Source organism: Halodurantibacterium daqingense (assembly GCF_042666235.1).
GTDB classification, from domain to species: Bacteria; Pseudomonadota; Alphaproteobacteria; order Rhodobacterales; family Rhodobacteraceae; genus Halodurantibacterium; species Halodurantibacterium daqingensis.
This window is the reverse complement of record NZ_JBHTFQ010000011.1, coordinates 1-56,713: the sequence shown is the minus strand read 5'-3', so window position 1 is coordinate 56,713 and position 56,713 is coordinate 1. Positions and strand designations below refer to the sequence as shown.

Here is a 56,713-nt window from a genome sequence, read left to right as displayed (position 1 = left end):
CCGCGGGCCTGGCACCATCGACACCTGCGCCGAAAGCCGGGCAGAGCGATGATCGGCTGTGATCTGTTGCGCGCCGGTGGCGGCCTTGGCATGACCCACCGCGCGCCAGCCATCCACCGCAGCCGTGGCCGCATCACGGATCAGGTTGCTTTCGGCCGGCTGACCCACGGCAAAGCCATCAGGCAGTTCGGTATCGGGGGCAAGCGGGGCAATCTCGGCGCGGGAGAAGGTGAATTGCGGCCCCGGCGCCACAAGAACCTCGACCAGGGTAATCTGCGAGGGGGCGGAAAGGGGCGGGATCGTCGCGGCCTCGCGGCCATCCACGCGGATCTGCACCACGCCCGAATAATGCCCCGCGCCATAAAGAACGCCGACAAGCCGGCCGTAGTCCGAACGCGCCGCTGCCAGAAGCTCCTGCGCGGTGGTCGCACCGTTTTCCTGCTGCTGAAGAGCCAGCGAGGCATTGCGCAGCAGGTCGAGCAATTCCTCGTCAGCGCCAGGGGCCGTCAGGCGCACCAGATCCTGCGCCTGACCCGGCCAGGATTGCAGTGTGAAAAGCGCAGCGGCCGCCAGACCAAGTCGCAGTTTCGCAAGTCTGCCCGTCATGCTGCCCTCCCACGCACTGATCCCCAGTCTTGCACGCCGGGAATTCGGCTTCAATCACGCAACGCCCGCTTGCGTCGCGCGGTTCCCGAGCCGCGGCGGGAAACGGCCGTTGCGCCCGCCGCGGCTCTGCGGCATGCTGCGGCGCAGCAAGTCGGAGGCGGCATGTACGGCATCATGGTCATCCTTCTGGCGCTGGGCGCGATGATCTATCTTGCCTATCGTGGTGGCAGTCTGATCCTGCTTGCGCCGCTGATGGCGGTTCTGGCGGTGGCGCTTTCGGGAACGGGCGCGATCCTTGCCGCCTATACCCAGATCTTCATGGGGGCGATGGGGGGATTTGTCATCGCCTATTTCCCGATCTTCCTGTTGGGGGCGGTCTTTGGAAAACTGGCCGAGGCGACCGGCGTGGCCCGGGTTCTGGCCGAGGGGATCATTGCGCGGGCGGGCGCGCAGCGGGCGATCCTTGCAGTGGTCCTGTCGGCTGCGGTGATGACCTATGGCGGCGTATCGCTGTTCGTCGTGGCCTTCGCCATCTATCCGATTGCTGCCAATCTGTTCCGGCAGGCCCAACTGCCCAAGCGCCTTGTGCCGGCCACGTTGGCGCTGGGGGCCTTTACCTTCACCATGACGGCGCTGCCGGGCACGCCGGCAATCCAGAACGCGATCCCGATGCCCCATTTCGGCACGACCCCCTACGCCGCCCCGGGGCTGGGCATAGTCGCGGCGCTGATCATGTTCCTCGGCGGCTGGCGCTGGCTTGAATTCAGGGCTCGGCACATCGGGCCCGGCTATGGCGCCGAGGATGACGTGCCGCCCCCGGATGCCCGCCTTGACCGGGACAGTGGCGATTTCTGGCTGGCGCTCGTGCCATTTCTGCTGATGATCGCCACCAATGCCCTCTTTACCTGGGTCATCATCCCGCGCCTGCAGACCGGCTACCTTGCCCTGCCGCTTTACGGGGCCACCGATATCTCGGCGCTGCGCGGGCTCTGGTCGATCATTGCGGCGCTGGTTGCATCGATCCTTGCGCTTCTGGCGATGAACTGGCGCAGATCCGGGCTGGCGGAGGCGCTGAATGCCGGGGCGGCGGGGGCCTTGATGCCGATCTTCAACACCGCAAGCCTTGTGGGTTTTGGCGCCGTCATCGCGGCGCTGCCTGCGTTCGGGCTGATCCGCGATCAGGTTCTGACCATCGGCGGGGCGAACCCGCTCCTGTCGCTTGCCGTCGCCACGAACCTTCTGGCGGGGATCACCGGATCGGCCTCGGGGGGAATGTCGATCGCCCTTGCGACGCTGGGAGAAACATATCGGCAGATGGCGGCCGAGGCCGGAATCGCGCCCGCGCTCCTGCACCGGGTGGCTGCCGTGGCAACCGGGGGGCTGGATGCGCTGCCCCATAACGGGGCGGTGATCACACTTCTGTCGATCTGCGGGCTGACGCATCGCGAAAGCTATGGCGACATCGCGGTGGTGGCGGTTCTTGTGCCGCTGCTGGCGCTTGCCGCAATCATCCTGCTGGGAACTGCCTTCGGCAGCTTCTGACCCCTTTCCGAACGGCGCGGATGATGCTTCACTTCCCCGTGTCATCACCTGGGGAGGATGTGCATGGACAAGGGGATCCGTGGCCTGGCCATCGCGTCTGCCGCCCTGCTGGCTGCGGCAGGTCCGGTGCCGGCTGACACGCGCGTGCCTCAGCCGGTAACGGACGCGCTGTTTCATCCGGTTGATCCCGCCGAAGCGCGACTTGGGCAGCTTCTGTTCTATGACCCGATCCTGTCGGGCAATCGAAACATTTCCTGCGCGACCTGCCATCACCCGCGCTTCGCAACGGCGGACGGCGTGTCGCTGAACCTTGGCGAGGGGGCGATCGGGCTGGGGCCGGATCGCCGCGTGGACCCGGCCAACCCGCCGGAACAGCGCCTGCCGCGCAACGCGCCCGCCCTTTTCAACCTTGGCGCGCGGGAATTCACGGTGATGTTCCACGACGGCCGCATCGAAAGCGATCCGAACCGCCCCAGCGGCCTCCGCACCCCGCTGGAAGAGGAAATGGTCCAGGGCTTCCGCGACATCCTCTCGGCCCAGACGATGTTTCCGGTTCTGTCTGCCGATGAGATGGCCGGGCACTATGGCGAAAACGAGATCAGCACCGCCGTGCGGCAGGGACGCATCACCGGCCCGGGTGGCGCCTGGGATCTGATCGCGCGGCGGGTGTCGGATATTCCCGCCTATGCGGCGCTGTTCACCGAGGTTTATCCCGATATCGCAGCCGGCAGGGCCATCGGCTTCACGGATATTTCCGATGCCATCGGGGCCTTCGTCGCCTTTGAATGGCGCTCCGACGACAGCCCCTTTGACCGGCATCTGCGCGGGGAATCGCCGCTTGAGCCGACCGCGCAGCGCGGCATGGCGCTGTTTTACGGCGAGGCGGGCTGTTCGGACTGCCATTCGGGGCCGTTCCAGACCGATCACCGCTTTCACGCAATGGGGCAACCGCAGATCGGCCCGGGCAAGGCTGAACGGTTTGAAAGCCATCAGCGCGATATCGGGCGGATGCGGGTCACCGGCAGGCCCGAGGATGCCTATGCCTTCCGCACCCCCTCGCTGCGCAACGTATCGGCAACGGGGCCCTGGGGCCATGCCGGCGCCTTCAGCGACCTTGATGCCTTTCTTGTCCATCACCTCGATCCGGTTGCAGGGCTGGACAGCTACAGGCTTCAGGCCGCGCTGCCGACGTTTGATCCGCAGCGCCCTGACCTTGCGGTGATGTCGTCTGATGAAGACCGGGCGGCGATTGCTGCCGCGGTTCGGCGGGCGCCGCTTCAGCTTGCCGCGGACGACCGGTCGGCGCTGCTTTCCTTTCTGGAGAGCCTGACTGACAAGGGGGCGATCGCGGGCCGGCTGGGCATTCCCGAGGCCGTGCCAAGCGGCCTGCCAGTCGAACGTTAGCGCCGCCTGTCAGTCGGGCGCGATCTGCAGGGACTGGTTGACCGGCACGACATGCCAGTCGGTCAGTCGCCCGTCAGGCCAGAGAACGCGCAGTTCGGCATTGTCGTGGTCGCCAAGGCCGAAGTGCAACGGCCCCGCCTGGCCGCTGCCATGGCCGCCGCCGACGGTTACCTCCTGCACCTGCGTCCGCCCTGCCGTGCGCAGCTCCACCCAGGCACCGACAGCGTTGCGGTTCGGCCCCTCCATCCGCGGCGTCACGGCCACCCAGTTTCCGGTGCCGCTGCTGACATTCTGCCAGATCTCCAAGGGCGCGCGCCGGTTGACGACCACAAGGTCAAGCCGCCCGTCGCCATCCAGATCCGCAAGCCCCGCGCCCCGTGCCCGTGCCAGACTGGCCACACCCGCCGTATCGGCACGTTCGGCAAAGCGGCCATCGCCCTCCTGGATCAACAGGTTGTTCGGATCCTTCATCGCATTCGACGGCATCTGGTCGACATTGCCCTTGGCAATGAACAGATCGGCCAGCCCATCATTGTTCACATCGCCGAATTCCGCGTGCCAGCCGGTTGACGGGCGCCCGTCGTCGCCGAACCAGGGCCGCTGGGCGGCGCTGCCCTGTTCATAGGGTGCGTTTACGTAGTGCGTGCCGTCATTGAACTGCAGAAGCTGGTCGCCCATCGAGGTCAGCATCACATCCGGAAAGCCGTTGCCGGTGATGTCGCGGCTTGCGATCCCCATGCCCCAGAGCGAGATCAGCGGCCAGCCGTCGTCGCTGCCGCGCGGTTCAAGCGGCTCAAGACGCCACATTTCCTCGTACCCGCCACGGATATAGTAATGCCGGTCGTTCGAAATCCGCAGTTGCGGCCGACCGTTCCGCTGCCAGTCGGAAATCAGCATCGACAGCGCACAGTAGCCGGGACTCAGGATTTGCGGCGGGGCGAAGCCTTTGCCGCTCGGGCGGTGCAGTTCGTTCACGTCACAGGCGCCGAAAGGCCCGTCGGGGGCCCTGCGGTCCACATAGTTCCCGATCGCCAGCGTCGGCCAGGCCCGTCCCTGTTCCCAGGTTGCGCTGAAGGCCGTTGACCAGGCGTCACCGCGGTGAAACCCCCAGGCGTCGCTCGCATCCTCAAAGCGGCAGTCCCCGTTGCCGCGCAGCAGCAGGTTGGGGCCAACCCGCAGCACCGCAAGATCCAGATGCCCGTCGCCGTCGATATCAAGGGGATAGGCACCTGTGACCCCGGTGATCGGCGCAATCTCTGCCGGTTCGAAGCGCAGCGGGTCTCCGGGCGCCGCAGTCCGGTTGATCAGAAGCGCGGCGGGGCCGGCGCCGCCCGCCACAAACAGATCGGGCCGGCCCGAGCCGTTGCAATCAAGGATCGCCACGCCGCCGCCGACGAAATGCTCCCACTCGCCGGAATAGATGTGCGGCACGGGCAGCGGGTCGGCCGGCCGGAACAGCACTTCGGCGCCCAGGGGCTGCGGCAGAAGTGCCAGAAGCGGTGCGAGGTATCTCATGCCACTGCCGGTTCGCGCGAAGGGGCAAGCAGCGCCTCGCTGACCGCCGATAGCGCCAGCGCCGCCGCGCCATGGGCCCACAACAGATCGCCCCAGGCGTGGATCTTGATCGGGGGCGGCGGGCGGCCGGTGTTCAGCACCAGCGCTTCCATTTCGGCAAGCGTGTCGGCGGCATAGAGATAGTCGTATCGCATCCGTTCCCCCGACAGGATGATCAGCGCCGGGTCGAACAGGTTCACGACATTGGCCAACCCCACGGCAAGATAGCGGCCCGCGCGGCGGAAGATCGACCGCGCGGCCTGATTGCCGGCCTTGGCGTGATCATAAAGGCTTTCCAGCAACACCGAGATCGGCTGCCCGTCCTTGTGGGCAAGGTTGAGCGCCGTCGTCGCCTCGCGCACCAGCGCGTAATCGGCCACATAGGCCTCGAGACAGCCGCGCTGCCCGCACCGGCAGAGCGCACCATCCAGATGAACCTTGGTGTGGCCCAGCTCCATGCCCAGCCCCTGGGCGCCCCGATGAATCCGGTGGTTGATCACCAGCCCCATGCCCAGCCCGTGTTCGATGGTGACGACGGCGAAATCCGACAGGGTGCGTCCCGCACCGAACCAGAGCTCGGCCAGGGTCACAAGGTTCGCGTCATTGTCCACATGCACCGGCAGGCCCAGTGCCGCGCTGGCCAGCGCGGCCAGCGGCACATCCCGGTCCCGCAGCACCGGCGACCACAGGACCTGGCCGGCGCCGCTGTCCACAAAGCCGGGCACGCCAAGCCCCACGGCGGAAAGATCGCTGCGCAGAAGCCCGGCCTTGGCGCAGACCCCGTCCAGCAGCGCGGTGGCGGCCGCCATGATTTCCGGCAGGTCAAGCAGCCCGGGGCGGCGCGGGATCACATCTCCCGCAATCAGGTTTCCGGCAAAATCCACGATGACGGCAGTGTGTTCGCGGTCGGAAAGCTTCATTCCCGCAACCCACAGCGCGCCAGCGCGCACCCCCAGCGCCACGGCGGGCCGGCCGCGTCCGCCGTCGCTGTCGCGTGGGGAGGTGACTTCCTCGATCAGGCCGCGCTCGATCAGGTCCGAGGTGATGGTCGTCACCGAGGCCGGGCTGACGCCCAGATCCTTCGCGACCTGCACGCGTGGGATCTGGCCCGCCGCACGCACCCGCTCGAATACCTGCTGCCGCAACGGGCGCATCGTCTCTGCCAGGGGCGGGATCAGTGGCCCGCAGCCGGCTTTGCCGGCCCCTGATCCATGCTGATTCATTAATTCGCCCCCCTAATGAATTATCCCGCGCGACGCGCTCCTGCTGCGTGCGTGTCGCCCAGTCTTTCGCCGCGCTGCAGAAATGCGGCCATTCCGCCGTGCGGTTACAGAATTGACCGACATAAATTTTTTGACAACTAAAATTAATAGGTGCATTTTGATCGCGTTTAGGCGAATCCGCCAAACCCGTAGGGAGGTCTACATGCATAAAACCGTTCTCGCCGCCGTGCTTGCCACGGCAGGCTTTTCCGTTGCCGCGCAGGCGCAGGACATCACCGTCGGCGTGAGCTGGTCGAACTTCCAGGAGGAGCGCTGGAAGACCGATGAAGCCGCGATCCGTGCGGCGCTCGAGGAAGCCGGCGCGCGCTATATTTCGGCCGATGCGCAATCATCCTCGTCCAAGCAGCTGTCGGATATCGAAAGCCTGATCGCGCAAGGCGTGGATGCGCTGATCATCCTCGCACAGGACAGCCAGGCCATCGGCCCTGCGGTGCAGGCCGCGGCGGACGAGGGGATCCCGGTCGTGGGTTACGACCGGCTGATCGAGGATCCGCGCGCCTTCTACCTGACCTTCGACAACGTCGAGGTCGGCCGCATGCAGGCGCGGGCGGTTCTCGAGCAGGCGCCGGAGGGCAACTACGTGATGATCAAGGGTTCGCCCACCGATCCCAATGCCGACTTCCTGCGCGGTGGCCAGCAGGAGGTGCTGCAAGAGGCGATCGACGCCGGGCGCATCACCATTGTCGGCGAAGCCTATACCGATGCCTGGCTTCCGGCCAATGCGCAGCGCAACATGGAACAGATCCTGACCGCCCAGGACAACAATGTTGACGCCGTCGTGGCTTCGAATGACGGCACGGCGGGCGGCGCGATTGCCGCGCTGACCGCGCAGGGCATGCAGGGCATTCCGGTGTCGGGACAGGATGGCGACCATGCCGCCTTGAACCGCATCGCGCTGGGCACCCAGACGGTTTCGGTCTGGAAGGATGCACGCGAACTGGGCCGTAACGCCGCCGAGATCGCCGTCGCCATGGCCAATGGAACCGAGATGGCTGATATCGAGGGCGCGCAAAGCTGGACCTCGCCCTCGGGCACCGAACTGACCGCCCTGTTCCTTGCACCGATCCCGGTGACCGCCGAGAACCTCGATGTCGTGGTTGAGGCCGGCTGGATCACGCAAGAGGCGCTTTGCCAGGGTGTTTCGGGCGGTCCGTCGCCCTGCAACTGAAACCGGCCGGCGCCCCCGTCTGCGGGGCGCCCCCTTCCGGCCGCGCATCGCGGCCGGCCTGCCACAGGACATGCCCATGACTGACGCGGCCCACATGCCCGCCCAAAGACGCCGTCTGATCGACACGTTGGAAATCGACACCCGCCTTCTGGGGATGATCGGAGCCTTCATCCTGCTCTGTGTCGGATTTCATCTGATCACCGACGGACGCTTCCTGACTCCGCGCAACGTCTTCAACCTCACGATCCAGACGGTGTCCGTGGCCATCATGGCAACCGGAATGGTCTTTGTGATCGTGACCCGCCATATTGACCTGTCGGTGGGGGCGTTGCTTGCCACCTGTTCGGCGATCATGGCGATGACGCAGACGGTGTTTCTTCCGCAGGTGATGGGGATCGCGCTGAACAGCGGGCTGAACGCGCCGCTTGCCATCCTTGTGGGGCTTGTTGCCGGAACGGCCATCGGCGCCTTCCACGGCTGGCTGGTCGGCTATCTGACGATCCCGGCCTTCATTGTCACGCTGGGGGGGCTTCTGGTCTGGCGAAACGTTGCCTGGTACCTGACAAGCGGTCAGACCATCGGCCCGCTCGACAGCACCTTCATGCTGTTCGGTGGCGCCAATGGCACTATCGGCGAAACCGCCTCCTGGGTGGTGGGGATTCTTGCTGTGCTTGCGGCGCTTTATGCGCAGTGGATGTCGCGCCGCGGCAAGATGCAACACGGCTTCACGGTCAAGCCGGTCTGGGCAGAGATGGTCATGGCCGCAATCATCGCCGGTGCCATCCTGGGCTTTGTCGCGACGCTGAACGCCTATGAAGTGCCGGCCGCCCGGCTGCGCCGCGTCTTCGAGATGCGCGGCGAGATCATGCCCGAAGGCTATACCGAGGGCTACGGTCTGCCCATCTCCGTTCTGGTGCTGCTGGCCATCGCGATCATCATGACGCTGGTCGCGCGGCGCACCCGGCTGGGGCGCTATATCTTTGCGACGGGGGGCAACCCCGAAGCGGCAGAGCTTTCGGGGATCAACACCCGCCTGCTGACGGTCAAGGTGTTTGCGATCATGGGGGCGCTTTGCGCACTCTCGGCGGTGGTGGCCTCGGCCCGCGCGGCGAACCATGCCAATGATATCGGCACGCTGGACGAATTGCGCGTGATCGCCGCCGCCGTGATCGGAGGCACCGCTCTGTCGGGCGGAATCGGCACGATCTATGGCGCGATCCTTGGCGCGCTTATCATGCAGTCCCTGCAATCGGGGATGGCGATGGTGGGGGTGGATGCCCCGTTCCAGAACATCGTCGTGGGATCGGTTCTCGTCTTTGCCGTCTTTGTCGACATCGTCTATCGCAAGCGCACAGGAGCGAAGTGACATGACCCCTCTTGTCGAAATGCGCGACATCTCCATCGCCTTTGGCGGCGTCAAGGCGGTAGATCACGTCTCGGTCGATCTTCATCCCGGCGAGGTCGTGGGCCTTCTGGGCCATAACGGGGCCGGCAAGTCCACGCTGATCAAGATCCTGTCCGGCGCCTATCAGGCCGATAGCGGCGAGATCCTGATCAACGGGGAAAAGGCCGATATCCGCAACCCGCGCGATGCCCGCAGCTACAATATCGAGACGATCTATCAGACGCTGGCGCTGGCCGATAACCTCGATGCGGCCTCGAACCTGTTTCTGGGGCGTGAACTGACCACGCCGCTGGGGTTTGTCGATGATGCGCGGATGGAGGCGGAAACCCGCAAGATCATGGGCCGGCTCAATCCCAACTTCCGCAAGTTCGCCGAACCGGTAAAGGCGCTTTCGGGCGGACAGCGGCAATCGGTGGCCATCGCGCGCGCGGTCTATTTCAACGCGCGGATCCTGATCATGGATGAACCCACCGCCGCGCTTGGACCGCAGGAAACCAAGATGGTCGGCGAGTTGATCGACGAGTTGAAGCGGCAGGGCCTGGGGATCTTCCTGATCAGCCACGACATCCACGACGTGATGCATCTGTGCGATCGTGTCACGGTGATGAAGAACGGCAAGCTGGTGGGGACCGAGCGCGTCGAGGACGTGACCGAGGACGATATCCTTGGCATGATCATTCTGGGCAAGAACCCGTCGAAGGCGGCGTGATGTTCATCGGTCTTGATCTGGGGACCTCCGCGCTCAAGGGGATCGTCATCGACGAAGACCAGCGCGTCCGCGCCGAGGCGACGGCGCCGCTTTCCGTCAGCCGGCCTGCCGACGGCTGGTCGGAACAAAGCCCCGCCGATTGGATTGCCGCCGCCGAGGCCGTTTTCGATGCGCTTGCCGCCGCGCTGCCACTGGATGCGGTGCGCGCGATTGGCCTTTCGGGGCAGATGCATGGCGCGACGCTCCTGGATGCCGCCGACGAGGTGCTGCGCCCTTCGATCCTGTGGAACGACACGCGCGCCCATCGCGAAGCGGCGGCGCTGGATGCCAATCCCGCTTTCCGGCGGGTGACCGGCAACATTGTCTTTCCCGGCTTCACGGCACCCAAGATCAACTGGGTGCGGGACCATGAGCCACGCCTGTTCGAACGGCTGGCGAAGGTGCTGTTGCCCAAGGACTACCTGCGCCTGTGGCTGACCGGAGCCCATGTGGCCGAAATGTCGGATGCGGCGGGCACAAGCTGGCTGGACACCGGGCGGCGCGACTGGTCGGACGACCTGCTGGCCGCCTGCGGGCTGGATCGCAGTCACATGCCGGATCTGATCGAGGGGTCCGAGGTGTCTGGGCAGATGCGCGCGGGCCTGGCCGACCGCTGGGGCCTGCCGCGCGATGTGGTGGTGGCCGGCGGCGGTGGCGACAACGCGGCCTCGGCAATCGGGGTGGGCGTGGTGCGTGCGGGGCAGGCGTTTGTGTCGCTTGGAACCTCGGGTGTTCTGTTCGCGGCCAATGACGGCTATGCGCCGAATGCGGCCACGGCGGTACATACCTTCTGCCATGCCCTTCCGGAGACATGGCACCAGATGGGCGTGATCCTTTCGGCCACCGACGCGCTGAACTGGTTCGCAGCCCTTGCGGGTGAAGCCGCGTCGCAGCTGACGGCCGATCTCGGGGCGCTTGTCGCGCCCTCCAGGACCCTGTTTCTGCCCTACCTTGGCGGGGAGCGGACGCCTCTGAACGATGCCACGATCCGCGGCGCCTTTGTCGGGCTTGAACATGCCACCGACCGTGCGGCCGCGACGCGCGCGGTGCTTGAGGGCGTTGCCTTTGCGTTGCGCGATTGCCGCGATGCGCTGGCAGCAACCGGCACCAGCATCGAGACGCTGCTGGCGGTGGGCGGTGGCAGCCGGTCGGACTACTGGCTTCAGGTGATTGCCACGGCGCTTGACACCCCCGTGACTCTGCCTGTCGCCGGCGATTTTGGCGGCGCCTTTGGTGCGGCGCGTCTGGCCCTGATGGCGGCCACCGGCGCCGGCGCCGAAATCGCCACCCCGCCCGAGGCCGCAAGAACCATCCTGCCCGATGCCGGCCTGACCGCCGCCTTCGACGCTGCCCACAGCCGCTACCGCGCGGCGCAATCCGCGATAAAGGGACTGACATGACCGACTTCTTCAAAGGCATCGCGCCTGTCCGCTTCGAAGGCGCCGACAGCACGACTGATCTTGCCTTCCGCCACTACAATCCCGACGAAGTGGTGATGGGCAAGCGGATGCAGGACCACCTGCGCTTTGCCGTCGCCTACTGGCACAGCTTTGCCTGGCCCGGAACCGATCCCTTCGGTGGCCCGACCTTCGAGCGGCCCTGGTTCGGCGAGACAATGGATCTGGCCCGCCTGAAGGCCGATGTTGCCTTCGAGTTGTTCGACATCCTGCAGGCGCCGTTCTTCTGTTTCCACGATGCGGATATCCGCCCCGAGGGCGCGGATTTCGCCGAAAACACCCGCAATCTGGAAGCCATCGTCGATTACATCGGCGAAAAGATGCAGCAGTCGCGCACCCGCCTGCTGTGGGGAACGGCCAACCTGTTCTCGCACCGCCGCTACATGGCCGGTGCCGCGACGAACCCCGATCCCGATGTCTTTGCCTTCGCCGCCGCGACGGTCAAGACCTGCATGGATGCGACGCTGAAACTGGGTGGCGAGAACTACGTGCTGTGGGGTGGGCGCGAGGGCTACGAGACGCTGCTGAACACCGATCTTTCGCGCGAGGCCGACCAGATGGCCCGCTTCCTGTCGATGGTGATCGACTACAAGCACAAGATCGGTTTCAAGGGCGCGATCCTGATCGAGCCCAAGCCGCAGGAGCCGTCGAAACACCAGTATGACTATGACGTGGCCACCGTCTATGGCTTCCTGCGCCGCTACGGGCTGGAAAACGAGGTGAAGGTCAATATCGAGCAAGGCCACGCGATCCTCGCCGGCCATTCCTTCGAACATGAGATCGCGACGGCCGCGAGCCTTGGCATCTTCGGTTCGATCGACATGAACCGGAACGACTATCAGTCGGGTTGGGATACGGATCAGTTCCCCAACAACGTTCCCGAAGTTGCGCTGGCCTATTACGAGATCCTGAAGGCGGGTGGGTTCACCACCGGCGGCACCAATTTCGACGCCAAGATCCGGCGCCAGTCCATCGAGCCCGAGGATCTGATCCTGTCGCATGTGGGCGCGATGGACATCTGCGCGCGCGGGCTCAAGGCGGCCGCGGCAATGCTCGAGGACGGCACACTGGAAAGGCAGCGGGCAGACCGCTATGCCGGCTGGTCCGCCCCGGCGGCGCAGGAGATGCTGCAAGGCGGCACGCTTGACGCCATTGCCCAACGCGTTCTGTCGGAAGGCATCAACCCCAAGCCGCGGTCGGGCCGGCAAGAGGCGTTGGAGAACCTTGTGAACCGCTTCGTCTGACGCTGCCGGGCGCGGCCGCGACGGGCCGCGCCTAGTTCTGAAGCGCGCCAAGGATGGATCCGGTATGTTCGGGCAGACAGGCCCGAAGCCAGGGCGTGAACTGATCGGGATGCCGCGCCACCTCGGCCGCCAGATCATGAATGCCGAGCCAACGCAGCTCGGCCACTTCGCGCGGGTCGGGGGCCAGGGGCAGCTCTGGCGGGGCATAGGCGACGAACAGGTCGACCAGCTCATGCTCGATCAGGTCGGCCCCGAGCCTGGTGCGATACTCGATCTGGCCGCGATGATTGGGATAGATGCCGGTGATCCCCAGTTCCGCGCGCAGCCTGCGGATGGCACAATCTTCGGGTTGTTCCTGCCAGGCGGGATGTCCGCAGCCACTGTTGGACCACAGGCCCGGCAGATGCTGCCGGGAAAGGGCGCGCCGCTGGATCAGTACATCCTGCCCGCGCAATATGAACACCGAGACTGCCCTGTGCCGCAGCCCCCGGCGATGCGCGTCGTGCGGCTCGACCGGGATAAGCGAGCCGCCGAGCCAGGCAGGAATGAGATGCGGCATGAAAGGCCCCTTTCATCTTCGAAAAGACATCGCAAAGATGGGAACGAAACCGACCGGTTTCAGCCTCGCCTGTTGCCGCGCGCGGATATGCCGCGCCCTGCCCCGACAGGGGTTCCGTGGCTACCGTCACATCCTTGTCGCCCTGCGGAAATCGGGCCGCGCCCCATGGTGATGCTTGATGATTGTGCTTGGCGGGTTGCTGGCAAAGCAGCAGGAAGTTGACAGGCACAATTATTCACAGGGAGGGAATATGCGTATCACCAGAACAGTGCGCGCCGCATTTGCCGCGTCTGCCTTTACCCTTTGCGCTGCGGGCCTTGCGGCTGCGCAGGAGTATACTTTCAAGCTGCACCAGCCGCTCAGCGCCCAGGCGCCTGCCCAGACCCAGATGCTGGAGCCTTGGGCGCGCCAGGTCGAGGAAAACTCGGGCGGGCGCGTGAAGATCGAGATCTTCCCGGCCATGACGCTCGGTGGTCGCCCGCCCGAGCTTATCAACCAGGTCCGCGATGGCGTGGTCGATCTGATCTGGACGGTCAATGGCTATACGCCCGGTCTCTTCCCCCGTTCCGAGGTGTTCGAGCTTCCGAACGTATTCGAGGGTGACCTGTCGGCGGCCAACCTGGCAATGCACGACATGCTGGATGATCTGCGCGAGGATTATCGCGGCACCGAAGTCATGTTTCTGCATGTCCATGCCGGCAACGGTATCCAGATCGCCGGCCGCGAGATCCGCAGCCCCGCCGATCTTTCGGGCGTCAGCCTGCGGACGCCATCGCGCACCGGTGCCTGGGTGATCGAGGCGCTGGGTGCCACCCCGGTCGCCATGCCGGTTCCGGAACTGCCGCAGGCCCTGCAGCGCGGCACGGTCGCCGGCGCGCTGATCCCGTGGGAAATCATCCCGGCGCTTCAGATCCAGGAACAGACGGATTACCAGATCGAGGGCGAGAACAACTATCGCTTCGGGACGACGGTGTTTCAGGTCTCGATGAACCAGGCGCGCTGGGACGGCCTGCCCGAGGATATCCAGCAGGCCTTCCGCGATGCGTCAGGCCCGGAATGGTGGGCCCAGGTCGGTGAGATCTGGCGCGGCACCGATGACTTCGGCATCGGCGTGGCCACCGGGGCCGGCAACCAGCACATCGTGCTGAGCGCCGAGGAAACCCAAGCCTTCCGCGACGCGCTCGAGCCAGTGGTCGAGCGCTGGGTGGCCGAGGTTTCGGGGCAGGGCATCGACGCGGCAGGGCTTGTGGAAAAGGCGCGCACCCTGATCGCCGAGCATAGCGCCGGCAACTGATGGCATCCAGTCACACACCACGCCGCACCGGGTTCGCCGGTGTGGCAGAAACGGTGATCACCCTCTGGGCGCTGTTCGGGGGGGTCGTTCTGATCGCGCTGGTCGTGGTGAACATCTATGCGGTGCTGTCGGGCTTTGCCGGGCGGCGCTTCTCGGGCGACTTCGAGCTGACCGAGATGTTCGCTGCGGTGGCGGCCTTCTGTTTCCTGCCCTATACGCAGCTCAGTGATGCCAATGTCACCGCGGACATCTTTACCTCGCGCGCCTCGCCGCGCTGGGTGGCGCTGTTCAAGCTTGTGGCGGCGCTTGTGGCGCTTCTGTTTGCGCTGCTGCTGCTGTGGCGCATGTATTACGGGCTGAACGACCAGCGCGATTACCGTTACACGACCACGATCCTTCAGGTGCCGATCTGGTGGGCCTTCGTGCCGATCCTTGTGTCCCTGGCGCTGCTGGCCCTGGCCGCAGCAATCAATTTCGTTGAATACGGGCGCAGTATGATGCGCGGAGGGCAAGCATGACCGACCCGACGACGCTGGGTTTTCTTGGCCTTCTCGTTCTGCTGATCCTGATCGCGCTGCGCATGCCCATTGGCTATGCGATGATTCTGGTCGGTGGCGTGGGAATCACGCTGCTGAACGGGCCGGCCCTGATGCTGAACCAGCTCAAGACGCTGGCCTATGGGCAGTTCTCGGTCTACGATCTTTCCGTCATTCCGATGTTCGTGCTGATGGGGGCGCTGGCCACCAAGGCGGGGTTCAGCCAGCAGTTGTTCCGCTTTACCAATGCCTGGCTGGGCTGGATGCGCGGCGGCACCGCCATGGCGGGTATCGCGGCCTGCGCGGGGTTCGGGGCGGTTTCGGGATCATCGCTGGCCACCGCCTCGACCATGGGCAAGGTGGCACTGCCGGAGCTGCGCCGCTACCGTTATTCGGGCGCGCTGGCGACCGGGTCGCTCGCGGCGGGCGGGGTGCTGGGGATCCTGATTCCGCCTTCGGTCGTTCTCATCATCTATGCCATCATCGTCGAGGCGAATATCGTCACGATGTTCATGGCGGCCTTCATCCCCGGCATCCTGGCGGTGATCTTCTTCCTTCTGACCATCGCGATCTATGTCCTGATCGTGCCCGAGGCCGGCCCGGCCGGCGGCAGCAAGGACCGGGCCGAGTTCCTGTCGGCAACGCTCGGGGTCATCCCGGTGCTGGTGATCTTCGGCCTCGTGCTGGGGGGTATCTATGGCGGGCTTTACAACCCGACACCAGCAGCGGCAGTGGGGGTGTTTCTGGTCTGGCTGTTCGGGACCGCGCAGCGACGGCTGTCCTTCGGGGCGATCCGCGAATCGCTTATGGAAACCGCCAGCACCACCGGCATGATCTTCCTGATCCTGCTGGGCGCCGAACTGATGAAGATCTACATGTCGCGCATCGGCCTTCCGCAGGCGGCGGCAAGCTGGATCGGCACGTCCGGCCTTGAACCGATGACGGTGCTGATCCTGCTGTTGCTGGCGCTGATCCTGCTGGGCTGCCTGATGGACAGCCTGTCGATGATCCTTCTGGTCATCCCCTTCTTCTGGCCGGTTCTGGTGGAACTGAACGGCGGGCTTTACCAGGGCGCCGAGGGTTCCGGCTTTGGCATGAGCACGAACGAGCTGAAGATCTGGTTCGGCATCCTCGCGCTGATCGTGGTGGAACTGGGGCTGATCACGCCACCGGTCGGGATGAATGTCTTCGTCATCTCTGCCCTGTCCAAGGACACGCCGATGATGGAAACCTTCAAGGGCGTCATGCCGTTCTTCGCGGCCGAGATCATCCGGGTCGTGCTGATCCTCGTGTTCCCGGCCATTGTGCTGTGGCTACCGCGATACCTGGCGGGATAACTGCCGGGCTGAAACTGAAAGGACTAGAATGATGCTCACCCCTCCGTTCCGCGCCGATCATGTCGGAAGCCTGTTGCGTCCGCCTGCGGTGGCGGCGCAGCGCAAGGCCCGTGCCGAAGGCGCCGACAACGCGGCCGAGCTGCGCGCGGCCGAGGATGCCGCGATCCGCGACGTGATCCGGATGCAGGAAGAGATCGGCTTCAAGGCGGTCACCGATGGCGAAATCCGCCGGTCCTTCTGGCATTACGATTTCATGGGCATGCTGACCGGCTTCGAGATGGAAGAGCGTGATCCGGACCAGGGCGCGCAATTCGCCGGGGTCAAGCTGCGTCCTGTATTCCCGACCATCAAGGGCAAGCTTGATTTCCCCGATGACCACCCGATGCTGGAGCACTTCCGTTTCGTTGCGGACAACACCAGTGTCGTGCCGAAGATCTCGATCCCCGGCCCCTCGTGCTGCCATTTCCGCACTGCCAAGTCGGATATCCATCCCGCGGAGTACCAGGACCCGGAGGTTCTGTTCGCCGATCTCGCCGCAACCTATGCCAAGGCGGTGGCGAAATTCTACGAGGCGGGCTGCCGCTATCTGCAGATGGATGACATCTTCTTCGCCTATCTCTGCGATCCCAAGCACCGCGCCGCCAAGCAGGCCGAGGGGCAGGATCCGGACTGGCTCATCGATCAATATGCCAAGATGATGCATGACGCGATCAAGGATCGCCCCGCTGACATGGTGATCGGCATGCACATGTGCCGCGGCAACTTCCGTTCCACCCATGCGGCCGAAGGCGCTTATGATGCGGCGGCGGATGCGGTGTTCAACAAGACCGGCGTCGATATCTTCTTCATGGAATACGATACCGAGCGTGCGGGCGGGCTGGAGCCGCTGCGCCTGCTTGCCAAGGGCAAGCAGCGTGTCCTGCCGGGCTTCATCACCACCAAGACCGGCGAGATGGAAAGCATCGACGACCTGAAGCGGAAATTCGACGAGGCGTCGAAATACGCTGACCTCGATCAGCTTGGCATCGCCCCGCAATGCGGCTTTGCCTCGACTGAAGAGGGCAATGCCGTGGCCTTTGACGACCAGCGCCGCAAGCTGGAGCTTGTGGTGGAAACCGCCCGCGCCATCTGGGGCGAAGTCTGAGCCTCCGGGCGGCCCGGCGGGTTTCAGCCCGTCGCCTGCCCCGATTCCAGCAATCCCGCGCCCATGCCGCGCGGGATTGCGCCGTGGTCTGGCGGCAGACGCTGCACAATCCTAATTAAAGGTCTTGTTTCGGAGCATCCGGAAGGAGACCCAGATGAAGACATACCTGCTCGGCCTCGGCGCCTGTGTTGCGCTGGCCATGCCCGCCCTTGCGACCGAGTTCAGCGAGATCGACGCCGACGGTGATGGCGTCCTGTCGTTTCTCGAACTGCAGATGATCTATCCCGATCTTGATGCCGGTCAGTTTGACCGGATGGACAGCAATGGCGACGGCTATGTCGATGCGGCCGAACACGAAGCCGCGGTTCAGGCGGGCGTCCTGGGCCCGGCCCCGGCAAGCGAGACCTGAACCGCGGGATGAGGACGGCAATGGGACGGGCCGCGTAGAACGCGGCCCTTTCATCATGCGGCGGGGGCGCCTTCCTGCCAATCCAGCCGTTCCAGGTTTTCGCGGAAGGCAAACCGGACAAGGTGGCTTTCGATGACGCCCTTGCCGCGGGCAAGCCCCTCGGCATCGTCGGCCTCGACCAGGAACGAGATGCCGGTCTCGTCTGCCTCCATGAGGGCCTGGCCCGACGGCAAGGTGCAGTGGCCGCGGTGGGCATCGTATTCAACCTTGATCTTGTGTTCGAAATGCTTGCAGAGGCGCTGCAGATACGAACTTCCATTCGGGGTTTCAAAGCGGGAACGGGCTGTCAGCATCACGATTTCCTAATCCGATTATTTTTGTCATCTTAAGGACTGGACGCTTGGAGCGCAAGCGGCTAAGGCCATGTCATGCTCCTGTCCCAGCTGTTCAGGGCATTGGTTTCAAGAGGATGTTCGAGATGTCGCGTATCACCCGCCTGTCGTTTTCAGCCGCGCTTGCCGCCGCGCTTGCCCTGCCTGCCTTTGCCGCTGATGTGACGATCCAGACCGCGCAGGGGCCGGTCACGCTTCCGCAAGAGCCCCGGACCGTCGCGGTTTTCGATATCGCGGCCATCGACACGCTGACGGCGTTGGGCGTGCAGCCGGCGGGCGTTCCCGACAACCTCTATGTCACCTACCTGCCGGAACAGCTGCGCGACGCGGCCGTGATCGGCACCCTGTTCGAGCCGAACCTCGAGGCATTGGCCGGGCTTGCGCCCGATCTGATCATCGTCGGGGGACGCTCGGCCGGGCAGGCAGAATCGCTGTCACGCATCGCGCCGGTCATCGACATGACGATCACGGGCGATGAGCTGGCCCAGGAAGCCCTGGCACGCCTGGAAGCCTATGGCACGCTTTTTGCGCGCGAAGAGGCAGCCGATGAACTTGCCCGGAATTTCAATGACCGGCTCGAGGAAATCCGCGGCCTTGCCGCAGATGAGGGCCGCGCGCTGGTGGTGATGACCAACGGGCCCAAGATCTCGGCCTATGGCCGCGGCAGCCGTTTTGGCTGGATGCATGCCGAGCTGGGCCTTGCCGAGGCTGTCGATGTCGATCAGGAAGCCACCCACGGTGAAGCGATCTCGTTCGAATTCGTGCGCGAAGCCAACCCCGACTGGTTGATCGTGGTCGACCGTGCCGCCGCGATCGGCGAAGCGGAAAGCGCGCGCGAGACGCTGAACAATGCGCTTGTCGCCGAAACCACCGCCTGGAAGCAGGGCAACGTGGTCTATCCCAACCCGGTCAATCTCTACATTGCGGGGGGTGGCTACAACTCCATGATGGGCACGATGCAGGAACTGCTCGACGCGTTCTCCAACTGACACCTCAAGGGGTCGGCGCGTCCGGCCCCCAACCTCTCGCAAGGAGGGGATGCCAGCATGAGCCGCGCCAGCGCATTGTATCTTGGTCTTCCGATTGCCGTGATCGCCCTTGCGGCGCTCAGCCTGTTCGTGGGCGTCGCGAACCTGCGCCCGGGTGCACTCTGGTCGGATCCCGAGGCGCTTCGGCTTCTCGCGATCAGTCGTATTCCGCGCACCTTTGCGGCGCTGCTGACCGGCGGCGCCATGGCGGTGGCGGGCGTCATCATGCAGATGCTGGTGCGCAACCGCTTTGTAGAGCCGGGCACCGCCGGCACGGCCCAGGGTGCCGCGCTTGGCATTCTGGGCGTGACGCTGCTGGCCCCCGCGCTGCCGCTGTTTTTCAAGATGATCGTGGCAAGCGTGTCGGCACTTCTGTCGATGCTGCTGTTTCTTGCCCTGATCCGCAAGATCCCGCCACGGGCGCCCCTTCTCGTGCCTCTGGTCGGGCTGGTCTATAGCGGCGTCATCGGCGCGGCCGTTACCTTCATCGGCTATCAGACCGATCTGCTGCAATATGTCGAGATCTGGATGAACGGCGAATTTTCCGGCGTCATCTCGGGCCGCTATGAATTGCTGTGGCTGGCCGGGGGAATGGCGATCGCCGCCTATGTCACCGCCGATCAGTTCACCATCGCCGGGCTTGGCCGCGACGCAAGCGTCAACCTCGGGCTCAATTACCGGCAGGTGGTGGCGCTGGGGCTTGCTGTCGTTTCGATGACCACGGCGCTGGTGGTGGTGACGGTCGGCATGATTCCCTTCGTGGGGCTGGTTGTGCCCAATATCGTGGCGCGGCTCATGGGCGACAACCTGCGTGCAAGCCTGCCGATGGTGGCCTGCCTTGGCGGTGCCATGGTGCTTGGCTGCGACATCTTGGGCCGGGTGCTGCGCTTTCCCTACGAGGTTCCGGTGGGAACGGTGTTCGGGGTGCTGGGGGCAGCAGTCTTTCTGTGGCTTCTGTTCATGAGGCCGGCCCATGCCCGATAAACGGCTGATCGCACTGGCGGTCGCCTTGGCTGCGGCCTCGGCCTTCTTCATGTTCTACGGTCTTGGCAGCGGCAACCGCGGCTTCATCCTTGGGCTTCGGTCTTCACGGCTGGCAACCCTGCTGGTGGTGGCCGTGGCTATTGCCCTTGCCACGATGATGTTCCAGACCGTCAGCGCCAACCGGATCCTGACGCCGTCGATCATGGGGTTCGATGCGCTGTATCTGCTGATGCAGACGGCGCTGGTGTTCTTTCTGGGGCCGGTCGGGTTCGTGGCCCTGGGAACCGAGGCCAAGTTCCTGACCGAGACGGCGATCATGATCGTCGCGGCGCTTGCGCTTTTTGGCACACTCCTGGGCCGGGGGCGGATCGACATCCACCGCATGATCCTGGCCGGCGTGATCTTTGGCGTGCTGTTCCGCAGCCTGTCGGTCTTTCTCCAGCGGCTGATCGATCCCAATGCCTTCGCGGTGGTTCAGGGCGCAAGCTTTGCGCGGTTCAGCGCGGTGAACGGGCCGCTCTTGTGGCTGGCGGCGGCGGTTCTGGGCCTCGCAGCGCTGGTCATCTGGCGCATGGTGCCGGTGCTTGACGTTCTGGCGCTGGGGCGGGCGACGGCGATCAACCTTGGCCTGCGGCAGCGTCTGGCAAGCCTGGGGGTGCTGACGTTGATCGCGGTTCTGGTCGCGGTATCGACGGCGCTGGTGGGGCCGGTGGCCTTCTTCGGGCTTCTGGTCAGCGCGCTTGCCCATGCGCTGATGAAGACCCATCGCCACGCGCTGCTGCTGCCCGCCGCGGCAATGATCGCGGGCCTGGTGCTGGTCCTGGGCCAGACCCTGTTCGAGCGGCTTCTGAACCTGCAGTCAACGCTCAGCGTGATCGTCGAGTTCGTCGGCGGGCTGTTCTTCATCTGGCTTTTGCTGAAAGGGCGTGTGCGATGATCGAAATCAGCGGCGTAAGCCATTCCATAGGTGCGGCCCGGATCCTGCATGATGTGTCGCTGCAGCTTCCGGCGGGTGGGATAACGGCGCTTGTCGGCCCGAACGGGGCCGGGAAATCGACGCTTCTGCATCTGATCGCCCGGCTCGACCCGGTTCAGGCCGGCCGCATTACCGTCGATGGGCTGGATGTGAACCGCACCCCTACCGGCCTTCTGGCGCGCAAGCTGGCCATCCTTGCGCAACAGACCCATATCGGCAGCCGGTTGCGGGTGCGCGATCTGGTCGGCTTTGGCCGCTATCCGCATCATCACGGCCGCCCGCGCCCCGAGGATGAAGAAGCCACGGAGGCCGCGCTGCGGGAATTCGATCTGCTGCCCCTGGCCGGCCGATTCCTCGATTCCCTCTCGGGAGGACAACAGCAGCGCGCGCATCTGGCCATGGTCTTTGCCCAGGGCACCGATTGGCTGCTGCTGGACGAACCGCTGAACAATCTGGACATGTATCACGCCCGCGCCCTGATGCGGCGGTTGCGGGATGTGGCCCAGGCGCATGGCCGCAGCGTGGTGATCGTCGTGCATGAGATCAACTATGCCGCGGCCTATGCCGATCATATCGTCGCGCTCAAGCACGGGCGCGTCGCGGCGGTGGGCACGCCCGAGGAAGTGCTGTGCCCGGTGGTGCTGGAATCGGTCTTTGACATGCCGATGCGTGTTCATCAGGTCGATAACCGGCCGCTGGTTCTGCATCATGTCTGATTGCACAGAAACCGGGCATCCTGCCCGGTTTTCGTGCCAAGGCCGGTCCGCAGCGGGCTGAGAGGGCAACGCTGGCTTGAGCCGCGGCCGCTGACAGGACAGGTTCTGGGCGTCAGCCCATGAGGAGCCGTATGAAACGATTGATCCTGTCCACCCTGCCGATCCTTGCCGCCGCCCCGGCACTGGCCCATCCCGGCCACGTCGGGCAGGCGCCCTTTGTGGCGGGTGTGGTGCATCCGCTTCTGGGGGCGGACCACCTTCTGGCGATGATAGCCGTTGGCCTTTGGGCCGCGCATCTTGGCGGGGCGGCCCTTCCCGGCCTGCCGGCAGCCTTCGTCGCTGCCATGGTGGCGGGGTTCACCGTTGCCCTTGGTGGCGGGGTGCTGCCGCTGGTCGAGCCGATGATCCTTGCGTCGGTTCTGGTGCTGGGCCTGATGCTGGCACTGGCGCTTCGCCTGCCCACCGGAGCGAGCGCGGCGCTGGTGGCGCTGTTCGGGCTGTTTCACGGCTTTGCCCATGGGCAGGAAATGGGCGAGGGCGGCGCCGCGGCCTTCGGCGCGGGCTTTGCCCTGTCCACCGCGCTTCTGCACGCGGCGGGCGCAGGGCTTGGCCTGGTGCTTGGCCAGTGGTTTCCGCAGGCCCGGGGACAGGCCCTGCTGCGCGCGCTCGGGGCTGTGACGCTGACCGGCGGCGTCGTCATCGCCATGGCCTGACGGGCAATCCGGCGTGTGCCGGACGGAAGCCTTGTCTGCGGGAATCGCGGACAGCGCCGTCCGGCCGCCTTATTGCCCCAGATGCCTTTCGCCGCGGGAGGCTGCCAGCGCGATCTGGCGCTGGCGCTCGCGGAACGCCTCGCGCCGGGCAGGGCTGTATTCGTCAATGCAATGCGGGCAGCTCACGCCCTCTTCGTAGCTCGGCTGTGCCCGGTCCTCGGCGGAAAGCGGGCGGCGACAGGCATGGCACATCTGCAACGCGCCCGGCTGCAGCCCGTGGCCCACCGAGACGCGCTGGTCAAAGACAAAGCACTGCCCCTGCCACAGGCTGTCTTCTTCGGGCACCTCTTCCAGGTATTTCAGGATCCCGCCCTTGAGGTGATAGACTTCATCCACGCCCTGTCCCAGCAGGTAGTTGGTGGACTTTTCACAGCGGATGCCGCCGGTGCAGAACATCGCGATCCGCTTGTTGTGAAAGCGGTCGCGGTTTGCTTCCCACCAGGCGGGGAAATCGCGGAAGGCCCGTGTCTGCGGATCGACCGCGCCGGCAAAGGTGCCGATCGCCACTTCGTAGTCATTTCGGGTGTCGATGACCACGACATCGGGGGCGGATATCAGGGCGTTCCAGTCCCGGGGGTCGACATAATGCCCGGTGCCGGCCAGCGGATCGACCTCGGGCTGGCCCATGGTCACGATCTCTTTCTTCAGCCGGACCTTCATCCGCCCGAACGGCATGGCGGGCGCGGGGCTTTCCTTCCACTCCAGCGCTGCGCAGCCGGGCAAGGCGCGCACATGGTCCAGCACCGCATCGATCCCGGCCCGGGTTCCGGCGATGGTTCCGTTGATCCCCTCCCGCGCCAGCAGCAGCGATCCGCGAACGCCCGCGGTTTCGCAGCACTGCAGAAGCGGCCCGCGCAGGGCGGCCGGATCGGGGAATCGGGTGAAGTGGTAAAGCGCAGCAACGGTCAACATGGCCGTCACATAGGCGCCCAGAGGCCGCCTGCGCAAGGCCCAAGCCATTGACCTGCGGGCGCTTCACACTTAGCAAACGCACTGAGCCATAGGGAGGAGCGGCCATGCAGCCCGAGCATCAGGCCCTGATCGTGATCGACATGCAGAACGATTTCTGTCCCGGGGGCGCCCTTGGCGTTGCGGGGGGCGATGAAATCCTGACCGGCATCAATGGGCTGATGGCCGATTGCGCCACGGTGGTCCTGACCCAGGACTGGCACCCGGCTGATCATCGCTCCTTCGCCTCCAGCCATCCCGGGCGCGATCCCTTCGCGATGATCGACATGCCCTATGGCCCTCAGGTTCTCTGGCCCGACCACTGTGTGCAGGGCACCAGTGGCGCCGACCTGCACCCGGATCTGGACACCAACCGCGCGCATCTTGTGCTGCGCAAGGGCTTCCGCGCCGAGGTGGACAGCTATTCGGCCTTCTTCGAGAACGACAAGACCACAGCCACCGGGCTTGAGGGCTATCTGCGCAACCGCGGCGTGACCGAGGTGGCCTTTGTCGGGCTGGCGCTTGATTTCTGCGTGGCCTGGTCGGCAATCGATGCGGCACGGCTGGGGTTCCGGGCCTCGGTGCGCCCCGATCTGTGCCGCGCCATCGATCTTGACGGATCGCTGACCGCGGCGCTGGCAGCCATGCGTGCGGCAGGCGTGCGGCTGGAGGACTGAGAATGGCCGATATTGCCACCCGCGTCTATAACCACAAGTGGAAGATCGACCCGATCGTGCGTTCGCTGATCGATACCGATTTCTACAAGCTGCTCATGTGCCAGTCGGTGTTTCGCAACCGGCCCCGCACCAATGTGACCTTCAGCCTGATCAACCGCTCGCATTCGGTCCGGCTTGCCGATCTCGTGGACGAGGGCGAGCTGCGCGAACAGCTGGACCATATCCGCAGCCTCGGGCTGTCGCGGGGCGAAAGCACCTTCCTGCGGGGCAACACCTTCTATGGCAAGCGGCAGATGTTCCGCCCCGACTTCATGGAATGGTTCGAGGGCCTGCGCCTGCCGCCCTACCATCTGGAAAAACGCGACGGACAGTATGAACTGACCTTCGAAGGCGCGTGGCCCGAGGTGATGCTGTGGGAAATCCCGGCGCTCTCGGTTCTGATGGAGTTGCGTTCGCGCGCCGTGCTCAAGACGCTGGGCCGGTTCGAGCTTCAGGTTCTCTATGCACGGGCCATGACCAAGCTGTGGGAAAAGATCGAGCGTCTGCGCCAGATCGAGGGGCTGCGCATCGCCGATTTCGGCACGCGGCGGCGCCACAGCTTCCTGTGGCAGGACTGGTGCGTGCAGGCGATGATCGAGGGGCTTGGCGAAAGCTTCATCGGCACCTCGAACTGCCTGATCGCCATGCGCCGCGAGGTGGAAGCGATCGGCACCAATGCGCATGAACTGCCAATGGTCTACAGCGCGCTTGCCCGAGACGATGCCGAACTTGCCCGGGCACCCTATCAGGTTCTGGCCGACTGGCACGAGGAACATGACGGCAATCTGCGCATCATCCTTCCCGACACCTATGGCACCGAAGGTTTCCTGCAGCGCGCGCCCGACTGGTTGACCACCTGGACCGGCATCCGCATCGACAGCGGCGACCCGGTCCAGGGCGCTGAAACCGCGATCCGCTGGTGGCAGGAGCGAGGCGAGGACCCGCGCAAGAAGCTGGTCATCTTCTCGGATGGGCTTGATGTAAACCGGATCGAAGAGCTTTCGTCCCGGTTCCGGGGCAGGGTCAAGGTCAGTTTCGGATGGGGGACCATGTTCACCAACGATTTTCGCGGGCTTGTGCCCGGGGATGCGCTGGCGCCGTTTTCGCTGGTCTGCAAGGCGGTGTCGGCGGATGGCCGCCCCACGGTCAAGCTGTCGGACAACCCCAACAAGGCGATGGGGCCGCCCGATGAGGTTGAACGCTACAAGCGGGTGTTCGGTGTCGGGCACCAACAGGCGCAAGAGGTTCTGGTCTGACCTCAGCCGGCGATCAGGCTGATGGCAACGAATACCGCGCCTGACAGAAAGGCCGCCGCCGGCACGGTCACCACCCAGGCGGCAACAATGGTCATGAAATGCGACCGGCGCACCAGCTTGCGGCGCCGGCGCTCTTCCGGGGCGACGGGTTTGCCCTTGGTGATACCAAGCTGGCGCGCCCGGCGTTCGGCATGCCATTCGCGGAAGAAGCCGACGCCAAAGATCGCGCCGACGGCGATATGGGTCGAACTGACCGGCAGCCCCAGCCAGCTGGCCACGATGACGGTGATCGCCGCGGCCAGCGAAACGCAATAGGCCCGCATGGGATTGAGCTTGGTGATCTGGCTGCCCACCATGCGGATCAGCTTGGGTCCGAACAGCACCAGCCCGAAGGAAAGCCCCATGGCGCCAATGATCATCACCCAAAGCGGTATCACCACCCGCGCTGCGACATCGCCGGAGTTCACTGCATGGACAATCGCCGCCAGCGGTCCCACGGCATTCGCCACGTCATTGGCGCCATGGGCAAAGGACAAAAGTGCCGCCGACAGGACAAGCGGGATCGAGAACAGCTTCTTGAGCGATTTCTTGCGGTTCTCCATCCCCTCTGACTGGCGGCGGATCACCGGGGTCACGGCCAGCTGCGTGACAAGCGCAAAGCCCAGGCCGATCAGAAGCGCGGTTCCCAGCTGAACCGAGATGATCCGGTTCAGCCCCTTGATCGCCAGATAGGTGGCGAAGCTGCCGGCCATGATCCCGATCAGCACCGGCACCCAGCGCCGGGCGGCGGCGATCTTGTCGTCCTGATAGATGATCCGCGCCTTGATGAAGGCCAGAAACAGCGCGGCAATCACCCCGCCCATCACCGGCGAGATGATCCAGCTTGCCGCGATCCGGCCCATCATCGGCCAGTTCACTGCGGCAACGCCCGCGGCAGCGATGCCGGCGCCCATCACGCCCCCCACGACGGAATGGGTGGTGGATACGGGTGCCCCGATGACGGTCGCGAGGTTGATCCAGAGGGCGGCCGCGATCAGGGCTGACATCATCGCCCAGATGAATACCCCCGCATCGGCCACGCTGGCCGGATCGACAATTCCGCCCGAGATCGTGCCGACCACATCCCCCCCGGCCAGAAGCGCGCCCGCCGTTTCGCAGACAGCGGCGATGATCAGCGCCCCGCCCAGTGTCAGCGCATTGGCGCCGACGGCCGGGCCCATGTTGTTGGCCACATCATTCGCGCCGATGTTCAGCGCCATGTAGGCACCGAAGGCCGCTGCCGCGATGATGATGAGGGACGAGGCCGACTGCCCCACGATGACCGTCGCTGCAAGCGTCACCAGCGCGATGAAACACAGCGCGATCCCCGGCGCGACAAGCGGGCGCCCCACATAATGGGTCGCCTGCTCGAGCAGGTTGATCCGGTTCAGATCCTTGTCCAGTGTCTTCCACTGGTTGATCGGCTTCTGTTCGGTCACGGCGCCCCGGGTATTGTCATGAAACTGTTACGCGCGGGGCAGTAACGGGGTTCCGATGACGGGACAACAGAAATCGGTTGCTGCCGGCGGATCGGGATCACAAAGCGGCCAGCAGGTCACGCAGCCCGGGTTCGTTGACGCGCTCGGCCGCCTTTGCGGGTGCCATCCATTTCCGCTTGCGCCGGGCGCTTTCGGGGAAGCTGTCGGCAAGCCTGTCCACCGCCACCGCATAGACATGCACCGTCGTCGGCAGCGCCATCCCCCCCTCGGCGATCTTGGAGTAGCTGTAGTGGCCCACCGGTTCGGGGGCAACGCTGCCCTGAACGCCGGCTTCCTCCCAGGCTTCCTGCAGCGCCGCTTCGGCAAGGCTGCGGCCGTCCATTGGCCAGCCCTTCGGCAGGATCCAGCGCCCTGTGCCAAGGCTGCGGATCATCAGAACCTGCTGCTTGCCATTCTTGCTCCGCAGGCACAGCGCAGCGACCTGAATATACGCGGGCCGGCTGATAAGCGGAACAACCGCATCGCGGAGCGCCCTGGCAAGGCGGGTCTGGATCATCATGAGCTGCCTGTATTCTGGTTTTTCTCAGTATAGCTGCGAATGGTTAAATCTTCCACATGAAGTCATCTGAGTCGTGGCCGGACCTTTTCAAGGGCGCCGTGGGCCTGCCCAGCTTCAGGGCCGAAGGGTCGGCAAGCCTGTCGCATCCCGGGTTGGCATGTGGTCAGTCCTTGCCCACAAGTCCCTCCCCGCGCAGAAGCTGCGCCGAAAGGCGGGTCGCCCGGTTGATATAGCTGCGGTGCAGCGGGCTTTCTTGGGGGATCCGGGTCATGGTCCAGCCGACGGAGGCCAGGCAGCGCATCAACGTCATGACGGGGATCAGGGCCTGGTCCTCTGGCGCAAGCGGCCGGAGGCTCGCATAGCCATCAACCAGCGCGGCCAGGATCGCGGGCAGATGCGGTTCGGACAGGTTCTGTGACAGTGCCGTTCCCAGATCGTAAAGCCGGAACCCACGGCCACAATCGTCGAAATCGATCAGCACCGGGCCGTTTTCCGTCAGAAGCACGTTTTCCCGCAGCACATCCGCATGGACAAGCCCCTGATCCGCGCCACGTGCGGTGGCATCGCGCGTTGCCTCTGCGCAGAAGGCGCGGGCCTCGACCAGCAGCCGCGCCTCGGCGGGGGCAAGACCGGGATGCTCCCAGAACCGGCCCCACAGGGGGGACTCGCCCAGAAGCCCTGGCAGATCCCAGTGCGGGCGCTCAAAGTCCTGCGGTGGTTCAAGTCGATCCGTCGCCGAATGAACCGTCGCCAGAAGCCGCCCGAGGGCGTGATGCTGCGCGGCCTGTTCCTGCGCGGTCCCCGAAAGCGGGATACCTGCCGCCCCAAGCGGCGCCCCCTCAACCCAGGCCAGGGCCGAGGCGATGCGCCCGCCCTGCAGGCAATGGGTCAGCGCGCCTGTCGCTGTCCGCAACGGATGCGGCACTGGCTGCGCCCGGTCGGCCAGGGCGCGCATCCACCACAGCTCCGACCGGATCGCTGCTTCGGTCTGGTAGCCTTGGCGGTGCAGGCGCAGCGCGGCGCGTCCGGCGGGAGTGATGATTTCGAATACCGCATTCTCGCGGTTGCGGATCAGGCGCGGCGTTCCGGTGCCGCCCCAGGCGGCCATGGCTTCGTGCGCCTGTGCAAGTGCCGTGTCATCCCGCATCAGCGGTCTCCGTCGGCATTGCCGCCAGAACCTCGCCGAGGGTATCGACCAGAAGATCGGCGTTGTCGCGGCTGAAGGGCATCGGCGGGCGGATCTTGAGCGTGTTCATATGCCGGCCGATCCGGTTCATCAGGATGCCGCGTTGTCGCATCCGTTCGACCAGTTCGGTCGCAAAGGCGGTTGCCGGTCCACCATCGTCGGTCACACATTCGAGCCCAAGAAACAGCCCCGCGCCGCGCGCTTGGGCGATGGCAGGGTGGCGAAGCGCGCGCAGGCGGGCGAGGGCATAGGCGCCGGTGTCGCGGGCATTGGCCTGAAGGCCCTCCTCCTCCATCACCTGCAGCGTTGCCAGTGCGGCGGCGGCGGCCACGGGATTGCCGCCGAAGGTGTTGAAATACCCGAAGGCGCTGCGGAAGGCGCCCATCACATCGGGCCGCGCCAGCACTGCCGCCACCGGATGCCCGTTGGCCATCGGCTTGCCCACGGTCACGACATCCGGCACCAGCCCCGCGCGGTCATGACCCCAGAAATGGCTGCCAAGCCGGCCGAACCCCGGCTGCACCTCGTCCACCAGCATCAGCCCGCCGGCCGCGCGCACGATGCGCGCCGTGGGGGCAAGGAAATCTGCGGGCAGGTCGGGAAAGCCCTCGTTCGCGAAGAAGGGGCACAGCATGATCCCCGAAAAGCCAAAGCCGCTGTCTTCAAGATCCGCGATGGCATGGGCGACATTCTCGGCAAAGACGTCGGCCTGCCGTTCTGCGCTGCCGCCCAGCGGCGCCAGGCTTTCGGGCGCGGGAACAAGCCGGACATGTGGCGGATAGCCCCCGATCGGCGGACGCCGGGTTGAAAGCGCCGCGGTGGCGACCGTATTGCCGTGATAGGTGTTGTCGGTCGCGATGATCCCGGTCTTGCCGGTCACGGCCTGGGCCATGCGCAGGGCGATGTCATTCGCCTCGGAGCCGGTGCAGACCATGATGCCCTGGCTGATCCCGTGCCCCAGCCGCGCTGTCAGCTGTTCAAGGTAATCCAGCACGCCCTCGTGCAGATAGCGGGTGTGGGTGTTCAGGGTCATGCTTTGGCGGGCGATGGCCTCGACCACCCTGGGATGGCAATGGCCGACATGGGCCACGTTGTTGTAACAATCCAGATAGCGGTTCCCGGCGGCATCCCATAGCCACACGCCCTGGCCGCGCACGATATGAACCGGGTCCCGGTAGAAGGTTGGCACATTCGGCCCCATCAACCGGTTGCGGCGGGCGAGGATCGCGTCACTCATCATTGTCTCCGATCTTGCCGCGCAGCGCCTTGACCGTGCCCCGACGTGTCTTGGCGGCCACGCGCCGGCGCTGACTGGCGAGGGTGGGCTTGGTGGGCACCCGCCGCTTGGGCGGGACCAGGGCGCTGCGGATCAGCTCCGCCAGCCGTTCCCGCGCGATTTCGCGGTTGCGCGCCTGGCTGCGGGTTTCTTCGGCCCGGATGACGATGGCGCCGTCCAGCGTCCAGCGCCGGCCCGCAAGCCGACGGAGCCGCGCCTTGACCGGGGTCGGCAGGCTGGGCGAACGTTCGGCCTCGAAACGCAGCTCGACCGCGGTTTCGACCTTGTTGACATTCTGTCCGCCGGGACCGGAAGAACGCGAAAAAGTCTCGGTCATTTCCCAGGGCTGAAGGGTGATCTGATCGGTGATGCGCAGCATGTCGTCACGCTAGCGCAGCTGCGGAGCAAGCGAAAGGTGGCGCAGTGGGACGGGGGCTTGCGGCGCGGCAGCCGGGGCGCAAAAGAAAGGGTCGCCCGCTGGGGGCGACCCTCCGAGTTCCAGGAGATGGGCCAGTTAGAGACCTGAGCCCAATCAGGCGACACTGCCCTCGGGGCTGCCCTCAGGCGACATGACTCCTGACTGTTCTGACACCTCTCTCCAATATCACTCTCGACACTGGACCACCTCCTTTCAAATGGGTTTCACTAAGGGAAGGGTGGCACAGATTTCGCCTTTGGCAAGTGATTTTATCCACGATTTTTAGCAAGCCGTCGGACGATGATGCGGAAGGGCATCAGGGCCAGAAGGGCCAGCCCCAGCTTGACCAGCCAGTCTGCAAGGGCCAGCGACACCCAAAGCGGCACGATCGGGCCAAAACCGATCAGCGGAAGCGGTTCTGCGGCCCAGGACACGTCGTTGGCCGGCTCGATGAAGGCAAGGGCGGAAGAAAAGGCGATGCTGAAAAAAAGGGCAGTGTCGGCAGAGCTTCCGATCAGCGTCGAGGCAAGCGGTGCGCGCCACCAGCGTCCGGCGCGCAGCTGGTCGAACACAACGACATCCAGAAGCTGTGCCGTCAGGAAGGCCAGCCCCGAGCCGATGGCGATGCGCCAGGTGACGAGCGGGCCGTATTCCCCGATGATCTGCGTGCCGATCAGTGAGCAGAGCACGCCGATCGCAAAGCCCGCCAGCACCACCTGCCGTGCGGCCCGAGGTCCGTGGACGCGATTCATCACATCGGTCACCAGAAAGGCAACCGGATAGGTGAAGGCCCCCCAGGTGAGCCATTGCCCGAACAGGAACTGGACAAGGATGTTCGAGGCCACGACGATGGCAGCCATGGCAAGAATGCCGGGAAGATGTGCGCGGGTCACGTGAGGGTCCGTTTTGACAAGGTTGCGGAAACTTGATGGCGATGTGCCGCGCGGGGCGCGGGATGAGGGCTTTTATCGCTGCAGCCCCACCGCGGCAAGCGCCAGCCCAACCTGCGGGGTGATTCACCCGCACAGGATGGAGCGTGCAGGAAAGCCCTGGTGCACCGGCCGGCGCCCGCGCCGTGCGTCGCTGCACGGCGGAGGGCGGATGCAAGCTGCGTGGGGATGCACGCGAAAGGCCGAGGTATCGGGGAACGCTCGGCGCGTGAACGGGACGGCGGAGAGGGGGCACTGACAACGGGCGGAACATCTGGTTCCCACGACGCGAGAGGGCGCCCGCCGCGGTTCTTCATGACGGACGGCAATGTCAGGGCGGTGTGCCCAGGACAGCCTGGCGAAGGCTGATCCGGACAGGGAGACGCCGCCGTCTGGTTCTGCGTGGCTTCGAAAGTCGGGCACTGCCCCGGTGAAGGCCTGCCGGGATGCCGCGCGGGAAAACGCGGCCAAGCGTCCAGTGCCGCAACCGGGCGAGATCATGGTCCTCTCGGGGAAGGGCGTGCGGGGGGTTCTGGGTGTCGCGACAGGTGCCGAACGTTCTCTTCTCCGCAGCTGCCTTGGAGGCGCATGTTTGGGCTTTACGATCCGGCGCCTTTGAGGAATCAGCGCCGGCGGGTTGCGGTCGCGGACGATCTGCTGGCGCAGCGAATGGCGCACCTGCCGGCTGTCCGCGATCGCAGGATTGCCGGCGAGCCGGGATGGGCACCCCGCGGCCTGCGCAGCCCCGGGGATGCGCACCATCCTAGCCTCGCCGCATGTTCACGGCGTCAGTCGGTATTCCACGATCTCTGTCCGCTGCACGGGCAGGAAATTGTCGTCGCTGATCAGTGTCAGGCGGATGGCACCTGCCGGATCACGCCAGACCGAAAGCCCTTCAAGATTGTCGTGCTGGCCGCGGCGCGACTGAAACAGGGTCTCGCCCGTGTCGATGCCGGAATCGGAAATCTCGAACCGGCGCACGCGACTCGTGAAACCGCCAAACAGGCGGAAGTCGCGTTCCAGAAGATAGAAGCGTCCATCGGGACCGAAGGTTGCCTCGACCGCAAGGAAGCCATCCATCTGGGCGATATGAAACGGCTGCTCCCACGACCCGTTCCGGAAGCGATAGACGGGAAAACCCTGCGGGCCAACCGGCTCTTCCGGCAACGTGTAGAGGGTTCCGTCGGCTGCAACGGCGAGCGACTCGAGCGACTTGTTCGGCCCGAAGCCCGCGAAATCGGGATGGGTCGGCAGGGCGGTCGCGGTGCCGCCAAAAGTGTCATAGCGCAAAACGCGATGCACCCCTTCGAACGAGATGAAGATCCGGCCATCGCCATTGATGGCAAGCCCCTCGGCATCCTGCGCGGCCTTTGGCAGAACGGCTCCGTCCGGGCCACGCAGCATCTGCGCTGGTTCGGACCGGATCGCGCGGATCTGCCCGTCGTCGCCGCGGAGCAGCTCTCCGCGCAGGATCGCGCCCCGGTCGGAGATCGCCGTGAACCGCCGCCCGTCGGCATCCAGCGCAATGCCGGAAAAGCCGCCATAGCCATGGTCCGAAGCCGGCCAGTTGTACGATGAGACCAGCATCGCCTCGCGCTGGGCAGAAACGCCACATCCCGGAAGCGCCGCAAGCGTCAGCGCAACGAGACAACCTCGGAGCATTGCTGCGGCAGATCGGCCATGGTGAATTCGCGCGGATGGCGTGGGCGCGGCGCAGGCGGCGTGGCGGGCCGTTCGACCTTCGGGGGATTGAGGTAGTCGGTCACCCACCATTGCAGCGTCTCGTCACAGCCATTTCCATTCTTTGAAAGCTCGGCAACCGTTGGGGTCTGGGTCACGCAACTGGCAGAATCGGCAGGACATTTCAACCTGACATGAAAGTGGGTGTTGTGCCCTTCGATCGGCCGGATCTTCTGCAGCCAGGGCGTATCCGCGGCGGTTGCGGTCCTGCACATCTCGATCTTGACGGCCGCAGCGACAAAGACCCTGTCCACCCGCGGGTCACCGGCGGCGCGGCGCAGGATTTCGTGGTGAACCGGCGTCCAGTTGCGGTTGATGCTGCGCTGATCGTCCGTCCGCACCGAGATCGAGCTGATCTGTTCACGTTCGGCGCGGCTCAGGTCAAGGCGGCGGGGCGGCAACATCCAGATGTCGGCATCAAGACCGATCTGGTGGCTGGAGTGGCCCGAGGTCATGGGCCCGCCGCGAGGTTGGCTGATGTCGCCGATGTAAAGCCCCGGCCAGCCCAGAAGGCTTGCGGTATAGCTGAGATCCACCAGGAACTGCACCATTTCGGGGTGGCCCCAGTTGCGGTTGCGGCTCAGGCGCATCGCCTGCCAGTAAGGGCCGCTTTCGGGCAGTTGCATCAGCCCGGCGGCGCAGCCCTTGGCATAGCTTCCGATCGCCGCAGGGGTATGCGCCGAGGCGGTGCGATGCGCGCCGAACAGTTGGTTCGCAAGCGGTTCCGCCGCGACCGGCGCGGCAAGGGCCAGCGCGCCGCCGAACAGGCCGGCCCTTGTCAGCGTCGTCAGGATGCGGCGCATGTCGTGATCCTTTCGCCCTCTGGTTCAACCCAGAATAGCAACAGAAGCGCGAGAATAAAAAGCACGATCAGCGGCGCGACCCCCAATCTCTGATCATTCGTGATCATCGTCGCCATGGCAACCAGCGCGGGCGCCAGAAAGGCCGTGGCCTTGCCCGAAAGGGCATAAAGGCCGAACGCCTCGGTCATCCGGGCCGGGTTGGCCTGACGCACCATCATCGTGCGGCCCGAGGCCTGCAGCGATCCGCCCGCCGCGCCGATCACACCGCCGCAGAGGAAAAACGCGATGTCGGGAAGGCTGGAGCCCGCCGGAACGGCCATGCCCAGAACCATGGTCCGGTCGGTCAGCACCACGATGACACAGACGGCGATCAGGGCGCAGATGCAGGCGATGATCACCGGCATCGGCCCGAAGCGGCTGTCCGCGCGTCCGCCAAACCAGCAGAAGACCGCGCCGGCGATCGCGGCCACGATCCCGAACAGCCCGATCCGCGTGATGTCCCAGCCAAGCACCCCGGCGGCATAGATCCCGCCAAAGGCATAGATCCCGTTCAACGCGTCCCGAAACAGCATTGACGATCCAAGCCAGGCAAAGAGGCTGGGTTGCCGCGGCAACCGCCGCAGCGTCCCGCCCAGATCGCGCAGTGCCGCCCGTGTCGCCTGGATCGGCTGGCGCCGAGTTGTCTGCCGGCGGTCTTGCGGAACCCAGAGAAAGAACGGGATCACGAACAGGACATACCAGGCCGCCGTCAACGGGCCGACCGCACGGGTCCCTTCGCGGGCTTCGGGATCAAGGCCGAACAGCGGTTTCAACCCGATCAGCGTATGCCCGGTTTCGTTTTCGGCGAGAAAGGCCAGCACGATCAGCAGCGACAGCACGCCCCCGGCATATCCGAATGCCCAGGCCGAGCCCGAGATGCGGCCGAGCGCCTCTCTCGGCCCAAGCTCGGGCAGGATGGCGTTGGTGAAGATGATGCCGAATTCAAGCCCGATCACCCCCAGGCCGAAGGCGACAAGGATCCAGAAGGTCGTCTCCATCCCCGGCTCCGCCCACCAGAGGCTGAAGGCCCCGCCGACATAGAAAACCGACCAGAGCAGGATCCAGCCGCGCCGCCCGCCGCCACTGTCGGCCACCGCGCCCAGAACCGGGGCCAGAAGCGCGATGCAGAGCCCGGTGACGGTCAGCATCGTGCCCCAGTCCTGCTGGCCCCGCACCGGATCCGCCGCGACGGCCGAGGCGAAATAGGGCGCGAAGATGAAGGTCATAAGCAGGGTGCTGTACGGCTGGTTTGCCCAGTCAAAGAAATACCAGCCCCAGATGCGTTTCCGCTCGGTCATGCGCCTGCCCCTTGCCACTGCGGCGATAGAAGGGGCAAATGCGGTTTTTGGCAAGCCCGGCCGCGGTTCCGCAAGCCGACCGGGGGCAGCATCACCCGCCCCCGGACCCCGCCGAAAAACCTCCTGCGAAAGAGGCGGTGGAATGAACCGGTTCGCGCCCGACATGGGGCGCTGCGAATGCGCAGGGCGTCCGCGCAAGCGCAGGTGCCTGGCAAAGCCTGTCGCACGTGACGGAGAGGAGGCCCACAGGTGCCGCCAGCAATCCCTGTCTGTCCCCTGGTGGCCTATGGGGCGCCGGCACAGCCGCGCCCCTCGGGGTTGCCTGCTGCCCGATGCGGCTGGGCGCCGCCGGTGCTCGGACATCCAGCCACTTGCGGCTTCCTGCCCGTTTCAATGTCTCAAGCCTCAAAGCCTCAAAGCCTCAAAGCCTCAAAGCCTCAAAGCCTCAAAGCCTCAAAGCCTCAAAGCCTCGGCGGCACCAGGGCGCTCACAGGTCCTCGGGGCGGGCAGGGGGCCAGGGACGCGTGGCGTCGGCAGCGATCCAGGCGGTGACCCAGTCGGGCAAGGTGGGGCTTTCCTCGGGATGGCCCATCGCCGCCAGCACTTCGGCGGGCGGGACGATGCCGTTGCGGCTGGTCACCGCGCTGCGCAACAGCATGTGGCTGGTGCAGTCGCCACCTTTCCACATGCTCTGCTCGATGTAGAAGAAGCGGCGATCCCATCCCAGGCAGCGGGTCAGCATCTCGACCCGGTCAAAGGCGCGCACCCGGCGACGATAACGCAGCGAGTTGCCGGCGACCGTCATGCCCCAGCCCTGCTTGCGCAGCGCCGCCTCGAAGCCGATCCGCCGCCCATAGGGCACCCGCCCGAGGTCATAGAGCGTCAGCGTGCGGCCATTGTTCAGCTCGATCCAGGGGTCAAGATCCCAGGGCCAGCAGATGTGATGGGACACATGCGTTCCCGTAAGCGGCAGCGGCGGCATGCGGCGCGCCCGGCGCGCCTCTTTCATCAGGCGGAAAATGGGGTACATCTTGGTCTCCGTTTGGCACCGGGGTCGCGTGCGGGTGGCGCAAGGTCAAGCGAAACGTGACGGAAGGCGGTTGCCCTTGAGGCGCGGCGCCTATACCTCTGGGGGCGACAGTTTCGGGACAGGCACATTCATGACGTCGCTTCTGCAAATCATCCTGATGATCCTTGATGTGGTGTGGTTCATCATCATCGCCCACATCATCATGAGCTGGCTGATCAATTTCAACGTGCTCAACCTGCGTCAACCGCTTGTAGCGCAGATCTGGGACGGGCTGAGCCGGCTGCTGGAGCCGATCTACGGCCGGATCCGCGCCTTCCTGCCGCAGATGGGCGGGCTTGATCTTGCGCCGCTGATCGTTCTTCTGGGCATCTATGCCCTGCGCATCGTGCTGATGAACAACGCCGCGCTGTTCTACTGAGCCCATGCCGACGTGAATGATCTGACCCCCCTGACGCCGCAGGCGCTGCTTGCCTCGGTTTTCGGATTTTCCAGCTTCCGTCCCGGCCAGGCCGAAATCGTCGAGGCGGTGCTGGCGGGCCGGAATACGCTGGCCATCATGCCCACGGGGGGCGGCAAGTCGCTGTGCTATCAGCTGCCCGCGCTGTGCCGCGACGGGGTAACGCTGGTCATTTCGCCGCTGATCGCGCTGATGCGCGACCAGGTGCGCGCGCTGCGGGAAGCCGGGGTCGAGGCGGGGGCGCTTACCTCGGGCAATACTGACGAGGAAACCGAGGAGGTTTTCGCCGCACTCGACGACGGGCGGCTGAAGATCCTGTACATGGCGCCCGAACGGCTGGCCTCGGCCGGGGCGCTGTCGCTGCTGCGCCGGGCCAATTGCACCCTGATTGCGGTGGATGAGGCGCATTGTGTCAGCCAGTGGGGCCATGATTTCCGTCCGGATTATCTGCGGATCGGAGATCTGCGCCGCGCGCTGGGCGTGCCGCTGGCCGCCTTCACGGCCACCGCCGACGAGGAGACGCGGGCCGAGATCATCGCCCGCCTGTTTCCCGAGGCGCCGCCGCAGGTGTTCCTGCGCGGATTTGACCGGCCGAACATTCATCTGGCCTTCGCCGTCAAGGATAATCCGCGCCGCCAGATCCTGGCCTATGCCGCGGCACGCAAGGGGCAGTCGGGCATCGTCTATTGCGCCACCCGGGCCAAGACGGAAACCCTGTCGCGCGCGCTGGAAGAGGCGGGACATCTCGCCTGTCACTATCACGGCGGCATGGATCCGATCGAGCGGCGCACGGTCGAGCGGCGCTTTCAGCAGGAGGACGGGCTGATCGTGGTGGCGACGGTGGCCTTCGGCATGGGGATCGACAAGCCGGATATCCGCTGGGTCGCCCATGCCGATCTGCCCAAGTCGATCGAAGGATATTACCAGGAAATCGGGCGCGCCGGCCGTGACGGTGCGGCCGCGGACACGCTGACCCTTTATGGCCCCGATGATATCCGCCTCCGCCGCGCCCAGGTCGATGAAGGGCTGGCTCCGCCTGAGCGCAAGGCCGCCGATCATGCGCGGCTGAATGCGCTTCTGGGCCTGGCCGAGGCGACAGGTTGCCGGCGTCAGGTTCTGTTGCGCTATTTCGGCGAAGATCCCGAACCTTGCGGCAATTGCGACATGTGCCGCCTGCCGGCGCGGTTGTTCAATGCTACCCAGCCGGTGCGCAAGGCGCTGTCGGCGATCCTGCGCACAGGGGAATGGTTCGGCACTGGGCATCTGATCGATATCCTGACCGGAAATCCTACCGCAAAGGTGAAAGAACGCGGCCACGATGCCTTGCCCACCTTCGCTGTTGGGCGTGATCTGGGCCGGCCGGCCTGGCAGGCTGTGTTCCGTCAGATGATGGGGCGCGATCTGATCCGGCCCGATCCGGAACGGCACGGCGCGCTGCGCATGACCGATGCCGCCCTGCCGATCTTGCGCGGCGAGGCCGAGATCATGCTGCGCGAGGATACGGTCGAAAAGGCCACCGCCCGCCCCGTCGTCAAGGCCCTGGTCAGCGACGAGGATGCGCCGCTTCTCTCGGCGCTCAAGGCCAAGCGCCGCGCCCTGGCCGAAGCGGCACGTGTGCCCGCCTATGTGATCTTCACCGATCGCACACTGATCGAGATGGCCGAAACCCGCCCCCGGACGCTGGACGACATGGCCCGCGTCAGCGGGGTGGGGGCGAAGAAGCTGGAAAGCTATGGTGCCGCGTTCCTTTCGGTGATCAGCGGCGCACCTGCAGAAGAAGTGCATCCGATCCGGCGCAAGCTGGCCGGCCGTGCCGCGGCCCCGCTTTATGACCAGCTGAGCGAGGCGCATGCCGGGCTGATCCGGGGGGCGGACGGCACCGAAAAACCGCTGAGCTGTTCGCCGCAGCAGCTTGCCAAGGTGGCGGAACTGCGCCCCGCCGACGCGGCGGCCGTGGCGCGGATCCTCGGCGAGAGGCGGTCCGAGCGGTTCGCCGATGCGTTCCTGTCCGTCCTGCACCACGATCCTTCCTGACGTCCCGAGGTTTCATGCTTGTCGTCATCTCTCCTGCCAAACGTCTTGACTGGTCCGAAGCGGCCGTCCCTGCCGTCACCGATCCTGCTTTCCAGTCGGATGCGGTGGCCCTTGCGCAGGTGGCGCGCGGGCTTGATGTCGCCGCCCTGCGCAAGCTGATGCATATCAGCGAGGATCTGGCCCGGCTGAACCGCGATCGCTTTGCCGATTTCGCTGACGCCCCCGATCCGCAGCAAACCCGGCCTGCCGCCCTTGCTTTCGCCGGTGATACCTATGCCGGGCTTGAGGCACGGACGCTTGACCCGGATGCGCTGCGCTGGGCGCAGGATCATCTGCGCATCCTGTCGGGGCTCTACGGGCTGTTGCGCCCGCTTGACCGCATCCAGCCCTACCGGCTGGAGATGGGCAGCCGCCTTGTCACGCAGAAAGGTCAGTCGCTTTATGATTACTGGTCCGACCGGCTGTCGCATGCCCTGAACGAGGCCGCCTCGGCCGTCGGTGCCAAGGTGCTGGTGAACTGCGCCTCGGTCGAATATTTCTCGGCCGTGCGGCCCGAGGCGCTGCGCCCGCGCGTCATCACCCCGGTCTTCATGGAAGATCGTGGCGGCAGTCCGAAGATCGTCAGCTTCTATGCCAAGAAGGCCCGGGGGGCGATGGCGCGCTTCATCGTCGAACACCGGCTGACCGATCCCAGGGCGCTGACCGCCTTCGATGCCGGCGGCTATCGTCATGCCCCGGATCTGAGCGAGGAGGATCGCCCGGTATTCCTGCGCAGTGGCGAAGCCTCCGAGGCCGCCTGACAGGCCGGCAGAGGCAGCCCGCAGTCCCGCACAGTCCTGCGTGGCTCTCAGCGACCAACCGCCAGCAGCGCCCGCGCCTTCGCAAAGGATCCTGCAGTGCCTGCCTGCGGCAGTGCCCGACCTGTCGGGCTGACTGATCGCCGACGGTGGCGCAGCATACCGGGCTTCACTGCAGGGGATCGCGCTGAACCCGTCGGGAGCGCCAGTTGGGGGGCGTCCTGAACATGCCCTGCGGCGCGCCTGCCGGGCTGACTTCGGGGGCGATCCTCGGCCTTCGGGATCGCTGCGGCCATCCCGCTGCCACGACTGCCCGGGGCATTCCGCCTGCCGGTGCGGCTGGTTCTTGCGCACGGCGAAGCCGCGTGCCAGCATTCCCGCAATAAGGGAGATCCCCATGCGCAACATCCTGCTTGCCGTGCTTTTGCTGGGCGCCACTCCGCTTCTTGCGCAGGAGGGGCCGGTTCCCGAACGGCGCCTTGTCGTCACCGAGGATGTGGATTTCTACGGCGGCGATCTCAGCCCCATGTTCAACACGACGCTCGAGGCTTGTCAGCGCGCCTGTCTGGCCACGGAGGCCTGTCAGGCGCTGACCTTCAACAGCCGGTCGGGCGCCTGTTTCCCGAAATCGGGCGTCGCCGAAGAACGCCCCTTTGCCGGTGCCATTTCGGCCCGGGTGCGCAATGCCGCAGCGGGGGTGCTTGCGGGTGTGGCCGCACGGCAGGCCGAGCTTTCCTTCCTTGACCCCGGCTTCGCGGGTCGTGCCCGCGATCAGGCGCTGTCGCTGGCCGGCGCGCATCCCGCCGATGGGCGCAGCGCCGCCGAACTGCGCCAGGCTGCCGATGCCGCTGCGCAGGGTGATCCGCGTGCGGCCAGCCGGTTGATGGGGCAGGCGGTGGTTCTGGAAGACCTGCCAGAAGACTGGACCAGATATGCGCGGCTCTTGTTCGCGATTCCCGCACCCGAGTTCGATGAGCGCATGATGCTGCTCGATGCTGCGGAACTGGCAGCGGTCAATGCGATTCTGCGTGCCTCGGACGGGGCAGAAACGCGGGCCGGCGCATTTCTGGCGCTTGCTGATGTGCTTGAAAGCCGGGGCAACGGGCGAGCGTTTCTGGCCGCGCTGCGCCGCGCTGCCGAGCTGGCGCCGACGCCCGAGCTTGCGGCACGGATCGAAGCCGCCGAACTGCAGTTCGGTTTCCGGATCATCGAACATGTGGTCGAAAGCGATCTTGCCCGCCCGCGCGTCTGTGCACAGTTTTCCGAGGATCTCGCGGTCGGGGTCGATTATGCCAGCTTCGTGCAAGGTGCGGCAACCCTTACGGTCGAGCCCGACGGCAGCCGCCTCTGCCTCGAGGGGGTGGAGCATGGTCAGAACTATCAGGTGACCTTCCGCCGCGGCTTGCCGTCGGCCGCCGGCGAAAGCCTTCCGGCGGCGGTGCCAGTGGAGTTCTATGTGCGGGACCGCGCGCCTGCCGTGCGGTTTCCGGGGCGGGCCTATGTGCTCCCGCGGGGTAACGGCATCGCCCTGCCGGTCGAGACGGTGAATACCGCCGCGGTGGATCTGGTCCTGCGCCGCGTCAGCGACCGGAACCTTCTGGGGGCGATCCAGAACAACTGGTTCGGACGGTCGCTTGATCCCTGGCAGGATCAGAGCTTTGCCGAAACCATGACCGAGGATGTCTGGCAGGGTCAGGCCGAGGTGGCGCAGGACCTCAACCGCGATGTCACCACCAGCCTGCCGCTGAGCGAAAGCCTCGGTGATCTGCCACCGGGCATCTATGTGCTGCGCGCCGCTGTTGCCGGCACCGAGGCCTACGATATCGCCGAAGCCTCGCAATGGTTCGTGGTCAGCGATCTTGGACTCACCTCGCTCTCGGGGACAGACGGGCTGCATGTCTGGGTGCGCAGCCTTGGCAGCGCCGGCCCACGGCCCGGCGTGCAGGTTTCGCTTGTGTCCCGGTCCAACCGGGTGCTTGAAACGCTTGAAACGGATGCGGATGGCCATGGCGTGTTCGCGGCGGGGCTGGCGCGCGGCACGGGCGGCGCGGCACCGGCGCTGATCACCGCCGAGGAAGAGGGCGTGGACATCGCCTTCCTGCCGCTGACCGATCCGGAGTTCGACCTGTCGGATCGCGGCGCCGAGGGGCGCGAACCCGCGCCCCCCGTCGATGTGTTCCTGACCACAGACCGGGGCGCCTATCGCGCGGGTGAGACCATCTTTGCGACGGCGCTTGCCCGCGACGGGCTGGTGCGCGCGCTGCCCGGCCTTCCGCTGACGGCGCGGCTGGTGCGCCCCGACGGGGTGGAATACGCGCGCCAGCTTTCGGCCAATGATCACGCGGGCGGCCATGTCTTTGCCTTTCCGCTTGCCCCCGAGGTTCCGCGCGGCCAGTGGCGATTGGAAATCCGCGCCGACCCCGATGCGCCCGCGCTGCGCGCCGCCACCGTTCTGGTCGAGGATTTCCTTCCGGAAAGGATTGATTTCCAGCTTGATCTGCAGGATCCGCCGCAGCTTGACCGGGCGGCCACGCTTGGGATCGAGGCGCGCTATCTCTTTGGGGCGCCAGGCGCCGATCTGGCGATCGAGGGCGAACTGGCGCTGCATGCGGCGGACGGGCTTGCGGCCTTTCCGGGATACCGCTTCGGCCTGCAGGATGATCCCTTCCTGCCGGTGATGACGGCGCTGCCGCCGGGCCTGCGCACCGATGCCGAAGGGCGCGCGCAGATCGTGGCGCCGCTCCCCGAGGCAACGGATCCGGGCCGCCCGCTGGAGGTGCGTGCGACGGTGCGGCTTTCGGAAGGTTCAAACCGCCCGGTTGAACGCCGGCTGACGGCGCCCGTTCTGGGAACCCGCGCGATGATCGGCCTGCAGCCCCTCTTTGACGATGTCGCCGCCGAAGGCACTGAGGCCGGGTTTCGGCTGATCGCGCTTGATGCCGACGGGACCCGCCGTGCGATGACGGTCCGCTGGACGCTCAGCCGGATCGAGACCCGTTATCAGTGGTACCAGATGTGGGGGCAGTGGAACTGGGACGCGGTGGTCACCCGCAGCCGCGTGGCCGAAGGCGTGGCCGAGATCGGTGACGCGGGGCCTGCCTCGCTTGCCATTCCCGTGACCTGGGGTGAATATGAACTGCGCGCCGAAGAGGCGGGCGGCGCGGCCGTCAGCGCGCTGCGCTTTCACGCAGGCTGGTATGCGCCTGCCGATACGACCGAAACGCCCGATACGCTGCAGATGTCGCTTGATCGCCCGCTTTACGCACCGGGCGATGTCGCGCGGCTGCGGCTGGTTGCGCGGGCAGACGGAACGGCCCTTGTTTCGGTGCTCAGCGACCGGGTGATCGACCGGCAGGTTGTCCAGGTCAAAGCCGGAGAAACGCTGATCCCGCTGAACGTGACCGAAGACTGGGGCGCGGGTGCCTATGTCACCGCCTCGGTGCTGCATCCGATGGATGCGGCAACAGGGCGCAATCCCGCACGGGCGCTGGGCCTTGTGCACGCGGCGGTCGACCCGGGGCCAAGGCGGCTGGCGGCACGTTTTGATGTGCCGGCCGAAGCAGCCCCGCGCACACCCCTTGAAATCGTGCTGGAGGTGGATGGGCTGGAACCTGGCGACGCGGCCCACGCCACAATTGCTGCAGTCGATCTTGGCATTCTGAACCTCACGGGGTTTCAGGCCCCCGATCCCGACGGGCATTACTTTGGCCAGCGCAAACTGGGGGTCGGTATCCGCGACCTTTATGGGCGGCTGATCGATGGCATGGCCGGGGTTCCGGGGCGGTTGCGGTCTGGGGGCGATGCCGGAAGCGCGCGCCTTCAGGCACCGCCGCCCACCGAAGAGCTTGTGGCCTGGTTCGACGGCCCGCTGCGCGTCGATGCAGATGGGCGCGTAAGGGCCGAGGTCCCCTTGCCGCCGTTCAACGGCACCGTGCGCCTGATGGCCGTGGTCTGGAGCGACCGTGCCGTTGGGCAGGCGGAGGCAGATGTGGTGGTGCGCGATCCGGTTGTTGTGCAGGCGACGCTGCCACGGTTCCTCGCACCGGGCGACAGCGGTCGCCTGCTCCTGGATCTCAGCCACCTTTCCGGTCCTGCGGGCGAGATGGCGCTTGAAATCCTTGCCACGGGGCTTGAGATCGGTGCCCATCCCGACCGGATCACGCTTGCCGAAGGGGCAGCGGCGCGGGTTGCCGTTCGGCTTGCCGCGCCGGAGGCCGGGGTCTACGAGGTCGAGATTGCCCTGACGCCGCCTGATGGCGAGCGCCTGACGCAGCGGCTGGTTCTGCCAGTGCGGGCCAATGATCCGGACATCAGCGTGACGCGGCAGATCACGCTGGCGCCGGGCGAAAGCTTCACCCTGAGTTCGGACATCTTTGCCGGCCTGCGGTCCGGCACCGCCCATGCGACGCTTGCGATGGGCCCCCTTGCCCGTCTGGATGCCCCCGGGCTTCTGGCAGCGCTGACGCGTTATCCCTATGGCTGCACTGAACAGATCACCAGCCGCGCCTTGCCGATGCTCTATCTGGACGGTGTGGCGCAGGCAACGGGGCAGGATGCACCCCTTCCGCACGAGGACATCGCAGCCGCGATCACCGCGGTGCTGGCGCGGCAGGCCACCAACGGGGCCTTCGGGCTCTGGCAGGCAGGCGCGGGGGATTTCTGGCTTGATGCCTATGTGTCCGATTTCCTGTCGCGTGCCCGTGCGGCCGGCCATGCGGTGCCCGAGGTTGCCTTCCGCGCCGCGCTGGCCAATCTGCGCAACCAGCTGAACTATGCCGCAGAGGAGCCGGGCGCCGGCCCCGCCGTGGCCTATGCGCTGATGGTCCTTGCCCGTGAAGGGGCGGCGGCGGTGGGTGATCTGCGCTATTACGCCGATGCCCGGCGCGACATGTTCGACACGCCCTTGGCTGCCGCGCAACTGGGCATGGCGCTCGCGCTTTATGGTGACCAGCCACGCGCGGATGCGCTGTTTGCCCACGGCGCGGCGCAGCTTCAATCCTGGCCCGAAGCTCAGGTATGGCGCACGGATTACGGCACAGCGCTGCGCGACACCGCCGGCCTTCTGGCCCTCGCGCTCGAGGCGGGAAGCACGGCGGTTGACCAGCCGGCGTTGGTGGGCCGGTTGGCCGACCGCCCCGCGCATCTTTCCCCGCAAGAGGCCGCCTGGTCCCTGCTGGCCGCCCATGCGGCGGCGGGGTCGGCGGCGGTGCAGGGCCTCACGGTTGATGGGGCGCCCGCGCCCGGCCCGGTTCTGGCGCTTGATCCGGATGCGCCCGATCGTGTGATCAGGAACACAGGCGCCGCGCCAGAAGTGCTGACCCTGACCACCTTCGGCACGCCCGAGGTGCCGGAACCCGCCGGCGGCAACGGCTATGCGATCACCCGGCGTCATTACACGCTTGAGGGCGCCGAGGTCGCATTGGATACGGTCGCTGTGGGCACGCGGCTGGTCACGGTGCTGGAGGTGACGCCCTTCGACGGCGGCGGTGGCCGGCTGATGGTCAGCGATCCGGTTCCCGCAGGGTTCGAGATCGACAATCCCAACCTGTTGCGGGGCGGGGATGTCCGCGCGCTGGACTGGCTGGATGTGCTGGAAGAGGTCCGTCACAGCGAGGCGCGCGAGGATCGCTTCCTTGCCGCGGTGGATTGGCAGAGCGCGGAACGCTTCCGGCTTGCCTATATCGTGCGCGCGGTCACGCCGGGGCAGTTTCACCATCCCGCGCCCGGTGTGGAGGACATGTACCGCCCCGCTTTCCGCGCCCATGGCGATACCGGGCGCGTCATCGTGACGGAATGAGGCGGATCGCGGCCCTCGCGCTGCTGTTGTGGCTGGCGGCCGGTGCGCGCGATGCCCTTGACGCCTGGGTGGATGCAACGGTGCTGCCACCCTTGGGTGCAGGCCTGTCGGTCGAGGTGCGGGGGCGTGACGGCGACCTGTTGCGCGCCTTTACGGCGCCGGACGGGCGCTGGCGGCTTGCCGTCGATCCCACAGCTGTTGATCCGGCCTATCTGGATCTGCTGATTGCCTATGAGGACCGGCGCTTTTACAGCCATTCCGGAGTGGATCCGCTGGCGCTGATCCGCGCCACGGGCCAGGCGGTGATGCAGGGGCGCGTCGTGTCGGGCGGATCGACCCTGACGATGCAGGTCGCGCGGCTTCTGGAGGCGAGTGGCACGGGGCGCTGGGCCGGCAAGCTGCGTCAGATCCGGCTGGCCCTTGCGCTGGAGCGGCGCCTGTCCAAATCGGAAATCCTTGCGCTTTATCTGCATCGGGCGCCCTTCGGCGGCAATCTCGAGGGGGTGCGGGCCGCAAGCTTTGCCTGGTTCGGCAAGGAGCCGCGCCGCCTGACCGAGGCCGAGGCAGCGCTTCTGGTGGCACTGCCGCAGGCACCGGAACTGCGCCGGCCGGATCGCAACCCGGCCGCGGCCCGTGCCGGGCGGGACCGGGTTCTGGCGCGGATGGTGGCCCAGGGGCGGCTGAGCGAGGATCAGGCTACTGCGGCGCGGTCCGAGAGGATCCCTGACGTGCGCCGCCCTTTCCCCGCCCATGCCCCGCATCTTGCCGAACGTCTGGTGCGCGCCGCGCCCCTGCGACCGCTGCACCAAACGACGCTCGACCCCGGCCTGCAGCGCCAGCTCGAGGCGCTGGCGCGGGACGCGGTGGGACAGCGCGGCGCCCGTCTGTCGCTCGCGCTTGTTGTCGCCGATCACGGCACGGGCGAGGTGCTGGCCTCGGTCGGCGCGGCCGAGTATGGCGACGAGGCGCGGCAGGGCTTCGTGGACATGACACGGGCGCTGCGCTCGCCGGGATCGACGCTCAAGCCGTTTGTCTATGCGCTGGCCTTCGATGACGGGCTGGCCCATCCCGAAACGCTGATCGAGGATCGCCCCACCCGGTTTGGCGATTATGCGCCCCAGAATTTCGACCGGCTGTTCCGGGGCACGATCCGCCTGCGCGATGCGTTGCAACTGTCGCTCAACATCCCCGTGGTGGCGCTGGCCGAGGCGCTTGGTCCTGCCCGCATTCCCGCGCTGGCGCGGCGCGCGGGCGTCGATCTGGTGGTGCCGGGCGGACAGCCGGGGCTGGCGGTGGTGCTGGGCGGCGCGGGGGTGCATCTGGAAGGGATGGTGCAGCTTTATGCCGGGCTTGCGCGTGGCGGCCGTGCCATCACGCTCAGCCATGCCGGGCCGGGCGCCGAAGGGGCGCGGCTGATGGGCCCGGTCGCGGCCTGGCAGGTGGCGGATATCCTTGCCTCGGCGCCGCCACCGCCGGGGGCGCCGCGTAACCGGCTCGCCTACAAGACGGGCACAAGCTATGGGCATCGCGATGCCTGGGCGCTGGGCTTTGACGGACGGCATGTGGTGGGGGTCTGGATGGGCCGCGCCGACGGAACGCCAGTGCCCGGAGCCTTCGGGGCGGACAGCGCGCTGCCGGTGCTGTTTCAGGCCTTCGCGCGGCTCAAGCCGGCGCTTGATCCCTTGCCGCCACCGCCCGGAGCCACGCTGGTTGCCACCACGGCGCAACTGCCGGCCCCGCTGCAGCGGTTCCGCGGCCGCGAGGGCGCGCTTTCGGCGGATGCCGATGCGCCGGCGATCGCCTTTCCGCCGGATGGCGCCGTGATGGAACTGGACGGGCCGCTTGTCGCCCGTGTGGCCGGGGGCGAGATGCCCTATTCCTGGCTTGCCGATGGCCGGCCCGTGGCGTTGAGGGCCGCCGGCCGCGATGTGGTCATCGAGGATCCTGGCTCGGGCTTCGTGACCCTCACGGTCATAGATGCGCGCGGCCGCGCCGCCCGCGCGCAGGTGTCGCTGCGCTAGAGCCGCTCGATCGCAAGGGCAATCCCCTGGCCACCGCCGATGCACATGGTGATCAAGGCCCGCCGTCCGCCGCTGCGCTGAAGTTCGTAAAGCGCCTTGACGGTGATGATCGCGCCAGTCGCGCCAACGGGGTGGCCCAGTGCCACCGCGCCACCGTTGGGATTCACCCGCGCCGGATCAAGCCCAAGGCCGCGGCTGACAGCCAGGGCCTGAGCCGCGAAGGCCTCGTTCGATTCGATTACATCGAAGTCCTCGACCTTCAGGCCCGTGCGGGCGCAGAGCGCCTCAACGGCGGGGATCGGCCCCAGCCCCATCACCCGTGGCGCCACCCCGGCATGGGCATAGCCCAGAACCCGCGCGAGCGGCCGAAGCCCCGCCTTCTGTGCGGTCTCGGCCCGCGCCAGCACCAGGGCCGCCGCGCCATCGTTCAGCCCCGAGGCATTGCCTGCCGTCACCGTCCCGTCCTTCTGGAAGGCGGGGCGCAATGCGGCAAGGCCCTCGAGCGTTGTTTCCTTGGGATGTTCATCCCGGGCGAAGACCTGCGGCCCCTTGCGGCCCTGCACCTCGATCGGGACGATCTGATCGTCAAACCGCCCCTCGGCGATGGCGCGGGCGGCGCGGGCCTGGCTTTCGGCGGCGAAACGATCCTGGTCCTCGCGGCTGATGCCATGCTCGGCCGCGACGTTTTCCGCCGTGACGCCCATGTGGCCGGTGCCGAACGGACAGGTGAGCGCGCCCAGCATCATGTCCTTCGCGCCGGTGTCGCCCATCTTCTGGCCCCAGCGCGCCGCCGGCAGGATATAGGGCGCGCGGCTCATGCTTTCGGCGCCGCCGGCAAGGGCGAAATCGGCATCCCCAAGCGCAAGGGCCTGAACGGCTGAAACCACCGCCTGTGCACCCGAACCGCAAAGGCGGTTCACGTTCATGGCCGGCACCGTCTCGGGGATCCCGGCCTGCATGGCGGCAAGGCGCGACAGGTACATGTCGCGCGGTTCGGTGTTGATGACATGGCCAAAGACCACCTGGCCAACCTGTCCCGGCGCCACACCCGCCCGCTCAAGCGCCGCAGTCGCGGCTGCAGCGCCCAGATCGACCGGGGTGACGGTGGCGAGACTGCCGCCAAAGCTGCCGATGGCGGTGCGCGCACCGCTCAGGATCACGATTTCGTCCATGGTTCCCCCCTGATCTTGGCTGGCGCAGCATCGCGCGGATGCCGCATCCGGGCGAGTCTGACGTTGCGTTCAACCAGGCGCAAACGCAACTCTCTCGCCGGCGGCCGGTCCGGGGTGGCGCGTGGTCCTGCCGATCCGGCACGTGGCGCCCGAGCGGCCCATCGGACAGAAGACAGCGGTGGTAGGACACGCCGCGACAGGCCCTGTCGCGGTGTCCAGTTGACCTGGTCAAGGAACTGGGCCACAGCCGTCATGTGGCCTTCCGCCTTGCCAGAAAGGAGCAATGATGCCGATGATGTCCTCTTTCGCCGAAGTGGCGCTGCTTCTGGCCATGGCGGCGGTCGTCGGCCTTTTCGGCACGTTCCTGCGGCAGCCGCTGATTGTCAGCTTCATCGCTGTCGGGCTGATTGCCGGCCCCTCTGCGCTGGATGTGGTTCATTCCGACGAACAGATCCACCTTCTGTCGGAGCTTGGCATCGCCGTGCTGCTGTTTCTGGTCGGCATCAAGCTTGACGTGAAGCTGATCCGCTCGCTCGGGGCCGTGTCGGTGCTGACGGGGCTCGGTCAGGTCGCCTTCACGGCGTTCTTCGGCTATCTGATCGGGCTGGGGCTGGGGCTGGGCCACGTCACGAGCCTTTATGTCGCCGTTGCGCTGACCTTTTCTTCAACCATCATCATCGTGAAGCTGCTTTCCGACAAGCGCGAGATCGACGCGCTGCACGGCCAGATCGCGCTTGGCTTCCTGATCGTGCAGGATCTGGTGGTGGTCCTGGCGATGATCGTCCTGTCGGCCATCGGCATCGGCGCAGGCGGCGAAGGGGGCGGCTCGGTGCTCTGGGTGTTGGGATCGGGGCTGGCGCTGGTTGCGGCGGTGGTGCTGTTCGTGCGCTTTGCAGCCAATCCCCTCACCGAAAAACTGGCGCGCGCGCCCGAGCTTCTGGTGATCTTCGCCATTGCGCTGGCGGCAATCTTCGCGGCGGTGGGCGATCGGGTCGGCCTGGGCAAGGAAGTGGGCGGGCTGCTTGCCGGCGTGGCGCTCGCCTCGACGCCCTACCGCGAATCCATTGCGGCGCGGCTGGCGCCCCTGCGCGACTTTCTGTTGCTGTTCTTCTTCATCGCCCTTGGTGCAACGCTCGATCTGTCGCTTCTGGGGGCGCATGTCACGGGGGCGGTCATCTTCTCGCTTTTCGTGCTGATCGGGAACCCGCTGATCGTTCTGGCGATCATGGGCGCCTTGGGCTACCGCAAGCGGACGAGCTTTCTCGCCGGGCTGACGGTCGCGCAGATCAGCGAGTTCTCGTTGATCTTCGTCGCCATGGGCGTGGCACTGGGCCATGTCCGTGACGATGCGCTGGGGCTGGTGACGATGGTCGGCCTCGTGACGATCGCGGCCTCGACCTACATGATCACCTGGTCGCACCAGCTTTACGCCGTTTTCGAACCGCTTCTGGGTGTGTTCGAACGACGCGGCACCCCGCGCGAGCCGACCGGAACAACGGCCGAGCCAGACCGGAGGGTCGAGGTGATCATCTTCGGCTTGGGGCGCTTTGGCACTGCCATCGGCATGCGCCTCAAGAAGCGCGGGATCCGTGTTCTCGGGGTGGATTTCAATCCGCTGGCAGTGCGCCGCTGGCGCGCACTTGGTCTCGAGGCCCATTTCGGCGATGCGACCGATCCGGAGTTCGTGGCGGAACTGCCCCTCATGGGGACCGGCTGGATCGTTTCCACCGTGCCTGTGCATCTGACGGGCCTCAGCCATGAGGACAGCCGCACCACGCTGATGCAGCTGGTGCGCGGTGCCGGCTTCGCGGGCCGGTTGGCGGCCGCATCGCACAGCGCCTCCGAGACCGAGGTGCTGATCGCTGCAGGGGCGGATCTGGTATTCGAGCCGTTCCAGGATGCGGCCGATCGCGCCGTGGAAATGCTGTGCGGCGGCGAGATCGAGGAACGCACCGAAATCCCCGAGATCGAGACGGAGGGCCGCGAGCCCGCCTGAAGTCCAGAGGCCGGGGCGGGCGGCGCGATCAGATAGGCCGCAGTGCAGCGGTGGCGCGCCCGTCAGCCGGCGTGCCCCGGGCCCTCGCTTTTGCATGATACGGAAGGACGACCGGATCCGGGCTTGAGAAGGCCTGGCCTTCAGGGGCGGACCGGACCGGCGCGATCCCGATGTTGCATCTGCCTGCCGGGGCTGTGGGGTCAGCCTGGGGTGCGGGAGGTGCCACGGGCGGCAGAGCCGAAGCCGGACCGATCAGAAGAAGATGTCGTCGATCGCAGGTGCAGCCGCGGGTGCTTCTGCCGCCGCAGGTTGGGCGGGTGCGCCAACGACGCGGTCGTGGATCTGGCGTTCCTCGGGCATGGTGTAGATCATCCGCAGGCTGGCGACGATGTCGTGATCGGCTGTGCCGACCTCCGGCGGCTGCGGCGCGAAGTCCGGCTGCGGCCCGAGACGTTTCAGTTGGGCGCGAAAGCTTGCCAACCCGCTCAGATTGCGGCTATAGCGCCCAAGCGTCGCTGCCCCGCTTGCAAGGGCGGTCGCCAGAGACCGGCCGGTCTGGCCGAACATGGTGCCCGAATCGCGCAGGGCGCTGTCGGTGCTGGTCAGAAGGGTCCGCAAGCTGTTCATTCCGGCTGCGACGTGGTCGAGATCCTGCGCGAGGTTCGCGACGGCGTCGGTACCGATCGCGGCCGCCCAACGTTCCGTTTCCTCGAGACGCAGATGCAGCCGCGCAAAGACGGCGCCAGACAGGCGGGTGAGTTCGCGCAGCTGGCGCGACACTTCTTGCAGCGCCCGTCCCTCCTGTCCCAGCTTGGCGCAGACGATCACCGCGTTGAGCCCCAGGAGCCGGACCTGATCCTCGATGCGGCGCATGCGGATTTCATGGCTGCGGATCAGGTCAAGATGGCGGCCGATCTGTTGTGCCTGGGCAGACATGACCTTCAGATGACCTGAACAGCGTTGCAGCCCCTGGCCCACCTGCGCCGCGCGCCGTGCCATGGCACCGATCGCCACCATGTTCTGGCCCGGCCCGTCGAGATACAGCGTCCGCGCCGTGCTGATCGCACTGGTCGCGGCATCTTCCACCGTCAGGAGGCGGCCGGACACCGCGGCGAGTTCGGCCGTCAGGCGGTCCTGGGTGCCGGCCGCCAGGGCATCGGCAAGGTCCAGTAGCAGGGCGCGTAGCCCTGCCGAGCGGCCTTCGTCCATCGCGGCCGCGGTCACCGCCTGAACATGTTCCAGCCGCTGACGTGTGGCATCGCCCACCTGCAGCGACAGGATGATCTGGGCAACCTCGGAAAAGATCGTCTCCATCCGCGCGGCAAGGGCGCTGTTGCCCTCTGCCAGGCGCAGGCGGTCTTCTTCCGCGGCGGTGCTCAGGGTGCCGATTTCGGCCAGAGCTGGCTGAACGGCCCCACCCAGTTCCCGCGCAAGCGAAAGCGCCTCGGTATCCATGACATCGGCGCGGGCCACGATCCCCGCCATCGCATCCTCGACCTCTTCGACAATGCGCGTCGCCTCGGCTGCGAGACCGGTGAGGCCAAGCGTGAAGGTTTCGACGCGCTGCCGGTTCGATGACAGGGCATTGCCCAGGATGCGCGCATGAAGGGTCACGATCGAGATGGTCCGGATCGTGGCGACCAGCTCGGACACTTCCGACTGCATGGTGCCGACGGCGCCACGCAGATCCTGGCTGTGCTGAAGGAAGCGTTCAAATCCTTCGCGCAGCAGAAGGGTCTGACGCCCGGTTTCCGAAGTGAGGTGCTGGAAATGTGCCGTCTGATCGGGACCCAGAAGCGCATCCAGCCGGCCGAAGCTGTTGCGCAGTGTGTTCAGATCGCTGACCGCGGTTCCCAGGCTTGCACCCGCCGATGAAAAGGCCGCTTCGGTATCGCGCAGTGTGGGCGCGAGGGCACGAAGCGTGGCTTCGGCGGTGTGGGGCATGGTCTGGGCAAGGGCAGTCATCCGGCGGCTCCGGTTGCATGGTTGCGCGCGAACTGCATGATCAGGGCTGGGATGCGGTGCAGCGGCTCTTGCCGGGTCACGCCGCCCAGCCGCATCGCCTCGCGCGGCATGCCATAGACGACGCAACTGTCTTCGTCCTGCGCCACGGTCATTGCGCCGGCCTGATGCATTTCAAGCATCGACCGCGCCCCGTCATCGCCCATTCCCGTCAGGATGATCCCCAGCGCGTTGCCGGCAGCATCCTGGGCCGCAGACCGGAACAGCACGTCAACCGCGGGACGATGCCGGCAGACATAGGGTCCGCCCACGACCGCCACACGATAGGCGAGGTTGCGCCGGCGCAGCAGCAGATGCCGGTCGCCCGGCGCGATCAGGACTTGTCCGGGGAGCACCGGGTCGCCATCGGCCGCCTCGGTCACCGACAGGGCGCAAAGACTGTCCAATCTGCGTGCAAAAGCGGCGGTAAAGCCCTGCGGCATGTGCTGGACCACCACGATCGGCGGCGCCGAAGCCGGCAGTTCCGTCAGGATCGCGCGCAGGGCTTCGGTCCCGCCTGTCGAGGCGCCAATGCAGACCACAGGGCCTGTCCGGGGCGTCGGACGGATATGGGCAAGGGGCGGCAGGATCTCGTCCGCCGTCAGTTTCGGACCGGGTGCGAGCGGCCGGAGGTCACCCCTGCCTGCACTGCGCCGGGTGCTGGTCGCGGCGCGGATCGCGTCGCAGATCCGGATCGCCGCTTCCTGCCGTTCGTCGGGAGTGCGTGGCGCGGGCTTCACGATGACTTCGACCGCACCAAGCTCAAGCGCCGTCATCATCGCGGACGACCCCTCGGCTACATGGCTTGAACAGACGATTACCGGAAGGGGATGCTGCTGCATGATCTTGCGCAGGAAGGTGAGCCCGTCCATGCCCGGCAGCTCCAGGTCCAGCAGGATCGCATCGGGCAGTTCCTCGCGCATCCGTCGTGCGGCGGCGAAAGCATCGGGAACCGCCGCCATTACGGTCAGGGCCGGATCGCTTTCGATGATCATCTTGAGCATGGCGCGCGCTGCCGCGGAATCGTCCACGATCAGCACGCGTGTCGCCTGAGGTCGCGCAGGGGGGGTGACCATGGGCTACTCCTTTCTGAACACGGCAGGAGAGATCTGGCGCAGTGCCGGATGATTGACGATCATGGATTCCGCATGTCCCACGATCAGGTAACCGCCCGGCGCGATATGCGCCGTCAGTCGCGCAATCACGGCGGCCTGATCCTCGGGTCCGAAGTAGATCAGGATGTTGCGCAGGAAGATGACATCCACGTCATGATCCACCGGATAGACGGCATCCATGAGGTTGAGATGCCGGAACCTGACCCGGGCGCGCAGCTCGGGCACGATACGCGCAGTGCCCCGCGCCGCGGCTGTGCGTCCGGGCATGGTGTAGCGATCCCGCAGTGCCTGCGGAACAGGCGCGAGCTGCTGCGCCGAATAGATTGCCTGATTGGCCTTGGCGATCATCCGTCGCGAAATGTCGGTTCCCAGTACGGCAAAGGTAAAGCGGTGGCGGCGGGTGGCCTCGGCCAGCACCATGGCTGCGGTGAAGGCCTCGGCGCCTTCCGAGCTTGCCGCGCTCCAGACCTTGAAGCGCAGAGCCGAGGGCGCCGCCCGACCGATGGCCTCGGGCAGGATCCTGTCGGTCAGGATCTCGAAATGCGCCGGTTCGCGGAAGAAATCGGTCTTGTTCGTGGTCAGGAGGTCGATCGCCTGCGGAAGCTCCTGATCCAGAAGCCCTTTGTCGAACAGTTGAACCAGATACCCGTCAAGATCCGTTGCGCCCAGTGCCTGAATGCGGCGGCGCAGGCGGATTTCGATCATCTCCTTGCGGCCGCTGTGCAGCTTGATGCCGGTCTGGGTGCGGATCAGGTCGCAGAACCGGCTGCGGTAGGACTGGGCGGAGGTGAGCATGGCAGCCCTAGCCCGCGTCGGGCAGGCTGGAGGCGAGTGCGGCCGTCATCCGCGCCGGATCGAACAGGCGTTCAAGGTCAAGCAGCGCCACGAAACCCCCGTTGCGTCGTCCGACACCCGCCACCGCGATGTCGGTGCAATGCATCAGGTCTGCCTCGTGCAGGGTTTGCACGCGTTCTTCGTCGAAGGCGCTTACTTCGATCACCCGTTCTGTCCGAAGGCCGACAAGGCGCTGATTGTCCGGCTGGCCGGTGACGCAGACAAGAATCCGCGTCTGGGCACTGTCGTTGACCGGATCGAGTTGCAGAAGCTTGCGCAGGTCCACGACAGCGATGCCGGTGCCGCGCAGATCCGTCAGTCCCAGAAGATGCGCCGGGGCGTTCGGAAGCGGCACGATGGGCTGCAAGTCAAGGATTTCCTGAACCTGGTGGACCGGCAACGCATAAAGCGCGCTGCCGGCCGCGAAGATCACGACCTGTCCGCCCTGGACCATGTCACGCGGCATCATTGCGCTGGAAACCTGCATCCAGATCATCCCCGTCGACGCCATCAAGATCAAAGTCGAATCCGCCATTCTTCGGTCCGGCCGGGGCCCGTCCGGACGGCTGCGCGCCGGCGGCACGGTTGCGCGCGGGGCTCTTCTGGGCGGATTGACCTGCGGTCTGACGGTTCGGGCTCGGGTGGCCCGCGTCATGTGCCGTCTGGCTCTCGGTGCGGAAATAGGCCATGGTTTCCTCAAGCTGTTCAGCCTGAGCAGAAAGCTGGACCGCCCCGGTGGACAGTTGTTCGGCGGCCGCATTGTTTTCCTGCGTCACCTTGTCCAGCTGCTGGATGGCGGTGCTGACCTGGGCCGCACCGGTGGCGAGTTCGCGCGAGGCGACCGAGATCTCCGAGACGAGGGACGAGGTGCGTTCGATGTCGGGAACAAGCCCGTGCAGCATGTCGCCAGCTGCCTGCGCGGCGCGCACCGTGCTTGCCGAGAGCGCCGAGATCTCGGTCGCCGCGGTCTGGCTGCGTTCGGCCAGCTTGCGAACTTCGGCGGCAACGACCGCAAAGCCGCGGCCGTGCTCGCCGGCCCGCGCTGCCTCGACGGCGGCATTGAGGGCAAGCAGATCGGTCTGGCGGGCGATTTCCTGCACGATCATGATCCTCTCGGCGATCGCCTGCATCGCCTCGACCGCATCGGAAACGGCCTGGCCGCTGGCGCGCGCGTCCTGTGCGGACTTGATCGCGATCCGCTCGGTCTGTGCGGCATTGTCGGCGCTTTGCTTGATATTGGCCGCCATCTGTTCCACCGAGGCCGAGGCCTCTTCGGTGGCCGAGGCCTGTTCATTGGCGCCCTGCGAAAGCTGTTCGGAAGTTGCGGCCATCTCTGAACTGCCCGAGGCAACCTGCCGAACGGCCGAGGTTACGTCGCCGACGACGTCACGCAGCTTGAGGACCATGTCGTTGGCGGCGCGCAGAAGCTCGGTGATCTCGTCATTGCCGCGAAGGTCGGCAGTCTTGCCGAGATCGCCCTCCGCCACCCGGCGCGTCAGGTCGATCGCGCGGCTCAGCCCGCGCGAGATCGCGATGGTGATCCATGCGGCCGCAGCAGTGCCCACAAGCGCGGTGGCACCCATGATCAGCAGCAGGTTGCGCAGCGCGGTGTCGTATCTCTGGTTCGCCAGGGCCACAGCCGCATCGTTTTCCCCGGCATAGTTGGCCCTGATGCGGTCAAGCGCATCCTCCATCAACTGCAGCTTGGGGTTTGAATCGCTGTTCAGCAACCGGACGGCGGCATCGTGGCGCACCTCGTCGGAAAGCTGAAGAATCCTGTCGTTGATATCGCGGACCTCGGCCCAGAGCTCCTCGTAAACGCGCAGTTCGGCTTTGCTTTGGTCGGTGGCAAGTGCATCAAGCGCATCGAAATTGGTGCGCATGTCCGCGCGCGCCTTGCCAAGCAGCGCCCGCGCCTCGTCTTTGCCCTGGCTGGTCGTGGCAAGCAGGTAGTTGCGCAGCGCAAGCTGCACCATCGACTGTTCTGCCTCGAGCCGATCGGCATGGGTCAGCTTCTTGAACGGGCCCTCGACGATGTAGTTGATCTGGCTCTTCAGTTCTTCCAAGTCTTTGATCGCGTGAAACATCGCGGCGCCTGACATGAGAAAAACCACAAGGAATGTGGCAGCCAGCTTGAGCTTGATGGTCAGTTTCATTGAACCTTCTCTTGTGGATGCCGCCCTCATTTGCAAGGAATTTCTGAACGTTAGACTTGTGATCGAGTGCGGACTCTTGTCAGGCCTGTTAGCGCGGC

The 56,713-nt window shown here is 66.1% G+C and carries 47 protein-coding genes (1 of these 47 cut by a window edge); 25 read left to right on the top strand and 22 right to left on the bottom strand.

The genetic code is table 11. The features are described 5' to 3' along the window. On the bottom strand, window positions 1-606 hold the 5' end (the start) of the coding sequence (locus ACFQXB_RS17075; protein WP_377406272.1) for an autotransporter assembly complex protein TamA. It extends 1,227 nt beyond the left edge of the window; the window shows 606 of its 1,833 coding nt (coding positions 1-606); it begins with the start codon at window positions 604-606; its stop codon lies beyond the left edge, outside the window. A 162-nt stretch (window positions 607-768) separates the two neighbouring features. Between ACFQXB_RS17075 and ACFQXB_RS17070 the strand changes: the two genes are divergently transcribed. After that, window positions 769-2,148 (top strand): GntP family permease, encoded by a 1,380-nt coding sequence (locus ACFQXB_RS17070; RefSeq protein WP_377406269.1) that lies wholly within the window; start codon window positions 769-771, stop codon window positions 2,146-2,148. Window positions 2,149-2,211: 63 nt separating this feature from the next. Beyond that, a complete protein-coding gene (locus tag ACFQXB_RS17065; protein ID WP_377406266.1) occupies window positions 2,212-3,552 on the top strand; it encodes a cytochrome-c peroxidase in 1,341 nt (446 codons plus the stop codon). Window positions 3,553-3,561: 9 nt separating this feature from the next. On the opposite strand, the gene ACFQXB_RS17060 is transcribed toward ACFQXB_RS17065, so the two are convergent. After that, window positions 3,562-5,067, bottom strand: coding sequence for a CRTAC1 family protein (locus ACFQXB_RS17060; protein ID WP_377406263.1), 1,506 nt, complete (start codon window positions 5,065-5,067; stop codon window positions 3,562-3,564). Further along, window positions 5,064-6,260 (bottom strand): ROK family transcriptional regulator, encoded by a 1,197-nt coding sequence (locus ACFQXB_RS17055; protein ID WP_377406260.1) that lies wholly within the window; start codon window positions 6,258-6,260, stop codon window positions 5,064-5,066. Before ACFQXB_RS17055 ends, ACFQXB_RS17060 begins: the two co-directional genes overlap by 4 nt. 271 nt (window positions 6,261-6,531) lie before the next feature. On the opposite strand from ACFQXB_RS17055, the gene xylF reads away from it, so the two are divergent. From xylF to xylA, 5 genes are all read left to right on the top strand, one after another. Beyond that, window positions 6,532-7,557, top strand: coding sequence for a D-xylose ABC transporter substrate-binding protein (xylF, locus tag ACFQXB_RS17050; RefSeq protein ID WP_377406258.1), 1,026 nt, complete (start codon window positions 6,532-6,534; stop codon window positions 7,555-7,557). Window positions 7,558-7,633: 76 nt separating this feature from the next. Beyond that, the gene (locus ACFQXB_RS17045; protein WP_377406255.1) at window positions 7,634-8,923 is read left to right on the top strand and encodes a sugar ABC transporter permease; all 1,290 of its coding nucleotides are present in this window, start codon (window positions 7,634-7,636) and stop codon (window positions 8,921-8,923) included. Window position 8,924: 1 nt separating this feature from the next. After that, the gene (locus ACFQXB_RS17040; protein ID WP_377406252.1) at window positions 8,925-9,671 is read left to right on the top strand and encodes an ATP-binding cassette domain-containing protein; all 747 of its coding nucleotides are present in this window, start codon (window positions 8,925-8,927) and stop codon (window positions 9,669-9,671) included. Beyond that, the gene (gene xylB / locus ACFQXB_RS17035; RefSeq protein ID WP_377406250.1) at window positions 9,671-11,110 is read left to right on the top strand and encodes a xylulokinase; all 1,440 of its coding nucleotides are present in this window, start codon (window positions 9,671-9,673) and stop codon (window positions 11,108-11,110) included. Before ACFQXB_RS17040 ends, xylB begins: the two co-directional genes overlap by 1 nt. Further along, window positions 11,107-12,411 (top strand): xylose isomerase, encoded by a 1,305-nt coding sequence (xylA, locus tag ACFQXB_RS17030; protein ID WP_377406247.1) that lies wholly within the window; start codon window positions 11,107-11,109, stop codon window positions 12,409-12,411. Before xylB ends, xylA begins: the two co-directional genes overlap by 4 nt. 31 nt (window positions 12,412-12,442) lie before the next feature. On the opposite strand, the gene ACFQXB_RS17025 is transcribed toward xylA, so the two are convergent. After that, window positions 12,443-12,970: an isopentenyl-diphosphate Delta-isomerase gene (locus tag ACFQXB_RS17025; RefSeq protein ID WP_377406244.1), complete on the bottom strand. Its 528-nt coding sequence runs from the start codon at window positions 12,968-12,970 to the stop codon at window positions 12,443-12,445. A gap of 250 nt (window positions 12,971-13,220) precedes the next feature. On the opposite strand from ACFQXB_RS17025, the gene ACFQXB_RS17020 reads away from it, so the two are divergent. The 5 genes from ACFQXB_RS17020 to ACFQXB_RS17000 all read left to right on the top strand — a co-directional run bounded on the left by ACFQXB_RS17020 (window position 13,221) and on the right by ACFQXB_RS17000 (window position 17,690). Continuing rightward, window positions 13,221-14,264, top strand: a complete 1,044-nt coding sequence (locus ACFQXB_RS17020; RefSeq protein WP_377406242.1) for a TRAP transporter substrate-binding protein — start codon at window positions 13,221-13,223, stop codon at window positions 14,262-14,264. Then, complete coding sequence (locus ACFQXB_RS17015) at window positions 14,264-14,782, top strand: TRAP transporter small permease (RefSeq protein WP_377406240.1); 519 nt, start codon at window positions 14,264-14,266, stop codon at window positions 14,780-14,782. Before ACFQXB_RS17020 ends, ACFQXB_RS17015 begins: the two co-directional genes overlap by 1 nt. Further along, a complete protein-coding gene (locus tag ACFQXB_RS17010; RefSeq protein ID WP_377406237.1) occupies window positions 14,779-16,137 on the top strand; it encodes a TRAP transporter large permease in 1,359 nt (452 codons plus the stop codon). Before ACFQXB_RS17015 ends, ACFQXB_RS17010 begins: the two co-directional genes overlap by 4 nt. Window positions 16,138-16,168: 31 nt before the next feature. Further along, window positions 16,169-17,281 carry a 5-methyltetrahydropteroyltriglutamate--homocysteine S-methyltransferase gene (locus tag ACFQXB_RS17005; protein ID WP_377406234.1) on the top strand — a complete coding sequence of 371 codons (1,113 nt, stop codon included), beginning with the start codon at window positions 16,169-16,171 and terminating at the stop codon, window positions 17,279-17,281. Between the two features lie 154 nt (window positions 17,282-17,435). Further along, window positions 17,436-17,690, top strand: a complete 255-nt coding sequence (locus ACFQXB_RS17000) for a hypothetical protein (RefSeq protein WP_377406231.1) — start codon at window positions 17,436-17,438, stop codon at window positions 17,688-17,690. Window positions 17,691-17,743: 53 nt separating this feature from the next. Here ACFQXB_RS17000 and ACFQXB_RS16995 read toward each other — a convergent pair whose 3' ends face one another. Further along, the gene (locus tag ACFQXB_RS16995; RefSeq protein WP_377406228.1) at window positions 17,744-18,043 is read right to left on the bottom strand and encodes a DUF2218 domain-containing protein; all 300 of its coding nucleotides are present in this window, start codon (window positions 18,041-18,043) and stop codon (window positions 17,744-17,746) included. A 125-nt stretch (window positions 18,044-18,168) separates the two neighbouring features. On the opposite strand from ACFQXB_RS16995, the gene ACFQXB_RS16990 reads away from it, so the two are divergent. The 5 genes from ACFQXB_RS16990 to ACFQXB_RS16970 all read left to right on the top strand — a co-directional run bounded on the left by ACFQXB_RS16990 (window position 18,169) and on the right by ACFQXB_RS16970 (window position 22,499). Beyond that, on the top strand, window positions 18,169-19,071 hold the full coding sequence (locus tag ACFQXB_RS16990) for a siderophore ABC transporter substrate-binding protein (RefSeq protein WP_377406226.1): 903 nt from the start codon (window positions 18,169-18,171) through the stop codon (window positions 19,069-19,071). Window positions 19,072-19,128: 57 nt separating this feature from the next. Then, window positions 19,129-20,094, top strand: coding sequence for an ABC transporter permease (locus ACFQXB_RS16985; RefSeq protein WP_377406224.1), 966 nt, complete (start codon window positions 19,129-19,131; stop codon window positions 20,092-20,094). Next, the gene (locus ACFQXB_RS16980) at window positions 20,084-21,031 is read left to right on the top strand and encodes an iron chelate uptake ABC transporter family permease subunit (RefSeq protein ID WP_377406222.1); all 948 of its coding nucleotides are present in this window, start codon (window positions 20,084-20,086) and stop codon (window positions 21,029-21,031) included. The genes ACFQXB_RS16985 and ACFQXB_RS16980 overlap by 11 nt, the downstream gene beginning before the upstream one ends. Beyond that, window positions 21,028-21,786, top strand: a complete 759-nt coding sequence (locus ACFQXB_RS16975) for an iron ABC transporter ATP-binding protein (protein WP_377406220.1) — start codon at window positions 21,028-21,030, stop codon at window positions 21,784-21,786. The genes ACFQXB_RS16980 and ACFQXB_RS16975 overlap by 4 nt, the downstream gene beginning before the upstream one ends. 131 nt (window positions 21,787-21,917) lie before the next feature. Next, the gene (locus ACFQXB_RS16970; RefSeq protein ID WP_377406218.1) at window positions 21,918-22,499 is read left to right on the top strand and encodes a HupE/UreJ family protein; all 582 of its coding nucleotides are present in this window, start codon (window positions 21,918-21,920) and stop codon (window positions 22,497-22,499) included. Between the two features lie 69 nt (window positions 22,500-22,568). Here ACFQXB_RS16970 and trhO read toward each other — a convergent pair whose 3' ends face one another. Next, window positions 22,569-23,471 carry an oxygen-dependent tRNA uridine(34) hydroxylase TrhO gene (gene trhO / locus ACFQXB_RS16965; protein WP_377406216.1) on the bottom strand — a complete coding sequence of 301 codons (903 nt, stop codon included), beginning with the start codon at window positions 23,469-23,471 and terminating at the stop codon, window positions 22,569-22,571. Between the two features lie 104 nt (window positions 23,472-23,575). Here trhO and pncA point away from each other — a divergent pair, with 104 nt between their 5' ends. Beyond that, window positions 23,576-24,184, top strand: coding sequence for a bifunctional nicotinamidase/pyrazinamidase (pncA, locus tag ACFQXB_RS16960; RefSeq protein WP_377406214.1), 609 nt, complete (start codon window positions 23,576-23,578; stop codon window positions 24,182-24,184). A 2-nt stretch (window positions 24,185-24,186) separates the two neighbouring features. Beyond that, a complete protein-coding gene (pncB, locus tag ACFQXB_RS16955; protein WP_377406212.1) occupies window positions 24,187-25,479 on the top strand; it encodes a nicotinate phosphoribosyltransferase in 1,293 nt (430 codons plus the stop codon). A 2-nt stretch (window positions 25,480-25,481) separates the two neighbouring features. Here the strand turns inward: pncB and ACFQXB_RS16950 are convergent, their stop codons facing one another. From ACFQXB_RS16950 to ACFQXB_RS16905, 10 genes are all read right to left on the bottom strand, one after another. Further along, on the bottom strand, window positions 25,482-26,957 hold the full coding sequence (locus ACFQXB_RS16950; RefSeq protein WP_377406210.1) for an inorganic phosphate transporter: 1,476 nt from the start codon (window positions 26,955-26,957) through the stop codon (window positions 25,482-25,484). Between the two features lie 97 nt (window positions 26,958-27,054). Next, complete coding sequence (locus ACFQXB_RS16945; RefSeq protein WP_377406208.1) at window positions 27,055-27,513, bottom strand: NUDIX hydrolase; 459 nt, start codon at window positions 27,511-27,513, stop codon at window positions 27,055-27,057. Window positions 27,514-27,679: 166 nt separating this feature from the next. After that, a complete protein-coding gene (locus ACFQXB_RS16940) occupies window positions 27,680-28,663 on the bottom strand; it encodes a phosphotransferase enzyme family protein (protein WP_377406206.1) in 984 nt (327 codons plus the stop codon). Beyond that, window positions 28,653-29,939 (bottom strand): aspartate aminotransferase family protein, encoded by a 1,287-nt coding sequence (locus tag ACFQXB_RS16935; protein WP_377406204.1) that lies wholly within the window; start codon window positions 29,937-29,939, stop codon window positions 28,653-28,655. Before ACFQXB_RS16935 ends, ACFQXB_RS16940 begins: the two co-directional genes overlap by 11 nt. After that, entirely contained in the window at window positions 29,932-30,357 is a 426-nt protein-coding gene (gene arfB, locus ACFQXB_RS16930) for an alternative ribosome rescue aminoacyl-tRNA hydrolase ArfB (RefSeq protein ID WP_377406202.1), read from the bottom strand. Before arfB ends, ACFQXB_RS16935 begins: the two co-directional genes overlap by 8 nt. A 308-nt stretch (window positions 30,358-30,665) precedes the next feature. Next, entirely contained in the window at window positions 30,666-31,289 is a 624-nt protein-coding gene (locus ACFQXB_RS16925) for a queuosine precursor transporter (RefSeq protein WP_377406200.1), read from the bottom strand. Window positions 31,290-32,105: 816 nt separating this feature from the next. Beyond that, window positions 32,106-32,912, bottom strand: coding sequence for an esterase-like activity of phytase family protein (locus tag ACFQXB_RS16920; RefSeq protein ID WP_377406199.1), 807 nt, complete (start codon window positions 32,910-32,912; stop codon window positions 32,106-32,108). 47 nt (window positions 32,913-32,959) lie between these two features. Then, complete coding sequence (gene mepA, locus ACFQXB_RS16915; protein WP_377406197.1) at window positions 32,960-33,868, bottom strand: penicillin-insensitive murein endopeptidase; 909 nt, start codon at window positions 33,866-33,868, stop codon at window positions 32,960-32,962. Further along, window positions 33,853-35,205 carry an MFS transporter gene (locus ACFQXB_RS16910; RefSeq protein WP_377406195.1) on the bottom strand — a complete coding sequence of 451 codons (1,353 nt, stop codon included), beginning with the start codon at window positions 35,203-35,205 and terminating at the stop codon, window positions 33,853-33,855. Before ACFQXB_RS16910 ends, mepA begins: the two co-directional genes overlap by 16 nt. Window positions 35,206-35,692: 487 nt before the next feature. After that, window positions 35,693-36,235, bottom strand: coding sequence for an acyl-CoA thioesterase (locus ACFQXB_RS16905; RefSeq protein WP_377406193.1), 543 nt, complete (start codon window positions 36,233-36,235; stop codon window positions 35,693-35,695). Between the two features lie 130 nt (window positions 36,236-36,365). Here ACFQXB_RS16905 and ACFQXB_RS16900 point away from each other — a divergent pair, with 130 nt between their 5' ends. From ACFQXB_RS16900 to pbpC, 5 genes are all read left to right on the top strand, one after another. After that, a complete protein-coding gene (locus tag ACFQXB_RS16900) occupies window positions 36,366-36,653 on the top strand; it encodes a YggT family protein (RefSeq protein WP_377406191.1) in 288 nt (95 codons plus the stop codon). Between the two features lie 12 nt (window positions 36,654-36,665). Further along, the gene (recQ, locus tag ACFQXB_RS16895; RefSeq protein WP_377406189.1) at window positions 36,666-38,726 is read left to right on the top strand and encodes a DNA helicase RecQ; all 2,061 of its coding nucleotides are present in this window, start codon (window positions 36,666-36,668) and stop codon (window positions 38,724-38,726) included. 14 nt (window positions 38,727-38,740) lie between these two features. Continuing rightward, window positions 38,741-39,526, top strand: a complete 786-nt coding sequence (yaaA, locus tag ACFQXB_RS16890; RefSeq protein ID WP_377406187.1) for a peroxide stress protein YaaA — start codon at window positions 38,741-38,743, stop codon at window positions 39,524-39,526. A gap of 394 nt (window positions 39,527-39,920) precedes the next feature. After that, window positions 39,921-45,320 carry an alpha-2-macroglobulin family protein gene (locus ACFQXB_RS16885; RefSeq protein ID WP_377406185.1) on the top strand — a complete coding sequence of 1,800 codons (5,400 nt, stop codon included), beginning with the start codon at window positions 39,921-39,923 and terminating at the stop codon, window positions 45,318-45,320. Then, window positions 45,317-47,341: a penicillin-binding protein 1C gene (gene pbpC, locus ACFQXB_RS16880; protein WP_377406183.1), complete on the top strand. Its 2,025-nt coding sequence runs from the start codon at window positions 45,317-45,319 to the stop codon at window positions 47,339-47,341. The genes ACFQXB_RS16885 and pbpC overlap by 4 nt, the downstream gene beginning before the upstream one ends. On the opposite strand, the gene ACFQXB_RS16875 is transcribed toward pbpC, so the two are convergent. Beyond that, window positions 47,338-48,513 carry an acetyl-CoA C-acyltransferase family protein gene (locus tag ACFQXB_RS16875; RefSeq protein ID WP_377406181.1) on the bottom strand — a complete coding sequence of 392 codons (1,176 nt, stop codon included), beginning with the start codon at window positions 48,511-48,513 and terminating at the stop codon, window positions 47,338-47,340. The two genes, pbpC and ACFQXB_RS16875, sit on opposite strands and share 4 nt — an antisense overlap. A 286-nt stretch (window positions 48,514-48,799) precedes the next feature. Here ACFQXB_RS16875 and ACFQXB_RS16870 point away from each other — a divergent pair, with 286 nt between their 5' ends. Continuing rightward, on the top strand, window positions 48,800-50,509 hold the full coding sequence (locus ACFQXB_RS16870; protein WP_377406179.1) for a cation:proton antiporter: 1,710 nt from the start codon (window positions 48,800-48,802) through the stop codon (window positions 50,507-50,509). A 252-nt stretch (window positions 50,510-50,761) separates the two neighbouring features. Here ACFQXB_RS16870 and ACFQXB_RS16865 read toward each other — a convergent pair whose 3' ends face one another. The 5 genes from ACFQXB_RS16865 to ACFQXB_RS16845 are packed head-to-tail and all read right to left on the bottom strand — an operon-like array spanning window position 50,762 to window position 56,615. Beyond that, window positions 50,762-52,474, bottom strand: coding sequence for a transducer, TlpC (locus ACFQXB_RS16865; protein ID WP_377406177.1), 1,713 nt, complete (start codon window positions 52,472-52,474; stop codon window positions 50,762-50,764). Further along, window positions 52,471-53,586: a protein-glutamate methylesterase/protein-glutamine glutaminase gene (locus ACFQXB_RS16860; protein WP_377406175.1), complete on the bottom strand. Its 1,116-nt coding sequence runs from the start codon at window positions 53,584-53,586 to the stop codon at window positions 52,471-52,473. The genes ACFQXB_RS16865 and ACFQXB_RS16860 overlap by 4 nt, the downstream gene beginning before the upstream one ends. A 3-nt stretch (window positions 53,587-53,589) precedes the next feature. Further along, entirely contained in the window at window positions 53,590-54,420 is an 831-nt protein-coding gene (locus tag ACFQXB_RS16855) for a CheR family methyltransferase (protein ID WP_377406173.1), read from the bottom strand. A gap of 7 nt (window positions 54,421-54,427) precedes the next feature. Next, window positions 54,428-54,946, bottom strand: a complete 519-nt coding sequence (locus tag ACFQXB_RS16850; protein ID WP_377406171.1) for a chemotaxis protein CheW — start codon at window positions 54,944-54,946, stop codon at window positions 54,428-54,430. Beyond that, window positions 54,915-56,615, bottom strand: coding sequence for a methyl-accepting chemotaxis protein (locus tag ACFQXB_RS16845; protein ID WP_377406170.1), 1,701 nt, complete (start codon window positions 56,613-56,615; stop codon window positions 54,915-54,917). The genes ACFQXB_RS16850 and ACFQXB_RS16845 overlap by 32 nt, the downstream gene beginning before the upstream one ends. Window positions 56,616-56,713 lie beyond the last annotated feature (98 nt).

Bases quoted from the DNA above. Each gene is read 5' to 3' on its own strand.
- ACFQXB_RS16860 (WP_377406175.1), bottom strand. From the start codon at position 53,586: ATGGTCACCCCCCCTGCGCGACCTCAGGCGACACGCGTGCTGATCGTG.
- ACFQXB_RS16920 (WP_377406199.1), bottom strand. From the start codon at position 32,912: ATGCTGGTCTCATCGTACAACTGGCCGGCTTCGGACCATGGCTATGGC.
- ACFQXB_RS16935 (WP_377406204.1), bottom strand. From the start codon at position 29,939: ATGAGTGACGCGATCCTCGCCCGCCGCAACCGGTTGATGGGGCCGAAT.
- ACFQXB_RS16945 (WP_377406208.1), bottom strand. From the start codon at position 27,513: ATGATCCAGACCCGCCTTGCCAGGGCGCTCCGCGATGCGGTTGTTCCG.
- ACFQXB_RS17015 (WP_377406240.1), top strand. From the start codon at position 14,264: ATGGCATCCAGTCACACACCACGCCGCACCGGGTTCGCCGGTGTGGCA.
- ACFQXB_RS16905 (WP_377406193.1), bottom strand. From the start codon at position 36,235: ATGTACCCCATTTTCCGCCTGATGAAAGAGGCGCGCCGGGCGCGCCGC.
- pncA (WP_377406214.1), top strand. From the start codon at position 23,576: ATGCAGCCCGAGCATCAGGCCCTGATCGTGATCGACATGCAGAACGAT.
- ACFQXB_RS16940 (WP_377406206.1), bottom strand. From the start codon at position 28,663: ATGCGGGATGACACGGCACTTGCACAGGCGCACGAAGCCATGGCCGCC.
- ACFQXB_RS17060 (WP_377406263.1), bottom strand. From the start codon at position 5,067: ATGAGATACCTCGCACCGCTTCTGGCACTTCTGCCGCAGCCCCTGGGC.
- ACFQXB_RS16900 (WP_377406191.1), top strand. From the start codon at position 36,366: ATGACGTCGCTTCTGCAAATCATCCTGATGATCCTTGATGTGGTGTGG.
- trhO (WP_377406216.1), bottom strand. From the start codon at position 23,471: ATGTTGACCGTTGCTGCGCTTTACCACTTCACCCGATTCCCCGATCCG.
- ACFQXB_RS16870 (WP_377406179.1), top strand. From the start codon at position 48,800: ATGCCGATGATGTCCTCTTTCGCCGAAGTGGCGCTGCTTCTGGCCATG.
- ACFQXB_RS16980 (WP_377406222.1), top strand. From the start codon at position 20,084: ATGCCCGATAAACGGCTGATCGCACTGGCGGTCGCCTTGGCTGCGGCC.
- ACFQXB_RS16985 (WP_377406224.1), top strand. From the start codon at position 19,129: ATGAGCCGCGCCAGCGCATTGTATCTTGGTCTTCCGATTGCCGTGATC.
- ACFQXB_RS17040 (WP_377406252.1), top strand. From the start codon at position 8,925: ATGACCCCTCTTGTCGAAATGCGCGACATCTCCATCGCCTTTGGCGGC.
- ACFQXB_RS16885 (WP_377406185.1), top strand. From the start codon at position 39,921: ATGCGCAACATCCTGCTTGCCGTGCTTTTGCTGGGCGCCACTCCGCTT.
- xylA (WP_377406247.1), top strand. From the start codon at position 11,107: ATGACCGACTTCTTCAAAGGCATCGCGCCTGTCCGCTTCGAAGGCGCC.
- ACFQXB_RS16995 (WP_377406228.1), bottom strand. From the start codon at position 18,043: ATGCTGACAGCCCGTTCCCGCTTTGAAACCCCGAATGGAAGTTCGTAT.
- ACFQXB_RS17005 (WP_377406234.1), top strand. From the start codon at position 16,169: ATGCTCACCCCTCCGTTCCGCGCCGATCATGTCGGAAGCCTGTTGCGT.
- ACFQXB_RS17045 (WP_377406255.1), top strand. From the start codon at position 7,634: ATGACTGACGCGGCCCACATGCCCGCCCAAAGACGCCGTCTGATCGAC.
- pbpC (WP_377406183.1), top strand. From the start codon at position 45,317: ATGAGGCGGATCGCGGCCCTCGCGCTGCTGTTGTGGCTGGCGGCCGGT.
- yaaA (WP_377406187.1), top strand. From the start codon at position 38,741: ATGCTTGTCGTCATCTCTCCTGCCAAACGTCTTGACTGGTCCGAAGCG.
- ACFQXB_RS16975 (WP_377406220.1), top strand. From the start codon at position 21,028: ATGATCGAAATCAGCGGCGTAAGCCATTCCATAGGTGCGGCCCGGATC.
- xylB (WP_377406250.1), top strand. From the start codon at position 9,671: ATGTTCATCGGTCTTGATCTGGGGACCTCCGCGCTCAAGGGGATCGTC.
- arfB (WP_377406202.1), bottom strand. From the start codon at position 30,357: ATGCTGCGCATCACCGATCAGATCACCCTTCAGCCCTGGGAAATGACC.
- ACFQXB_RS17010 (WP_377406237.1), top strand. From the start codon at position 14,779: ATGACCGACCCGACGACGCTGGGTTTTCTTGGCCTTCTCGTTCTGCTG.
- ACFQXB_RS16865 (WP_377406177.1), bottom strand. From the start codon at position 52,474: ATGACTGCCCTTGCCCAGACCATGCCCCACACCGCCGAAGCCACGCTT.
- ACFQXB_RS16875 (WP_377406181.1), bottom strand. From the start codon at position 48,513: ATGGACGAAATCGTGATCCTGAGCGGTGCGCGCACCGCCATCGGCAGC.
- pncB (WP_377406212.1), top strand. From the start codon at position 24,187: ATGGCCGATATTGCCACCCGCGTCTATAACCACAAGTGGAAGATCGAC.
- mepA (WP_377406197.1), bottom strand. From the start codon at position 33,868: ATGCGCCGCATCCTGACGACGCTGACAAGGGCCGGCCTGTTCGGCGGC.
- ACFQXB_RS16910 (WP_377406195.1), bottom strand. From the start codon at position 35,205: ATGACCGAGCGGAAACGCATCTGGGGCTGGTATTTCTTTGACTGGGCA.
- ACFQXB_RS16970 (WP_377406218.1), top strand. From the start codon at position 21,918: ATGAAACGATTGATCCTGTCCACCCTGCCGATCCTTGCCGCCGCCCCG.
- ACFQXB_RS17070 (WP_377406269.1), top strand. From the start codon at position 769: ATGTACGGCATCATGGTCATCCTTCTGGCGCTGGGCGCGATGATCTAT.
- ACFQXB_RS17065 (WP_377406266.1), top strand. From the start codon at position 2,212: ATGGACAAGGGGATCCGTGGCCTGGCCATCGCGTCTGCCGCCCTGCTG.
- ACFQXB_RS17055 (WP_377406260.1), bottom strand. From the start codon at position 6,260: ATGCGCCCGTTGCGGCAGCAGGTATTCGAGCGGGTGCGTGCGGCGGGC.
- ACFQXB_RS16990 (WP_377406226.1), top strand. From the start codon at position 18,169: ATGTCGCGTATCACCCGCCTGTCGTTTTCAGCCGCGCTTGCCGCCGCG.
- ACFQXB_RS17020 (WP_377406242.1), top strand. From the start codon at position 13,221: ATGCGTATCACCAGAACAGTGCGCGCCGCATTTGCCGCGTCTGCCTTT.
- ACFQXB_RS16845 (WP_377406170.1), bottom strand. From the start codon at position 56,615: ATGAAACTGACCATCAAGCTCAAGCTGGCTGCCACATTCCTTGTGGTT.
- ACFQXB_RS16850 (WP_377406171.1), bottom strand. From the start codon at position 54,946: ATGCAGGTTTCCAGCGCAATGATGCCGCGTGACATGGTCCAGGGCGGA.
- xylF (WP_377406258.1), top strand. From the start codon at position 6,532: ATGCATAAAACCGTTCTCGCCGCCGTGCTTGCCACGGCAGGCTTTTCC.
- ACFQXB_RS16855 (WP_377406173.1), bottom strand. From the start codon at position 54,420: ATGCTCACCTCCGCCCAGTCCTACCGCAGCCGGTTCTGCGACCTGATC.
- ACFQXB_RS17025 (WP_377406244.1), bottom strand. From the start codon at position 12,970: ATGCCGCATCTCATTCCTGCCTGGCTCGGCGGCTCGCTTATCCCGGTC.
- ACFQXB_RS17000 (WP_377406231.1), top strand. From the start codon at position 17,436: ATGAAGACATACCTGCTCGGCCTCGGCGCCTGTGTTGCGCTGGCCATG.